Annotated in this window: 59 protein-coding genes and 1 tRNA gene (1 of these 60 only partly in view); 34 read left to right on the forward strand and 26 right to left on the reverse strand. The window is 62.8% G+C overall.

Annotation, left to right across the window (positions count from 1 at the left end):
• Together ETC27_RS14420 and ETC27_RS14425 are read left to right on the forward strand one after the other, a co-directional pair.
• A protein-coding gene (locus ETC27_RS14420) for a GlxA family transcriptional regulator (protein WP_136255710.1) crosses the window boundary here: on the forward strand, positions 1 to 258 show its final stretch. The gene continues 777 nt to the left of window position 1, outside the view; 258 of the gene's 1,035 nt are visible here — the last part of the coding sequence; its start codon lies off the left edge, out of view; it ends in the stop codon at positions 256 to 258.
• Between the two features lie 79 nt (positions 259 to 337).
• Positions 338 to 1,570, forward strand: coding sequence for a TauD/TfdA family dioxygenase (locus ETC27_RS14425; RefSeq protein ID WP_136255711.1), 1,233 nt, complete (start codon positions 338 to 340; stop codon positions 1,568 to 1,570).
• A gap of 6 nt (positions 1,571 to 1,576) precedes the next feature.
• On the opposite strand, the gene ETC27_RS14430 is transcribed toward ETC27_RS14425, so the two are convergent.
• Positions 1,577 to 2,581, reverse strand: a complete 1,005-nt coding sequence (locus ETC27_RS14430; RefSeq protein ID WP_136255712.1) for a GlxA family transcriptional regulator — start codon at positions 2,579 to 2,581, stop codon at positions 1,577 to 1,579.
• A 178-nt stretch (positions 2,582 to 2,759) separates the two neighbouring features.
• Between ETC27_RS14430 and tmpA the strand changes: the two genes are divergently transcribed.
• The 9 genes from tmpA (at position 2,760) to ETC27_RS14475 (ending at position 11,090) form a co-directional block, all read left to right on the forward strand.
• A complete protein-coding gene (tmpA, locus tag ETC27_RS14435; RefSeq protein WP_136255713.1) occupies positions 2,760 to 3,896 on the forward strand; it encodes a 2-trimethylaminoethylphosphonate dioxygenase in 1,137 nt (378 codons plus the stop codon).
• Positions 3,893 to 4,471: an HD domain-containing protein gene (locus ETC27_RS14440; protein WP_136255714.1), complete on the forward strand. Its 579-nt coding sequence runs from the start codon at positions 3,893 to 3,895 to the stop codon at positions 4,469 to 4,471. Before tmpA ends, ETC27_RS14440 begins: the two co-directional genes overlap by 4 nt.
• A 180-nt stretch (positions 4,472 to 4,651) precedes the next feature.
• Positions 4,652 to 5,593: a glycine betaine ABC transporter substrate-binding protein gene (locus ETC27_RS14445; protein ID WP_136255715.1), complete on the forward strand. Its 942-nt coding sequence runs from the start codon at positions 4,652 to 4,654 to the stop codon at positions 5,591 to 5,593.
• On the forward strand, positions 5,590 to 6,798 hold the full coding sequence (locus ETC27_RS14450; RefSeq protein WP_276605703.1) for a pyridoxal phosphate-dependent aminotransferase: 1,209 nt from the start codon (positions 5,590 to 5,592) through the stop codon (positions 6,796 to 6,798). The genes ETC27_RS14445 and ETC27_RS14450 overlap by 4 nt, the downstream gene beginning before the upstream one ends.
• A gap of 7 nt (positions 6,799 to 6,805) precedes the next feature.
• Entirely contained in the window at positions 6,806 to 7,606 is an 801-nt protein-coding gene (locus ETC27_RS14455) for an amino acid ABC transporter ATP-binding protein (RefSeq protein ID WP_136255716.1), read from the forward strand.
• Positions 7,607 to 7,676: 70 nt separating this feature from the next.
• Entirely contained in the window at positions 7,677 to 8,444 is a 768-nt protein-coding gene (locus ETC27_RS14460) for a transporter substrate-binding domain-containing protein (RefSeq protein ID WP_240724928.1), read from the forward strand.
• A gap of 84 nt (positions 8,445 to 8,528) precedes the next feature.
• On the forward strand, positions 8,529 to 9,242 hold the full coding sequence (locus ETC27_RS14465; protein WP_136255717.1) for an ABC transporter permease: 714 nt from the start codon (positions 8,529 to 8,531) through the stop codon (positions 9,240 to 9,242).
• 1 nt (position 9,243) lies between these two features.
• Positions 9,244 to 10,014 (forward strand): ABC transporter permease, encoded by a 771-nt coding sequence (locus tag ETC27_RS14470; RefSeq protein ID WP_136255718.1) that lies wholly within the window; start codon positions 9,244 to 9,246, stop codon positions 10,012 to 10,014.
• Positions 10,015 to 10,526: 512 nt separating this feature from the next.
• Positions 10,527 to 11,090: a hypothetical protein gene (locus tag ETC27_RS14475; protein ID WP_136255719.1), complete on the forward strand. Its 564-nt coding sequence runs from the start codon at positions 10,527 to 10,529 to the stop codon at positions 11,088 to 11,090.
• 216 nt (positions 11,091 to 11,306) lie between these two features.
• Here ETC27_RS14475 and ETC27_RS14480 read toward each other — a convergent pair whose 3' ends face one another.
• A complete protein-coding gene (locus ETC27_RS14480; protein WP_136255760.1) occupies positions 11,307 to 12,284 on the reverse strand; it encodes a GlxA family transcriptional regulator in 978 nt (325 codons plus the stop codon).
• 207 nt (positions 12,285 to 12,491) lie between these two features.
• Here ETC27_RS14480 and ETC27_RS14485 point away from each other — a divergent pair, with 207 nt between their 5' ends.
• From ETC27_RS14485 to iadA, 3 genes are read left to right on the forward strand one after another with little or no spacing between them, the layout of a single operon-like run.
• The gene (locus tag ETC27_RS14485) at positions 12,492 to 13,340 is read left to right on the forward strand and encodes a cyanophycinase (protein WP_136255720.1); all 849 of its coding nucleotides are present in this window, start codon (positions 12,492 to 12,494) and stop codon (positions 13,338 to 13,340) included.
• Positions 13,337 to 16,015 carry a cyanophycin synthetase gene (gene cphA / locus ETC27_RS14490; protein ID WP_136255721.1) on the forward strand — a complete coding sequence of 893 codons (2,679 nt, stop codon included), beginning with the start codon at positions 13,337 to 13,339 and terminating at the stop codon, positions 16,013 to 16,015. Before ETC27_RS14485 ends, cphA begins: the two co-directional genes overlap by 4 nt.
• Positions 16,009 to 17,178, forward strand: coding sequence for a beta-aspartyl-peptidase (gene iadA, locus ETC27_RS14495; protein ID WP_136255722.1), 1,170 nt, complete (start codon positions 16,009 to 16,011; stop codon positions 17,176 to 17,178). Before cphA ends, iadA begins: the two co-directional genes overlap by 7 nt.
• 37 nt (positions 17,179 to 17,215) lie before the next feature.
• Here the strand turns inward: iadA and ETC27_RS14500 are convergent, their stop codons facing one another.
• Together ETC27_RS14500 and ETC27_RS14505 are read right to left on the reverse strand one after the other, a co-directional pair.
• Positions 17,216 to 17,977, reverse strand: coding sequence for a sulfite exporter TauE/SafE family protein (locus ETC27_RS14500; RefSeq protein ID WP_136255723.1), 762 nt, complete (start codon positions 17,975 to 17,977; stop codon positions 17,216 to 17,218).
• 180 nt (positions 17,978 to 18,157) lie between these two features.
• On the reverse strand, positions 18,158 to 19,744 hold the full coding sequence (locus ETC27_RS14505) for a BCCT family transporter (protein WP_136255724.1): 1,587 nt from the start codon (positions 19,742 to 19,744) through the stop codon (positions 18,158 to 18,160).
• A gap of 398 nt (positions 19,745 to 20,142) precedes the next feature.
• On the opposite strand from ETC27_RS14505, the gene glsB reads away from it, so the two are divergent.
• Positions 20,143 to 21,084 carry a glutaminase B gene (gene glsB / locus ETC27_RS14510; protein ID WP_136255725.1) on the forward strand — a complete coding sequence of 314 codons (942 nt, stop codon included), beginning with the start codon at positions 20,143 to 20,145 and terminating at the stop codon, positions 21,082 to 21,084.
• Here the strand turns inward: glsB and ETC27_RS14515 are convergent.
• Positions 21,076 to 21,960, reverse strand: a complete 885-nt coding sequence (locus tag ETC27_RS14515; RefSeq protein WP_136255726.1) for a LysR family transcriptional regulator — start codon at positions 21,958 to 21,960, stop codon at positions 21,076 to 21,078. The genes glsB and ETC27_RS14515 overlap by 9 nt on opposite strands.
• Positions 21,961 to 22,068: 108 nt before the next feature.
• Here ETC27_RS14515 and ETC27_RS14520 point away from each other — a divergent pair, with 108 nt between their 5' ends.
• Positions 22,069 to 22,572, forward strand: coding sequence for a lactoylglutathione lyase family protein (locus tag ETC27_RS14520; RefSeq protein ID WP_136255727.1), 504 nt, complete (start codon positions 22,069 to 22,071; stop codon positions 22,570 to 22,572).
• 140 nt (positions 22,573 to 22,712) lie between these two features.
• On the opposite strand, the gene ETC27_RS14525 is transcribed toward ETC27_RS14520, so the two are convergent.
• Entirely contained in the window at positions 22,713 to 23,267 is a 555-nt protein-coding gene (locus ETC27_RS14525) for a carboxymuconolactone decarboxylase family protein (protein WP_136255728.1), read from the reverse strand.
• Between the two features lie 218 nt (positions 23,268 to 23,485).
• Here ETC27_RS14525 and ETC27_RS14530 point away from each other — a divergent pair, with 218 nt between their 5' ends.
• A complete protein-coding gene (locus tag ETC27_RS14530; RefSeq protein ID WP_136255729.1) occupies positions 23,486 to 24,106 on the forward strand; it encodes a TetR/AcrR family transcriptional regulator in 621 nt (206 codons plus the stop codon).
• Between the two features lie 98 nt (positions 24,107 to 24,204).
• On the opposite strand, the gene ETC27_RS17300 is transcribed toward ETC27_RS14530, so the two are convergent.
• The gene (locus ETC27_RS17300; protein WP_168709066.1) at positions 24,205 to 25,257 is read right to left on the reverse strand and encodes a 4-helix bundle domain-containing protein; all 1,053 of its coding nucleotides are present in this window, start codon (positions 25,255 to 25,257) and stop codon (positions 24,205 to 24,207) included.
• Between the two features lie 178 nt (positions 25,258 to 25,435).
• On the opposite strand from ETC27_RS17300, the gene ETC27_RS14540 reads away from it, so the two are divergent.
• Positions 25,436 to 26,110: a Fe2+-dependent dioxygenase gene (locus tag ETC27_RS14540; protein ID WP_136255730.1), complete on the forward strand. Its 675-nt coding sequence runs from the start codon at positions 25,436 to 25,438 to the stop codon at positions 26,108 to 26,110.
• Between the two features lie 87 nt (positions 26,111 to 26,197).
• Positions 26,198 to 26,587, forward strand: coding sequence for a DUF2237 family protein (locus ETC27_RS14545; protein WP_136255731.1), 390 nt, complete (start codon positions 26,198 to 26,200; stop codon positions 26,585 to 26,587).
• Positions 26,588 to 26,669: 82 nt separating this feature from the next.
• On the opposite strand, the gene ETC27_RS14550 is transcribed toward ETC27_RS14545, so the two are convergent.
• Positions 26,670 to 26,746 (reverse strand) — tRNA-Arg (locus tag ETC27_RS14550).
• A gap of 197 nt (positions 26,747 to 26,943) precedes the next feature.
• Here ETC27_RS14550 and ETC27_RS14555 point away from each other — a divergent pair.
• On the forward strand, positions 26,944 to 27,390 hold the full coding sequence (locus ETC27_RS14555) for a c-type cytochrome (protein WP_240724929.1): 447 nt from the start codon (positions 26,944 to 26,946) through the stop codon (positions 27,388 to 27,390).
• Positions 27,391 to 27,566: 176 nt separating this feature from the next.
• Here the strand turns inward: ETC27_RS14555 and rep are convergent, their stop codons facing one another.
• The 4 genes from rep to pyrE all read right to left on the reverse strand — a co-directional run bounded on the left by rep (position 27,567) and on the right by pyrE (position 31,596).
• Positions 27,567 to 29,642, reverse strand: coding sequence for a DNA helicase Rep (gene rep / locus ETC27_RS14560; protein ID WP_136255732.1), 2,076 nt, complete (start codon positions 29,640 to 29,642; stop codon positions 27,567 to 27,569).
• Between the two features lie 3 nt (positions 29,643 to 29,645).
• Positions 29,646 to 30,197 carry a tRNA (uridine(34)/cytosine(34)/5-carboxymethylaminomethyluridine(34)-2'-O)-methyltransferase TrmL gene (gene trmL / locus ETC27_RS14565; RefSeq protein ID WP_136255733.1) on the reverse strand — a complete coding sequence of 184 codons (552 nt, stop codon included), beginning with the start codon at positions 30,195 to 30,197 and terminating at the stop codon, positions 29,646 to 29,648.
• Between the two features lie 81 nt (positions 30,198 to 30,278).
• The gene (locus tag ETC27_RS14570; protein ID WP_136255734.1) at positions 30,279 to 30,833 is read right to left on the reverse strand and encodes a YfaZ family outer membrane protein; all 555 of its coding nucleotides are present in this window, start codon (positions 30,831 to 30,833) and stop codon (positions 30,279 to 30,281) included.
• Positions 30,834 to 30,888: 55 nt separating this feature from the next.
• The gene (gene pyrE, locus ETC27_RS14575; protein WP_240724930.1) at positions 30,889 to 31,596 is read right to left on the reverse strand and encodes an orotate phosphoribosyltransferase; all 708 of its coding nucleotides are present in this window, start codon (positions 31,594 to 31,596) and stop codon (positions 30,889 to 30,891) included.
• A gap of 94 nt (positions 31,597 to 31,690) precedes the next feature.
• Here pyrE and ETC27_RS14580 point away from each other — a divergent pair, with 94 nt between their 5' ends.
• Positions 31,691 to 32,458: an exodeoxyribonuclease III gene (locus ETC27_RS14580; RefSeq protein WP_136255735.1), complete on the forward strand. Its 768-nt coding sequence runs from the start codon at positions 31,691 to 31,693 to the stop codon at positions 32,456 to 32,458.
• 115 nt (positions 32,459 to 32,573) lie between these two features.
• Here ETC27_RS14580 and rph read toward each other — a convergent pair whose 3' ends face one another.
• Positions 32,574 to 33,311 carry a ribonuclease PH gene (gene rph / locus ETC27_RS14585; protein WP_136255736.1) on the reverse strand — a complete coding sequence of 246 codons (738 nt, stop codon included), beginning with the start codon at positions 33,309 to 33,311 and terminating at the stop codon, positions 32,574 to 32,576.
• Positions 33,312 to 33,460: 149 nt separating this feature from the next.
• Between rph and ETC27_RS14590 the strand changes: the two genes are divergently transcribed.
• From ETC27_RS14590 to ETC27_RS14600, 3 genes are all read left to right on the forward strand, one after another.
• A complete protein-coding gene (locus ETC27_RS14590; protein WP_136255737.1) occupies positions 33,461 to 34,321 on the forward strand; it encodes a YicC/YloC family endoribonuclease in 861 nt (286 codons plus the stop codon).
• Between the two features lie 375 nt (positions 34,322 to 34,696).
• Positions 34,697 to 35,917: a tyrosine-type recombinase/integrase gene (locus ETC27_RS14595; RefSeq protein WP_035414229.1), complete on the forward strand. Its 1,221-nt coding sequence runs from the start codon at positions 34,697 to 34,699 to the stop codon at positions 35,915 to 35,917.
• Between the two features lie 61 nt (positions 35,918 to 35,978).
• On the forward strand, positions 35,979 to 36,164 hold the full coding sequence (locus ETC27_RS14600) for a helix-turn-helix transcriptional regulator (RefSeq protein ID WP_035414227.1): 186 nt from the start codon (positions 35,979 to 35,981) through the stop codon (positions 36,162 to 36,164).
• 213 nt (positions 36,165 to 36,377) lie between these two features.
• On the opposite strand, the gene ETC27_RS14605 is transcribed toward ETC27_RS14600, so the two are convergent.
• The 5 genes from ETC27_RS14605 to ETC27_RS17605 all read right to left on the reverse strand — a co-directional run bounded on the left by ETC27_RS14605 (position 36,378) and on the right by ETC27_RS17605 (position 39,522).
• Complete coding sequence (locus ETC27_RS14605; RefSeq protein WP_035414226.1) at positions 36,378 to 36,989, reverse strand: lambda exonuclease family protein; 612 nt, start codon at positions 36,987 to 36,989, stop codon at positions 36,378 to 36,380.
• Positions 36,990 to 37,049: 60 nt separating this feature from the next.
• Complete coding sequence (locus ETC27_RS14610) at positions 37,050 to 37,787, reverse strand: ERF family protein (RefSeq protein WP_035414224.1); 738 nt, start codon at positions 37,785 to 37,787, stop codon at positions 37,050 to 37,052.
• A gap of 11 nt (positions 37,788 to 37,798) precedes the next feature.
• The gene (locus tag ETC27_RS14615) at positions 37,799 to 37,984 is read right to left on the reverse strand and encodes a hypothetical protein (protein WP_035414223.1); all 186 of its coding nucleotides are present in this window, start codon (positions 37,982 to 37,984) and stop codon (positions 37,799 to 37,801) included.
• Between the two features lie 95 nt (positions 37,985 to 38,079).
• Complete coding sequence (locus ETC27_RS14620) at positions 38,080 to 39,048, reverse strand: DUF932 domain-containing protein (protein WP_136255738.1); 969 nt, start codon at positions 39,046 to 39,048, stop codon at positions 38,080 to 38,082.
• Positions 39,049 to 39,189: 141 nt separating this feature from the next.
• Positions 39,190 to 39,522: a hypothetical protein gene (locus ETC27_RS17605; protein WP_136255739.1), complete on the reverse strand. Its 333-nt coding sequence runs from the start codon at positions 39,520 to 39,522 to the stop codon at positions 39,190 to 39,192.
• A 764-nt stretch (positions 39,523 to 40,286) separates the two neighbouring features.
• Between ETC27_RS17605 and ETC27_RS14630 the strand changes: the two genes are divergently transcribed.
• A complete protein-coding gene (locus tag ETC27_RS14630) occupies positions 40,287 to 41,006 on the forward strand; it encodes a YagK/YfjJ domain-containing protein (RefSeq protein ID WP_035414220.1) in 720 nt (239 codons plus the stop codon).
• A gap of 56 nt (positions 41,007 to 41,062) precedes the next feature.
• On the forward strand, positions 41,063 to 41,383 hold the full coding sequence (locus tag ETC27_RS14635) for a helix-turn-helix domain-containing protein (protein WP_240724931.1): 321 nt from the start codon (positions 41,063 to 41,065) through the stop codon (positions 41,381 to 41,383).
• Between the two features lie 122 nt (positions 41,384 to 41,505).
• Here ETC27_RS14635 and ETC27_RS14640 read toward each other — a convergent pair whose 3' ends face one another.
• Both ETC27_RS14640 and merR read right to left on the reverse strand, forming a co-directional pair.
• Complete coding sequence (locus ETC27_RS14640; RefSeq protein WP_136255740.1) at positions 41,506 to 43,161, reverse strand: AICE-type RepA C-terminal domain-containing protein; 1,656 nt, start codon at positions 43,159 to 43,161, stop codon at positions 41,506 to 41,508.
• A gap of 664 nt (positions 43,162 to 43,825) precedes the next feature.
• Positions 43,826 to 44,233, reverse strand: coding sequence for a mercury resistance transcriptional regulator MerR (gene merR / locus ETC27_RS14645; RefSeq protein WP_035414217.1), 408 nt, complete (start codon positions 44,231 to 44,233; stop codon positions 43,826 to 43,828).
• 71 nt (positions 44,234 to 44,304) lie between these two features.
• Here merR and merT point away from each other — a divergent pair, with 71 nt between their 5' ends.
• Genes merT through ETC27_RS14685 form a run of 8 tightly spaced genes read left to right on the forward strand, consistent with a single transcriptional unit; the run spans position 44,305 to position 48,830 of the window.
• A complete protein-coding gene (gene merT / locus ETC27_RS14650; RefSeq protein ID WP_035414216.1) occupies positions 44,305 to 44,655 on the forward strand; it encodes a mercuric ion transporter MerT in 351 nt (116 codons plus the stop codon).
• Positions 44,656 to 44,667: 12 nt separating this feature from the next.
• Positions 44,668 to 44,964: a mercury resistance system periplasmic binding protein MerP gene (gene merP, locus ETC27_RS14655; protein ID WP_035414214.1), complete on the forward strand. Its 297-nt coding sequence runs from the start codon at positions 44,668 to 44,670 to the stop codon at positions 44,962 to 44,964.
• Positions 44,965 to 44,966: 2 nt separating this feature from the next.
• Positions 44,967 to 45,224, forward strand: coding sequence for a mercury resistance system transport protein MerF (gene merF, locus ETC27_RS14660; RefSeq protein ID WP_035414213.1), 258 nt, complete (start codon positions 44,967 to 44,969; stop codon positions 45,222 to 45,224).
• Complete coding sequence (gene merA / locus ETC27_RS14665) at positions 45,217 to 46,623, forward strand: mercury(II) reductase (protein WP_136255741.1); 1,407 nt, start codon at positions 45,217 to 45,219, stop codon at positions 46,621 to 46,623. Before merF ends, merA begins: the two co-directional genes overlap by 8 nt.
• Before the next feature lie 46 nt (positions 46,624 to 46,669).
• Entirely contained in the window at positions 46,670 to 47,008 is a 339-nt protein-coding gene (locus ETC27_RS14670) for an ArsR/SmtB family transcription factor (protein ID WP_035414210.1), read from the forward strand.
• A gap of 54 nt (positions 47,009 to 47,062) precedes the next feature.
• The gene (locus tag ETC27_RS14675) at positions 47,063 to 47,512 is read left to right on the forward strand and encodes a hypothetical protein (protein ID WP_136255742.1); all 450 of its coding nucleotides are present in this window, start codon (positions 47,063 to 47,065) and stop codon (positions 47,510 to 47,512) included.
• A gap of 15 nt (positions 47,513 to 47,527) precedes the next feature.
• Positions 47,528 to 47,851 (forward strand): rhodanese-like domain-containing protein, encoded by a 324-nt coding sequence (locus ETC27_RS14680; RefSeq protein ID WP_136255743.1) that lies wholly within the window; start codon positions 47,528 to 47,530, stop codon positions 47,849 to 47,851.
• A 16-nt stretch (positions 47,852 to 47,867) separates the two neighbouring features.
• Positions 47,868 to 48,830, forward strand: coding sequence for an arsenic resistance protein (locus ETC27_RS14685; RefSeq protein WP_136255744.1), 963 nt, complete (start codon positions 47,868 to 47,870; stop codon positions 48,828 to 48,830).
• 154 nt (positions 48,831 to 48,984) lie between these two features.
• Here the strand turns inward: ETC27_RS14685 and ETC27_RS14690 are convergent, their stop codons facing one another.
• From ETC27_RS14690 to lspA, 6 genes are all read right to left on the reverse strand, one after another.
• Complete coding sequence (locus ETC27_RS14690; RefSeq protein WP_240724932.1) at positions 48,985 to 49,548, reverse strand: SCO family protein; 564 nt, start codon at positions 49,546 to 49,548, stop codon at positions 48,985 to 48,987.
• A gap of 25 nt (positions 49,549 to 49,573) precedes the next feature.
• Positions 49,574 to 50,038, reverse strand: coding sequence for a copper chaperone PCu(A)C (locus ETC27_RS14695; protein ID WP_136255746.1), 465 nt, complete (start codon positions 50,036 to 50,038; stop codon positions 49,574 to 49,576).
• Positions 50,016 to 50,789 carry a cytochrome c oxidase assembly protein gene (locus ETC27_RS14700; RefSeq protein WP_224113374.1) on the reverse strand — a complete coding sequence of 258 codons (774 nt, stop codon included), beginning with the start codon at positions 50,787 to 50,789 and terminating at the stop codon, positions 50,016 to 50,018. Before ETC27_RS14700 ends, ETC27_RS14695 begins: the two co-directional genes overlap by 23 nt.
• A 313-nt stretch (positions 50,790 to 51,102) precedes the next feature.
• Positions 51,103 to 52,170, reverse strand: coding sequence for a L,D-transpeptidase family protein (locus ETC27_RS14705; protein ID WP_052046738.1), 1,068 nt, complete (start codon positions 52,168 to 52,170; stop codon positions 51,103 to 51,105).
• A 29-nt stretch (positions 52,171 to 52,199) separates the two neighbouring features.
• Positions 52,200 to 53,702 carry an apolipoprotein N-acyltransferase gene (gene lnt / locus ETC27_RS14710; protein WP_233337311.1) on the reverse strand — a complete coding sequence of 501 codons (1,503 nt, stop codon included), beginning with the start codon at positions 53,700 to 53,702 and terminating at the stop codon, positions 52,200 to 52,202.
• Positions 53,703 to 53,706: 4 nt separating this feature from the next.
• A complete protein-coding gene (lspA, locus tag ETC27_RS14715; RefSeq protein WP_035414197.1) occupies positions 53,707 to 54,210 on the reverse strand; it encodes a signal peptidase II in 504 nt (167 codons plus the stop codon).
• Positions 54,211 to 54,364 lie beyond the last annotated feature (154 nt).

The following is a 54,364-nucleotide window of genomic DNA, read 5'->3' on the forward strand; positions in this document are numbered from 1 at the left end:
CCACAGCGTACCTATATGGCGCGCCGTCTGGATCATGCCCACCGGCTGCTGCGAGAAACCCGCCACAGCGTCATGGAGGTCGCGCTGGCCTGCGGCTTCGGCTCGGCCTCGAGCTTCACCCGCGCCTTTCGCCGCCATCACGGCCTGACGCCCAGCGAGCTGCGCAGGCGGCCATCGGCTGCTGCTACTGGTCCGTTCTCGAATCACGAACTGTCGAGCCACGAACTGTCGAGTCGCGAACCGTCGAATCGTGCATAGTCGGCGTCGAATCCAGACGCTCCCTCTGCCGCCTGCCTTGGCATCCTAGCGACCATCCACTCGCTGCCGAGGAAGCCCCATGACAGACCTGCCGATCACCCCCGATTACGACGCCTGGCCCATCGACGTCGCCCTCGACGCCGTATCTTTCTCGCCGCGCCTCTTGACCGTGCACTGGCAGGACGGCCGCGTCAGCCGCTATCACAGCATCTGGCTGCGCGAGAACGCCGCCGACGACACCACCATCAACCCGGCGACCCGCGAGCGCATCCTGGACCTTTCCAGCCTGCCGGCCTGGCCGGAGATCGCGGCCGCCGAGATCGACGCCGCCGGCGCGCTCTGCGTGACCTTCGCCCCGGAGGACCGTCGCCTGCGCTTCCATCCCGGCTGGCTGCGCGCCAACGACTATGACAACCACAATGACAACGCCAGCGACCCCGAGGCGCCGCTGGTGCCGGTGACGACCTGGCAGGGCGGCCCGGACTCAGGCCCCGACACCCTCGATGCCACGGGCCTACTCGACACCGCGCCCGACGGCGAGGCGGAAGAGGCGATCCTCGCCCCGGCACTCAAGAGCGTGCTCGGCAAGGGCCTGGTGCGGCTGCGCGGCCTGCCCATCGCGCCTGGCTCGCTCGCGGCCATCGCCCGGCGCATAGGTCCGGTGAGGCCCACCAACTTCGGTGAGCTGTTCGACGTCAAGGCCAAGCCGGACCCGGACTCCAACGCCTATACGTCGATCGCACTGCCGCCCCACGTCGACTTGCCGACCCGCGAGTACCACCCCGGCCTGCAGATGCTGCACTGCCTGGAAAACAGCGTGGCAGGCGGCCAGGCGGTGATGCTTGACGGATTCGCCATCGCCGAGGCGCTGCGCGACCACTATCCACAGGCCTTCGCGACGCTGATCCGCGTGCGCTGGCGCTACGCCAACACCGCCAAGATCACCGACTATGTCTGGCACGAACCGATGATCCGCCTCGACGCCCGAGGCGAGCTTTTGGAGGTGCGCATCGCCGACTTCCTCCGCGGCCCGCTGGATGCCCCCTTCGAGGACATCGAGCCGGCCTATGAAGCGCTGATGACCCTGCAGCAGCTGCTGCGCGACCCGGCCTTCGCGATCCGCTTCACCTATCGTCCCGGCGACCTGGTGATCTTCGACAACCGTCGCCTGCTGCACGCCCGGGACGCCTTCGAGGGCCAGAGCGGCCATCGCTGGCTGCAGGGCTGCTACATGGAGCGCGACGAGATCCGCTCCCGCTACCGCATGATCCAGCGCGCCCGTCGGCGCCGCCAGATCACCGCGGAGACCTGAGGCGGCTCAGCCCGGCCCCCGAGCCGCCGTGTCTCTCGGCGTCTCGCTAAAACGCGCGCGATAGGCGCGGGAAAAGTGCGCCAGGTGCTGAAAACCGGAGGCCATCGCCGCCTCGGTGACCCGGCAATGACTACCGGCAAGCAGGCGCTGAGCCCGATCCAGGCGCATGCCCAGGTAGCACCCCTTAGGTGTCTCGCCAAAGTGGGCCAGGAACAACCGGGTGAGCTGACGCTGGGACTGGCCCGCCATCCTGCAGATCTCGGGAATCGGCAGCGCCTGGGCAAGGTTGGCCTCCATCGTCGCCAAGCTCCGGACCACGCTACGCGGCAACCCCGCATAGCGCACCTGGCGCTCATCCTCGTCCGAGGCCTCATGACGATGGTGTACCAACTGGCGACCCACGGCATCGGCCAGCGCCGGGCCGTAGTCGCGGGCGATGCGATCCAGCATCATGTCGATGCCGGTGGTGCCGCCGGCCCCAGTCTGGCGCAAGCCATCCGACTCGTAGCGCTCACCGCTGACTCGCAGCTGGGGGAACTCGCGGCGAAAGGCCGGCACGCTCTCCCAGTGCAGTGCCACCCGATACCCTTCCAGCACCCCGGCCCGCGCCAGGATGAAGGGGGCCGTATCCAGTCCCCCCAGCCAGCCGCCATGGGCGGCCACTCGACGCAACACAGCGCGGTCCCGCGCCGTCACTTCCGCCTCCGCCTCGTAGGACGACACCACCATCAGGTGGGCAGCGTCGGGTACCGCCGCCAGCTCGCCGTCGACCTCGATGCAGACGCCATTACTGGCCACCACGCCTTCGCCATCCGCCGAGCGCAACCGCCACGCAAAGAGGTCGCGACCGAACCGATTGGCGACCCGCAACGGCTCCAGCATGCAGAACAGGGTCAGCATCGAGAACTTGGGGACCAGCCAGACGTCCAGGGTGTGCTCGGCCTGGTCGGGCGACAGCAGCGGGGGCGAATCCGGGCGCGGATAAGGCCAAACCTCGTGTGAATCCTGCATGGTGGCTTAAAAGATCAACTTTATGGCGAATTTATTCAAATCTTAGTGCCAAGCTGCCAGTAGGGTAAAGCGAGTCATGGTCATCGGCGCCGCTGACCCTGACCGAACGCCACCCAAGGACAACGCCCCTGGAGCCTGTCGGACACAGGCTCTCTGCTTCATCCGGAGATTCATCGCCATGACCACAAGCGCCAAGGCAAGGCTGTCCCCCGACGGCCAGCGCCTGCTCCTCGACATCGATACCCAGTCCCGCGAGTTCGCGGCCCTGTGGCTGAGGGAGCGGGCCCCCGACGCCGAGACGCTGGACCCGCTCACCGGTCAGCGCCTGATCGAGGCCGCCGAGCTGCCTCTCGACCTGACCCTGGAACAGGTCGAGCTCGTCGATGACGCCCTGGCGCTGCGCTTCAGCGATGGCCATCGCGCCCACTTTCCGCTGGACGCCCTGCGCGCCGACGCCACCGACAGCAACCGGGTGGCCCCGGGCCGCCAGTTGTGGGATGCCAGCCTGTCCGAGCCACCCCGCGCCGACTGCACCGCGGCCATCGAGGACGATGCTGCCCTGCTCGAGATGCTTGAGCAGTTACACCGCTACGGCTTCGTGCTGGTCGACGGCGTGCCCACCGAGGAGGATGGCATGCAGGCGCTGATGGCCCGTGTCGGGCCTTTACGCCGCACCAATTGGGGCGGCATCGCCGACGTCAAATCGGTGGCCAATGCCTATGACCTGACCATGACCCAACGCGGCCTGGAGCCACATACCGACAACCCCTATCGCGACCCCATTCCTGGCTATATCTGGCTGCATTGCCTGACCAATGCCGCCGATGGCGGTGACAGCACCCTGGCCGACGGCTACCGGGCGGCTCAACTGCTTCGCGAACGCGACCCGACCGCCTTCGACTGCCTGACCCAGGTCTACCCGGGCTTTCGCTACCGCGACGAGACCACCTGGCTGGAAAGCGAGGGGCCGCTGATCGAGCTCGATAGTCAGGGACGCATCTTCCGCGTGCGCTACAGCAACCGCACCGAGCGCGTCAGAGCCCTGCCCGCCGCGCAACTGGCCCGCTACTACGCCGCCCGCCGCGCCTTCTTCGAGTTGATCACCTCTGACGAGCTGACACTGCACCTCAAACTCGACCCGGGCCAGATGCTGATCATGGACAACTACCGCCTACTGCATGGCCGCTGCGCCTTTGCGCTGGCCGGCGGCGTACGCCATCTACGTCAGGGCTACGTGGACCGGGACAGCACCGCCAGCCGCCGCCTGGTGCTTCGCCAACAACTGGCGGACACCACCAACGAGGAAATCGCATGATAAAGGCCAACTTCCGTCATTTCGGCGAGGCAAGCCGCGACGACTGGGCGCTGATCGACGCGCGCTTCCGCGATTACGTCGCCGATGCCCCGCGTCGGGTGCTCGAGCATCTGGATCGCCTGGCCGGCGACACCCACGGCTATCCAGTGGATCGCTTCGAACACTGCCTGCAGACCGCCACCCGCGCCCTGCGCGACGGCGCCGACGAGGAGATGGTGGTCTGTGCCCTGCTTCACGACATCGGTGACGACCTGGCCCCGGCCCACCATGCAGAAATTGCCGCGGGTATCCTCGAGCCCTTCATCGATCCGCTCAACGCCTGGATGATCCGCCACCACGAGCTCTTCCAGGGCTATCACTACCGCCATTACTTCGGCCTTGATCCCCACGCCCGGGAGCGGTTCGCGGACCATCCGGCCTACGCGCGTACGGTGCGCTTCTGCGATGAGTGGGACCAGGCCAGCTTCGACCCGGACTACGACACCCTGCCGCTCGCACACTTCGTGCCGATGGTGGAGCGCGTGCTGGGACGGCCCCCCTTCGGTGGCCTGCCGCCGATCCTGGAGAAGGCATAGATAAAGCGCCATGAAGAAACGGCTGTAACTGGCGACCGCAGACAAGCAACCGCTTGCTGGCCGACGCCATAGCCTTTGCTCAACGATATCAATGGCACGGCCTGAACGAAGACGCCATGACATCACCACTTTTTTGGCTGGTCCCGCTGACTAGCCCCCGTGACAAGGAGACATCTGCGAATGAAGACGCTGTACAAGACCCTGACCCTGTTGACCGGTCTGGCCCTGGCAAGCCCGCTGCTGGCGGCTGAGACTGATCAGGACGACACCCTCCGCCTCGTGGTGCCGCCCTGGCCGGGCGTGACCGTCAAAAGCGAGATTCTCGCGCAGCTCATCGAGCCGCTGGGATATACCACCGACGCCCAGGAACTCAGCTCGACCGTGGGCTACAACACCCTGCAGACCGGCGACAGCGATGCCTTCCTAGCAGGCTGGCTGCCCGCCCAGCAGGAAAGCTACGATGTCGCCATGCAGGCCGGCGCCATCCTCGATCTTGGCAATAACGTCAACGGTGCCCGCATGGGCTTCGCCGTGCCGGGCTATGTCTACGAGGCGGGCATCACCAGCGCCAAGCAACTGGCCGACCCCGAGGTGGCAGAGCGCTTCGGCAACCGCATCTTCAGCATCGAGAGTGGCTCCACGATCACCGATATGCTCGATGGCGCCATCAGCGCCAATACCTACGGTCTTGGCGACTGGGATATCGCCGCTTCCTCGACGCCGGGCATGCTGTCCATGGTCAAAGGCGCCGTGGCAGAAGAGAAATGGGTGCTGTACTACGGCTGGACGCCACACTGGATGGTGCCGGAATACGACACCCGCATCCTCGACGATCCGCAAAGCGTCTTCGGCCCCGACAACGGCCGCAGCGACGTCAAGACCATCGTCGCCAAGGCCTATGCCGAGGCCAACCCCAACCTCACCCAGCTACTCGACCAGTTCGTGTTCTCGGCCGATGAGCAAAGCGAGTTCATCAGCGCCTTCAGTCTGCAGGAACGCGAGCTCGACGCCGTGGCCCATGACTGGCTGTCCACTCATCCCGAGCGCGTGGCCGCCTTCCTCGAGGGCGTCGAGACCCGTGACGGCAACGATGCCCTGACGGCGGTGGAGGCCAGTCTATGACGACCATGCGCTTCTCCCGCCTGACCGAGCGTATCGCCGGCGAGGGCGCCGCCGCCTGGGATATCCACAACCGGGCCCTGGCGCGCAAGGCCGCCGGCGAAGACATCACGGTGCTGTCGGTGGGCGACCCGGACTTCGCCACCCCGGCACCGATCGTCGAGAGCGCGGTGGCTAGCCTGCGCGGTGGCGCCACGCATTATCCCGACGTTCAGGGCAAGCAGGGCCTGCGCGAGGCCATCGCCGCGCGGTATCGCGCCCACGGGGTGAATGCCACACCGGACCAGCTGATCGTCATGGCGGGCGCCCAGTGCGGCCTCTACGCCGCCGCCCAGTGCCTGCTCGATCCCGACGACGAGGTGATCGTCCCCGAGCCAAGCTACGTCACCTATGAAGCCGTGCTGCGCTCCACCGGCGCTCGCATGGTGCGCATCCCGCTGCACGGCGACGACGACTTTCGCCTGGGCGTCGCCGACATCGAGGCCGCGATCACCCCGCGCACCCGGGCGATCATGCTCAACAGCCCCCACAACCCCACCGGTCAGCTGATCGACGCCAAATCCTGGGCCGCCATTGCCGCGCTGTGCCACCGCCATGATCTGTGGCTGATCTCCGATGAGGTCTACGCCGAGCTGGTCTTCGAAGGCGAGCACATCTGCGCCGCGAGCCTGCCCGTCATGGCCGACCGCACCGTGGTCATCGACAGCCTTTCCAAGTCCCATGCCATGACCGGCTGGCGGCTGGGCTGGGTGCTCGGCCCGCAGGCGCTGATCGAGCATATGGCCAACCTGGCGCTTTGCATGCTCTATGGCTGCCCGGAGTTCATCCAGGACGCCGCTCGCGATGCCCTCAGTCAGGACCTGCCCGAGCGCGCGGTGATGCACGAGACCTACCGGGCGCGCCGCGACGCCGTCTGTACCGCACTCGCCGCCTGCGCGGCCATCAAGGTCATCAAACCGGCCGCGGGCATGTTCCTGATGATCGACGTGCGCGCCACCGGGCTTTCTTCCCAGGCCTTCGCCGACCGCCTGCTTGATGAGCAGGGCGTGTCGGTGCTGTCCGGGGAGGCCTTCGGCCCCTCCGCTGCCGGCTTCGTGCGCCTGAGCCTGACTGTGGACGAAGATCGTCTGCGCATGGCCAGCAAGCGGCTGGCGCGCTGCGCCGAAGCGGCACACGAAGATGCTGCTGCCCTTTCCCCTGCAGAGTGAATCGCCTATGACATCATCGCTACACGTCACTCCGTCAGCCTCTGACACCCTCGCCGTAGAGGCCCGCCACCTCGTCAAGCGCTATGGCGATCTCGAGGTGCTGCGCGACGTCTCCCTCGAGGTCCCCGAGGGCAGCGTCACCTCGATCATTGGCGCCAGCGGCTCGGGCAAGAGCACCCTGCTGCGCTGCCTCAACCTGCTGGAGCGCCCTAACCTCGGCGAACTGGCGATTGCCGATGAAGCCATTCGCTTCGACCGCAACCCCCAGGGCGACGTCGTCGGCCTCGACAGGCGCCAGCTGCAGCGCCTGCGCGCCAAGGTCAGCATGGTCTTCCAGCAGTTCAATCTCTGGCCCCACTTCACGGTGCTTGGCAACGTCACCGAGGCCCCGATGCGGGTGAAGGGCCTTTCCCGGCGCCGCGCCAACGCCCTCGCCGAACACTACCTGGAGCGGGTCGGCATGGCCGACAAGCGCGACAGCTATCCGGCCTATCTTTCCGGCGGCCAGCAGCAGCGGGTGGCGATCGCCCGCGCGCTGGCCATGGAGCCCCGGCTTCTGCTGTTCGATGAGCCGACCTCGGCGCTGGACCCGGAACGGGTCAGCGAGGTCCTCAGCGTCATCCGCGGCCTGGCCGACGAAGGACGCACCATGGTGCTGGTGACGCATGAGATGGCCTTCGCCCGCGATGTCTCCGACCAGGTGATCTTCCTCGATCGCGGCGTCGTCGGCGTGGCCGGCACCCCACACGACGTCTTCGAGGACAGTGACCACGAACGTTGCCGTCACTTCGTGGCACCGGCCGTCTGATGACGCCGGCCCCCTAAGCACGACCCAAGCGTGACAACACAAGAGCTAGATAACAGCCAAGGAGAGCACGATGAAATACCCCCTGATGATGACCGCCGCCGCCCTGACGATGGGCCTGAGCCTGACGACCCAGGCCGCGGAGCCGCTAAAGATCGGCATTTCTGCCGAGCCCTACCCGCCCTTCACCTATACCTCCTCCGAGGGCGAGTGGACCGGCTTCGAGGTCGAGCTGGGCATGGCCATCTGTGAGGCCATGGACGTCACATGTGAGGTCACCCCCACCGGCTGGAGCGGCATCATTCCGTCGCTGAAGGCCGGTCGCATCGACATGATCATGAACTCGATGTCGATCACCGAGGCTCGCCAGCGAGTCATCGACTTCAGCGCGCCCTACTACTTCACCCCGGGCGCTTTCGTGGCCGCTGACGATCTCGCTCTCGAGGTACCGCAGGGCCTGAACGGCCTGGTGCTGGGCGTGCAGTCCGCCACCACCAACGCCACCTATGCCCGTCGTGCCCTGCGCGACAGCGTGGGCGACATTCGCCTCTACGATCAGGCCGAACAGGTCAACCGTGACCTGCTGGCCGGCCGCCTGGACGTGATCCTGGCCGACGAGATCGCCATGACCGAGTTCCTGGAGCGCGACGAGGCCGAAGGCTACGCGATCAAGGCCACCGCCCCGCGCCACGAGGCCTACGGCGAAGGCGTGGGCATCGGCATCCGCAAGGGCGACGACGCCCTGAAGACGAAGATCGATGCGGCCATCGGCCAGGTCCGTGAAGACGGCACCTGCAGCACTCTGTCCGAGGAATACTTCGGCACCGACATCTGCACCTGATCCCGGTCCTCGACGACGTTCGCCCGGCAGGTGGCCATTGCCGCCTGCCGGCCTCGCCCTGTCTCATCAAGGACGCGATACACCATGAACACGGTTTCCCAAGAGGGGCTGCTCGACTGGGCCGGCCCCATTCTCCAGGGTGCCCTGACGACCCTCGAGATCGCCGTACTGGCCTATGCCATCGGCTTGATGCTGGGGCTGGTTGGCGCCAGCGCGCGCTTGAGTCCCTGGGCCCCACTGCGAGGCCTGGCCACCGCCTACTCGACGGCGGTGCGCGCCGTCCCTGAGCTGCTGCTGATCATCCTGCTCTACTACGCCGGCTCCCAGGCGCTCACCGCCCTGACCAACGCCATGGGACTACCCGGCCAGATCGCCATAAACGGCTTCGTCACCGCCGTGGGCGTGCTGGCCTTCGTCCAGGGCGCCTACATGACCGAGGTGCTGCGCGGCGCCATCCTGGCCATCCCCAAGGGCCAGCTCGAGGCCGCCGACGCCTTCGGCTTCTCCACCTGGGCGCGCTTTCACCGCATCGTGATTCCCGCCATGCTGCCCAACGCCCTGCCCGGCATGTCCAACCTGTGGCTGATCCTGATCAAGGACACCGCCCTGATCAGCGTCATCGGCTTCAGTGAGCTGTTCTTCACCATTCAGCAGGCCGCCGCCAGCACCCGCGCCCATTTCCTGTTCTACGCCGCCGCCGGCGTCATCTACCTGCTGATGACCCTGACCTCCACCGCGCTCTTCGCGCGCCTGGAGCGCTACGTACGCCGTGGCCAGCCCATATCCGAGGAGGCCTGAGATGGACTTTTCCTGGCTCGCCGATCCCTTCTATCAGGCGTACCTGCTCGAAGGCTTCGTCAACACCCTGTGGCTGGTCGCGGTCTCGGCGGTGGGCGGCCTGATCCTGGCCGTGGCCGTCGCCCTGGCACGGCTCAAGGGGCCGCGTCCGCTGGCCTGGCTGGCCCATGGCTTTACGACCGTGATACGCGGCACGCCGCTGCTGGTGCAGCTGTTCTTCTTCTACTACGGCGTCGGCCGCCTGCTGGAAGGCATCCCCGGGGTGCAGGACAGCCTCATCTGGCCGATCCTGCGTGATCCCTTCTTCTACGGCGCCCTGACCTTCATCCTGAGCGTTGGCGCCTACTCCGGCGAAGTGCTGCGCGGCGCCCTGCTCAGCGTGCCGCCCGGCGAGCGCGAGGCCGGCCGAGCCTTCGGCATGTCGCCCTTCCAGGTCTTCTTCCGGCTTTGGCTGCCCCGCGCCATCCAGCTATGCCTGCCGACACTGACCGGCGAGATGATCCTGCTGCTTAAATCCGTGCCGCTGGTCTCGACCATCGCGCTGATGGACCTGCTGCAGGCCGCCAATATCATTCGCGACGAGACCTTCCTGGTGTACGAGCCGCTGATGCTGATCGCCGGTATCTACCTCGCGATGACGATGGTGCTGACCGTCGTGCTGCGCCAGGTAGAGCGCCACTTCCCCGGCACGCAGCCGACGCGCCACCGCTGGCTGCCGATTCGCGGCCAAGCGCGCACCCCCAAGGTGCCGGATACACCGCATCACCGGTAATCGCCAGCTACTCCACCGCCCGGCACAGCGCCGGGCGGCGAGGGGCCCCTATCCCGAAGCGGTGATCGGCCAGGTCGCCGCCGACAACGCCTGAAACCAGCCAGCACCAGGCGTTACTCCCTGCCCCCGCCGCACTAGCCTTATAGCGGGTTCAGCACACCACTTCCTCGTAAGGCAATACTACCGTTAGCCGGCGAGGTTGTGTTGCGTCTGGGAATTCGCCAGTATCTTCTTATCAGTTAATCAAGCACGTACCGATAGACCAGACGACGGCGCTGAGTGCCTGCCACGTTTTTCCGCCACAGTCCTGGGGCGATATAAGCAGGATGATCCAGCAACATGCGCAAGCACGCGAACTCTGCACAGCTTGCAGCGCTAGAAAAATATCTAATTTATATCAATCGATTAGAAAAACTCCGGATGTGCTAGATAACATCCCTGAACACGCAGGCGCGTTCAAGTGACTAACTTAGCGTGAAATCTAATGTCTGTTCTTTGTAAGTGAGGTTTGTATGAGCGAAAAACTGGAGCCGTTCATACTGTTCCGAGAAAAAGCTGAAAAGCTTTTAGACAGTTCGTTTGCAAAAGAGATGGCAAAGCCTACAGGAGTAGATATTAGTTGGACTGATGAGGGCCAAATTGCTGGTCATCGAGGTCCAGGTCAGGAGTCTATCGACGCATATCTTTTAACCTTTAGGTTTTTCATCCTGGGAAACGAAAGCATTTCCTTTAAAAATATGGGAAAAAATTTCCATGAAGGGATTAATGATCAAGAGCTTTATAAAAAGTTTGAAGGGGTAAGAACAGCACTCAACCAGTTCCTAGACGGTGACTCGAGCTTCAACGTACAAGGAATGATCAGTAGGCGGCAGCTAATGGAAGTATTCATCTTTGGCGACCTTAGCCATGCTAATCATCGAGATAAAAGAAACCGCTACAAGTCTTGGATGGCTAACGAATTTATGGCCGAACTCATGAAGAATGAATTTAGGCTCATTATTGGGACGACGCTTATTGCCATCGCCCATGTTGACAAGCTGTGCAAAGAGGCAATTGATCGGCATGCGAATATATAACAAGGCAATCAACTACGCGCCGGTTATCGTGGCGTTAAAAACATTTGACTCAGATTCCTAGAATAACCGCAACACGTTGGACCATACGATAAAACAGGAGAGGCACCGGCACCTTTCCCGGCTCACAGTTCAAAGTAAGCTAGAGATCGGTGCAGCCCGCTCGAAAGACCGCCTCGTCCACGCCGATGGTAGTGAGGTTGAAAGGAGTCAGCCCACTCAGCCCCCGCGCACCTGGCGCGGGGTCTTGGCGAAGTGGTCCCGAAAGGCCCGCGAGAAGCTCGAGGCGCTGGTGAAGCCGCAGGCGAGCCCCACGGACAGGACATCCAGGTCGGTCTCGGCCAGTAGCTGGCGGGCACGCTCAAGGCGCAGCTGCAGGTACCACTGGCGCGGCGTGGCGCCCAGCTCCTGCTCGAAAAGACGCTGCAGCTGACGCGAGGAAATGCCGCTGCGCTCGGCCACTGCCGCGAGCGTCAGCGGGGTCTCCAGGTGGCGCTCCATCATCGCCACGGCATCGACCAAGTGCCGACGGTGGGTGCCCAGTCGCCGCGCCAGGGTCATGCGCTGCTGGTCGCGGCGGGTGCGCATGCGCTCGTGAATCAGCTGCTCGGAGACGTCGATGGCCAGTGCCTGGCCGTGACGCCGGGCAATCACCTCCAGCGCCATGTCCATGGCCGCGGCGCCTCCGGCACAGGAGAAACGCCGCGGGCCGAGTTCGAACAGCTCGTCGCTGGTGGCGATCGAGGGAAAGCGCTCGCGAAAGGCCGGCAGGCTCTCCCAGTGCAGGGTCACTCGCTCACCGTTCAGCAAGCCGGCCGTGGCCAATACGAAACAGCCGGTATCCAGCCCCCCGAGTACACATCCAGCCTGAGCCAGACGATTGAGCCAGCGCGTGATGGCGCGGCTCTGGTGTGCCTCGGGGTCGAAGCCGCTGCAGACCGCCAGCGCCGGGAGATGATGGACGGCATCGATGGCCTCGTCGGCGAGCAGCGTCATGCCGTTGGAGGCGGTCACCGGGCCGCCGTCCTCGCTTACCAGCGTCCAGTCGTAGAGCGGCCGGCCGCTGATGCGGTTGGCGATGCGCAGCGGCTCCACCGCCGAGAAGAAGGCCATCATCGAAAAGCGCGGCAACAGCAGGAAACCGAGGCGCTCGGGGCCGGAGCTCGGTGAAACAAGGCGTGAGGAATCGGGGCGCATGGCGATCAAGGGCTGGGCCGGTGAAGGGATGGGCGGACCGGGGCCCAACATGATGGCGGGCGATCCCCAGCGGGGCAAGCGATTGAGGGGGTGTGACGCCTCATGACGACTATGCTGAGTGAGACAGGTCGGCCTCTGAGGCATTGCCTTGGGTAGCTTCCCTGCTTCAGGGCTCTCTCAAAAGCGTCGCTGGGCGGCGAAAGGATCATGACCGTTTCTCTCGGCTCGGCATCCGGCCACTTGGTGGCCATCGGGGGGGCCGAAGACAGAACCTCGGAACTCGACATCCTCAAGCGGGTGTTCGCCCTGGCGCCCACGGATAACCAGGAGGTCGCGGTCATCGCCACGGCGAGCGGCATCCCCAAGCAGATCCTTCCTGATTACGAGGCGGCCTTCACACGCCTGGGCGCAAGCCGCGTCCATTCGCTGGACATCCAGGATCGCCAGCAAGCCGCTCACGCCGACACGGTGCAACGGATCGAGCAGAGTGGTGTGATCTTCTTCACCGGCGGCGACCAGCTACGCTTGACCAACGTGTTTGGCGGCACGCCCATCCTGCAGGCCGTCCGCGAGCGATTGGCGGCCGGGGCCGTGGTGGCAGGCACCAGTGCCGGTGCCGCGGCCATGCCCGGCACCATGATCTACAACGGCGCCGCCGCGGATGCTCTGCGCAAGGGCGCGGTCAACATGACCTTCGGGCTGGGGCTCGTCGAGGGGCTGATCATCGACAGCCATTTCTTGGAGCGCGGCCGCTTCACGCGCCTGATGGAGGTCGGCGCGAGCAACCCCGAACACCTGGGCGTGGGCATCGGCGAGGATGCCGGCGTGATCATCCATCCTCACGGCATTCTCGAGGCCATCGGCTCGGGGCACGTCATCCTCATCGACAGCCACGAGCTGGCCAGCTCCAACATCGCCGAACTGTCGATGGGTGAGCCAGTGGCCGTCGAGCACATGATCCTGCATGCCCTGGTCAGTGGCCACGGTTTCGATCTCAAGGCACGGCGCTACCTGGTCACAGATGAGCTGCGTGCCGCACTGGCCAACGCCCAATGAAGATTCTCGAGCATCGGGCCCTGCGCGGCCCCAACTACTACAGCCGCTACCTGAGCATCTTCATGCGCCTGGACATCGGCGAGCTGGAGCAGCGCCCCAGCGACACCGTGCCCGGTATCGTCGAGCGACTCACCGAGCTACTGCCGACCCTGCAGGAGCATCGCTGCTCAATCGGGCGCCCCGGCGGCTTTCTGGAGCGGCTGGCACGTGGCACCTGGGCCGGCCATGTGGTCGAGCATGTGGCACTTGAGCTGCAGAACCTGATCGGTTTCTCGGTGGGCTATGGCAAGACCATCGACAGCTACGAGACCGGGATCTACAACGTCGTCTATCGCTACCGGGACGAGGCCAGCGGCCTGGCAGCAGGCGTCGAAGCCGTCGAGCTGGTGAGCCGGCTGTTTCATGGCCTCGAGATCGATATTCAGGCGATCATCGCCCGGCTCAAGGTGGTACGCGATGCGCACATGCTGGGCCCGTCCACCGCTTCGATTATCGCGGCCGCCGCGCATCGGGGCATTCCCTACCTGCGCCTCAGCGACGACAGCAGCTATCTGCAGTTGGGCCATGGCCACCGCCAGCAGCGCATTCAGGCCACCGTGACCTGTCACACCGACCTGATCGGTTACAGCATTGCCGATGACAAGCAGTGGACCAAGCAGTTGCTCGGCGATGCCGGCATCCCGGTGCCCAAGGGCGAGGTCTGCTACACCGTCGATGAGGCCCTCGAGGTAGCGCATCACCTCGGCTATCCGCTGGCGGTGAAGCCGCTGGTCGGCAACCATGGCCGCGGCGTGAGCACCGAGGTCGAGGGTGATCAGGCCCTGCGGGACGCCTTCGAGATCGCCGCGCGTCACCACTCCTCGGTGATCGTCGAGCAATGCATCAAGGGCATGGATCATCGTCTGCTGGTCATCAACGGCCAGCTGGTGGCGGCCGCCCGGCGCCAGCCGGCGCATGTGATCGGCGATGGCAGCGCCACCCTGCAGATGCTGATCGAACGGGAAAACGCCGACCCACGCCGCGGCGTCGGCCATGAAAACCTGCTCACCCAGATCGACATCAACGAGCAGTCGCGACGGCTGCTCGACCAGCAGCAGCTGCGGCTCGAGAGCGTGATTGCCGCAGGCGAGATCGTCTACCTGAAACCCACGGCGAACCTGAGCACCGGGGGCACGGCCACCGATGTGACCGACGATGTCCACCCGGAGGTGCGCTATTCGGCGGAGCGCATCGCGCGCCTGATCGGTCTCGACATCATCGGCATCGACCTGCTCGCCGAGACCCTGAGCCGCCCCCTCGATGAGCAATCCGCGGCCGTGGTCGAGGTCAACGCCGGGCCCGGCTTTCGCATGCACCTCTCCCCCACCCACGGCCAGGGCCGCGATGTCGGTCAGCCGGTCATCGATATGCTGTTTCCGGAAAGCGACAGCGATGCGCGCATCCCCATCGTCGCGGTCACCGGCACCAACGGCAAGACGACCACGGTGCGCCTGCTCTCGCATCTTCTTCGCCAGGCGGGGCGCAAGGTGGGCATGGCCTGCACCGGGGCCATCGAGGTCGACAGCCACGTCATCATGCGTGGCGACTACAGTGGCCCCCAGGCGGCAGCCATTGTGCTGCGCGAACCGACGGTCGAGTGTGCCGTACTCGAGGTGGCACGAGGCGGCATCATGCGACGCGGGCTAGGCTTCGATGCTTGCGATGTCGGTGTACTGCTCAACATCGCAAGCGATCACCTGGGCGAGCATGACCTTCACACCCTCGATGAACTGGCACGCTGCAAGACGGTGGTGATCGATGCCGTGCGCCCTGAGGGCACCGCCGTACTCAACGCCGATGACCCGCGGGCGCTGGCCGCCCAGGAATGGTCGCGAGGCGACATTATCCTCTTCACCCTGAACCCCGACTCACGGGCCATCCGTCAGCATGTTCACGATCAGGGCGTGGCCTTCACCGTCTACCAAGACGACCTGGTGATGCGTCAGGGACGCGTCGAGGCCAAGCTTATTCCCGTTACCGAGGTGCCGATCACCTTCGAAGGCCATGCCCGCTTCAACGTCGCCAACGCCCTGGCAGCCAGCGCCGCGGCCTATGCCCTGGGGCTGTCGCTATCAGACATCCGCCTGGGCCTGAGCACCTTCCACCCCACACCCGGACAGAACCCCGGCCGCACCAACCTGATCGAGGCCGATGGCCTGAAGGTGCTGATCGACTACGGCCACAACGTGCCGGCCCTGGATGCCCTGACCGAGCTTGTCCGTGCGCTTCCGGCCGGGCGGCGCATCGGCGTGGCCAGCGCCCCGGGCAATCGCCGCGATGAAGATCTCTTCGAACTGGGCGCACGGCTGGCCGGGATGCTCGACGTGGCCATCCTCTGTGAGACCGACCCTCGTGGCCGACACCCGGGCGACGTCGCCGGGCTGCTGCGCGATGGCGCGGCCTCGATACCGGAGGCCTGTCACGTCGAAGTCGTCATGGATGAGCGGCAAGCCATCGACCGGGCCTTCGATGAGGCCGGCGATGGCGACCTGCTGGTACTGCTGATCGATGATGTCGAGGGCACCGTCGAGCGCCTCAAGGAGCGCCGGAGTAAGACGAACACCTCAGGCGATGCGCCTTCGGTCGAACAACACGCTGCCAATATTCACACGCCGCGAGGTGACCGCCCATGCTGACCGGCCTTCCTCCAGAGGCATCGCTGCTGACCCTGTTGCGCGTAGGCAGCATTCAGGCCCCCGAACTGCTCGAGGCCACCGACATCCTGATCGCCGATGGCCGCATCGCGGCGCTCGGGCGCGGCCTGGAGGTGCCTGCGGGCTGGCCGGTGCGGGTCGTCGAGGCGCCGAACCTGATCGCCGTACCCGCCTTCATCGACCAGCACGTGCACGTGACCGGTGGCGGCGGTGAAGGTGGCTGCGGTTCCCGCTGCCCGGAGATCAACGCCCGGGAGATCGCGGCCATGGGCATCGGCACCGTGGTCGGCGTGCTGGGCACCGACGGCATCAGCCGTTCGCCGGCGGACCTTTTGGCCAAGGTGCGCGGGCTGCGCGCCGACGGCATCGCCGCCTACATGTACACCGGGTCCTACCGCGTGCCGCCACCGACCCTCACCGGCGACCTGCAGCGCGACCTGGCCTGGATACCTGAGATCATCGGCCTGGGTGAAATCGCCATCTCGGATCACCGCTCGAGTCAGCCCCGGCAAGACGAGCTCGAGCGGCTGGTCAGCGAGGTTCGAGTCGGCGCCATGCTGGCCGGCAAGCGCGGCATCTGCCACTTCCATGTCGGCGATGGCGCTCGCGGGCTCGAGCCGCTGCGTCGCCTGCTCACCGAGACCGAGATTCCCGCCGAGCAGGTGATTCCCACCCATGTGAACCGCCATCGCGCCCTGCTCGAGGAGGCCGCCGACTACGCGCTGAGCTTCAAGGCCTGTGTGGATGTGACCGCCTTCGACGACGCTTGCGAGGATGACCTGAGCGGCTTCGGTGCCGTGGCGCGGCTGCTTGACCGCGGCATGCCGGTCGAGCGCATCACGATGAGCTCCGACTGCAATGGCAGCCTGCCCGAGTTCGACGCCCAAGGCGGCTATCTCGGCATGCGGGTGGCGCGCAACACCACCCTGATCGCCGACTGGCGACGCTTGGTACACGAGCAGGTGCTGGCGCTGGATGAGGCGCTGGGCGTGATCTCGGGCAACGTCGCCAGAGTGCTGGGGCTGCACGCCCATAAGGGCCGCCTGGCGGTGGGCTTCGATGCCGACGTGACCCTGCTCGACGCCACGCTCCAGCCGCAGCGGACCTATGTGGCGGGGCGCTGTGTCTATGCCCGAGACACCTAGGCCAAGGGGGCCCGCGCCGGGGGAAGGGTCTCTGCCGTTAGCTCATCAACCGCTCGACGCCGAGCCAGACCAGGCGCAGCGCCAGCAGGGTCAGCACCCACTTGAAGAGTCCATCGAAGCGCGCATCGCTGAGCCGCTTGAGCAGGCGCAGGCCCAGCCAGGTGCCGGCGAGCCCCGCCGCGATCATTGCCACCATCAGCCCCAACCAGTCGTGGAAGACGAAACCAGCCACGCCGAATACGAAGGCCTTGGTGAGATGCTGCAGGGTCATGCAGGCGGAGAAGGTCGCCACTCGCGCCATTCGCTCAGACTGGGAATGCTTGATAAAGGAGCCGACCAGCGGACCGCTGGCACCCACCAGGCTCGACAACAGGGTCGTCAATGCGCCGGCCAGCATGGTGCCAACGCGCCCCAGCGCGCGGGCCGGAGGCGCCGGCCCCCAGCAGGAAAACAGCACGAAGCCGGCGATGGTGAGCTCGAGCACACCCGAGGGCAGGCGAACCAGCAGCCAGGCGGCAAGCAAGGCGCCGAGTACCACCCCAGGGACAAAGGCGGCGATCACCCGGCGATCGATATGCCGCCACGTCAGGCTGGCGCGGCCGGCATTGGAGCCCAGTTGCACCATACCGTGAACCGGAATCAGCGCCGCTGCTGGCACCACCTGTGCCATGGCAATGATCAGGAGGGTGCCACCGCCGATGCCGGCACTCGCCGAGATCATCGAGGTCAATATCGAAAGCAAGACCAGGCCAAGGTTGAGCCAGGCAGGCAAGGGAGAAAGCAACTCGAGCAGGGGCATGATCGCCATCCGTTGGCCAATGACACACCACTATAGCAAGACGCACGGCATCGCCTCACCTCGTCACCCTGCTACTTACTTCCAGGCGCTAACGCCACAAGCGATTTCCATCGCCAGACGGCCACAAAAAAGCCGGCCCCGAGGGGCCGGCTCTTGTTTACGCATCACGGAGCGCGATGATCAGGCCTCGCGCGACTGCGGCTGATCGATCAGCCCCTGCTCGCGGGCCATCGCGTAAGCGGCCCGTGGGCCGGTCCACAGCGATGGCAGCAGCACCAGCGACACCGGGATGGCGGTGATCACGATGAACTGCTGCAGGGCACTGATCTGGCCGGCGCCCATGTAGAGCAGGATCGCCGCCATGATCGCCATGGCAACGCCCCAGAAGGCACGGATCAACGGATTCGGCGCATCATGGCCGGCGCCCACCACGGAAATGGCGTAGCTCATCGAATCGCCGGTGGTGGCGACGAAGATGGTGGTCAGCAACAGGATCGCCAGCGCCATCATGGTGCCGCCCGGCAGCGCCTGCGCCACGGTCAGGGTCGCCACGTCGAACTGGAAGTTGTTGAGCGCTTCGGTCAGGTCGATGACCCCAGTCAGCTGGTAGAAGATGCCCGAGCCGCCCAGCAGCGTGAACCAGGCCGTGGTCGCCAACGGCGCCATCACCGCCACGGCCAGGATCATCTCGCGAATGCTACGGCCCCGCGAGATACGCGCGACGAAGATCGCCATCAGCGGGCCATAGCCGATGAACCAGGCGAAGAAGAACACCGTCCACCACTTCATCCACCAGTCAGGTGCGGTCTCGGCGGTCATGGTGGCCATCGAGAAGAAGGAGCTCAGGTAAGTACCAAAGCCCTGTGTAAACGCATTGGTCAGGAACAGGGTCGGGCCGAAGATGAAGATCACCGCGGCAATCCCCAGCGCCAGAAAGACGTTGAAGCGACTGAGCAACTGAATACCGCGATGAATACCGGTCATCGCCGAGGTAACGTAGATAGCACCGAGCACGGCCAGCACAGCTAGCTGAGTGCCGTAGCCTTGCGGCATGCCAAACAGCTCATGCAGACCGAAGCTGACTTGAGTGGCCAAAAAGCCGATCGGGCCGACGGTGCCGGCAACCACCGCGATCACGCAGAGGGCATCGACCAGACCACCCAGCGGCCCGCTCATCAGGCGCTCGCCGAGCACCGGGGTCAGCAGGGTACGCGGCTGCATCGGCAGGCCCTTCACGTAGTGGGCATGCGCCATCACCACGGCGGTCAGGGTGCCGAGCACCGCCCAGGCCAGAAAGCCCCAGTGCATGAAAGACTGTGCCAGGGCGCCGGCAACCGCCTCGGCGGTGCCCGCCTCGGTGTCGAAGGCCGGCGGCGTGACCACGAAGTGATAGACCGGTTCACCGGCGGCGAAGAACACGCCCCCGCCCGCGAGCAGGGTGCACATGATCATCGACAGCCACTTGAACGTGCTGATCTCCGGGGTCTTGAGGTTACCCACCTTGGCGGCACCGGCCGGCGACATGGCCACACCGATACCGATGAAGAAGGTCAGCAGCAGCAGGAGCTGGAAATAGGAGCCCAGCGTGTGGGCGGTCCAGGCGAAGCCAGCACTGATGCCGTTGGCGACCATGTCGATGTCATACAGCGACAGGGCAATGAAGGCGACGATAAAGCCGATGCTCAGGACGAGCACCACCGGATCGCCGAGACGCGAACCGATCTTGTCGTCGGTCTCTGATGGCTTGGAACTAGCGGTTTGGGTCATGAAGAACCTTTGATTGGGATGTCATTACGTCACCGCTTGCAAGCGGTGAGTCGCCGGCATGGCTTCGGGATGAGCGAGTATGGCAACGCACTGGGCGTTAGAGGCGCGATCACTGAAGAGGGTCGGGGACAACGAGGTCCAGGATCAGTGGCGAGCGTTCGCAAGCGAGAGGGGCTTGGTCATCACAGAGCCTCCTGACGTTGGCGAGAGAGCGGATGGAGTGGCCTTGAAGAGGCCAGCGGGAATCGACAAGCCGATTGAAAGCCGCGCAGTATAACGACGCCTTGGCTGGCCTTCAAACCTCCTTGAACGCTCACTCAATATCGAAGCGACGCCGAATCGGCTAGACTCCCCTGCCTCGCTTTCCTTCCTCACCCACCGACGGAGCCAAGGCCGCCATGACCGCCGATCTCGACCAGGATGCCTTGCAGGCACTGCTCGACCGCCTCAGCCAGGATGCCCCCCACTTTTTCAACGAGGGTAAGGTCGCCGACTATATTCCCGCCCTCGGTGAGGTCGATCCGGATCGCTTTGGTATCGCCGTCTGCCATGTCGATGGCCGGGTGCAGTATGCCGGCGACGCTCAAACGCGCTTCTCGATCCAGTCCATCGCCAAGGTGCATTCGCTGGTGCTGGCCATGCAGCGCCTGGACTCGGATGAGATCTGGTCGCGGGTCGGCCGCGAACCCTCCGGCCAAGCCTTCAATTCCATGGTGCAACTCGAGGTCGAGCACGGCGTTCCACGCAACCCTTTCATCAATGCCGGCGCTCTGCTGGTGACAGACCTGCTAGTCTCACGCATCGTGTCTACCCAGTACACACTGCGCGAGCATCTGCGGCGGCTGTCGGGCAGTGACGATGTCGGCTTCGATGAGCGGGTGGCCCGTTCGGAGATGGACCACAAGGCCCGCAATGCGGCGCTGGCCTACCTGATGCAGGCCTACGGCAACCTGCACGCCGACGTCGAGACGGTGCTCGATACCTACTTTCATGGCTGCTCGACGGCGATGAATTGTATAGAGCTTGCTCGCAGCATGTCCTTCCTGGCCAACCGCGGCGTCAACCCGCTGGACGGTAGCCAGGTGACCAGCCCGGTCCAGACGCGCCAGCTCAATGCCCTGCTGCTGACCTGCGGCCTCTATGATGCCGCCGGCGACTTCGCCTGGCGGGTCGGCCTGCCCGGCAAGAGCGGCGTCGGCGGCGGCATCATCGCCATCCTGCCGGGTCGCATGAGCATCTGCGTGTGGTCACCGCGCCTGGACGGCTACGGCAACTCTGTGGTCGGTTGTCATGCCCTCGAGGGCCTGGTCGAAGGGATCGGCTTCTCGCCCCTAGGCTGAGGGCTCACCCACCAATCGAGCCTGGAGCCGCTCGACGGCGCGTGACGCGCGGGCCGACAGCGGCCACTCGGCACGGTGTAATAGCCACAGAGAATCGACCACAGTCGGCTCGCCCTGGACGACCCGGATCGCTTCAGGATGCGGGTAGGCCTCCCGGGCGAACCGCGGCAGCACGCTGAAGCCGAGCCCCTGAGCCACCGGCTCGAGGATCAGGCCGATCTGGTTGGTAAAGCCATGACGAGGCAGACGCCCAACGCCCGGGTTGCCGGGAAAGCGCCGGCTCAGCAAGCGGGTGGCCATGTCATGGCCGTCGGGATGGTCGATGAAGCCGAGCCTTTCCAAGTCACCCCAGCCTGCGATCTCGACGCCCGCCGGCACCACCAGCTCCAGCGCCTCCTTGGCAAACAGCGACACCGTGAGGCGCGGGTCCTCAGGGCGCTGTGTGGCGAGCCCCAGTTCCGCGCGATTATCCAGCACGGCGTCGATGACCTCGGCGGTGGGGGCAAAGCGATGCCGAATGGCGAGCCCCGGCGCCTCGTGCTGCAGCGCCAGCAGATGGGGGTAGATGGCAAGGCCAATGCTGCCCGGGGTGATCAGGGATAGCTCGCCCTGGAAAGCATCATCACCGGCCAGGCGCTGCTTGAGGCGCTGGTCGGCGGCTTGCATTTCCCGCTGATAGTCGAGCAAGGCATGCCCCGCCGGGGTCAACTCCAGGCCACGAGGCTGGCGAAGTAACAACGGCCCGAGCCGGGCTTCCAGGTGCTTGATGTGCTGGCTGACCGCGGCCTGTGTCAGGTCCAGTCGCTCGGCGGCGCGGGTGAAGTTGCCAAGCTCCACCAGCGCCTCGAAGGTGCGCAGCCACTGAGGCTGAAGCATAAGCATCTCTTATCGTGATCATAACGGCATGGTGGTTCTGATTATGGCCGTTGGCGCCTAGCATGCAAGGCGTTCACTTCCCTTCGCCTATCGGCAGGAGACACCACCATGAGTCAGGTCTATCCCCGCACCTTTTCCCACATCGGCATCTCGGTACCCGACGTCGAGGCCGCCCTCAAGTTCTACACCGAGGTCCTCGGCTGGTACGTCATCATGAAGCCGACCACCATCGTCGAGGACGACTCCGCCATCGGCGTGATGTGCACAGACGTCTTCGGCCCGGGCTGGGGTTCGTTCCGCATCGCCCACATGTCCACCGGCGACCGGGTCGGCGTCGAGCTGTTCGAGTTCAAGGGCCAGGAAACACCGGAGAACAACTTCGAGTACTGGAAGACCGGCGTCTTCCACTTCTGCGTCCAGGATCCGGACGTGGAAGGCCTGGCCGCGCGTATCGTGGCCGCCGGCGGCAAGCAGCGCATGCCGGTGCGCGAGTACTTCCCCGGCGAGAAACCGTTCCGCATGGTCTACATGGAAGACCCGTTCGGCAATATCCTCGAGATCTACAGCCACAGCTATGAGCTGACCTATGCCGCCGGGGCCTACGCTTCCTGAGTCGTGTCATCCCAGCGTGCTCACCGTGGCTGAAAGGTCAGCCGATAAAGTCCTACCCATGCAAAAGGCCCGCTCCTTAGAGCGGGCCTTTCTTGTTCCTGACTCGGAGCCTGGGCGTTACGTTTTCGCCCAGGCGCCGATCAGCTCACCTTGTGCCACTCGAAGGCCTTGAACGGCTCATCGACGGGGGTCTCGGCCAGGTGATTGGTGTAGTTGCTCATCACCTTCTGGGAAAGTCCCAGCACCACTTCCAGCACCTGGCGACGGGTATAGCCGGCGGCCAGGAAGTCGTTGACCGCGGAGGCATCGACGTTGCCGCGCTCGCGCACCATGGCCAGGGTAAAGGTACGCAGGGCCTCGAGCTTGTCGCTGGGCAGCGGCGTCTCGTTACGCAGCGCCTCGGTGATCGCATCGTCGACCTTCATCGACTTGGCGATCCCGGTATGCGCCGGCACGCAGTAGTGGCACTCGTGCTCGACGTTGATGGTCTGCCAGACCACGGTCAGCTCGTCGGCATCGAAGCTCGAGTCCATGAACAGCTGGTGCAGCTGCTGATAGCCCTCGAGCAGCCCCGGTGCCTCGGCCATTACCGCATGCAGATTGGGGATCATGCCGAAGGCATTGACGGAATTCTCAAGCAGCGGCTGGCTTTCTGCGGGGGCCGTGGTCTTGTCGTGCAGGGTATAAGCGCTCATGCAATCACCTCGTCGGTTCGGGTCATGAATCATTTGAGTCGCGGGGGAACGCCGTCACCTTTTTTGAAGGCACATTTTTGAGTGATCGCTCAAAAAAGGGCGCAATATTTCCCGCTGCTGATGCGTCCCAGGCTAACTAGATTTGAGTGATCACTCAAGCTAAAATTTGAGCGTTCACTCAAGATTCATCCGGTCGCCCGTGACCCACAGGACGCCACATGCCACGCCAGACTCGCCACGACCGCCAGCAATCACTGGATCAGGCCCTCGCCCTGTTCTGGCGCAAGGGCTACCACGCCACCTCGCTCAAGGACCTTGAAGGCGCGCTCGACATGCGCCCGGGCAGCATCTACGCGAGTTTCGGCAGCAAGGAACGGCTGTTTGGCGAGGTGCTCACGCGCTACGGCCACCAGGGGCTGGTCGAGCTCGAACGCACGCTGGCCGCCAACCCCTCACCGCTGGGTGGGCTGACCGACTACCTGCGCGCCCTGGGCGGCCTCCGTGATACACCGCGCCCCTGCCATGCCTGCCTGCTGGTGAAGACCCTGCTGGAGCTCGGCGCGGATGATGCCAGTGCGCGGCAGGCTCAGGCGCTGCTGGACGGCATGCAAGCGCGATTCACCAAGGCCTTCGAAGCCGCCCATGATGCCGGCGAACTGGCCGATGACATGGAGAGCGGTGTTCCATCTCAGAAGCCGGCCCGGCTAGCGAGGCGCTACCAGACGATGGTCATGGGCCTGCGCGCCCATGCCGAGCAAGCCATCAGCGCCACCGAGCTCCATGAACTGGCCACTGATCTTGCCAATGACCTGCTGACTCTAAGCGCCCGTCGCCACTGAGGTCGGCGGCACTCGCGCCAAACCACGAACCGACCAGACACGACACGGCCCGCGATGCCAGGCATCGCGGGCCGTGTCAGATCAACCGCCACAACGGATCAGTAATCCTTGAGCAGCACCTCGAGCGCGAAGGCTTCGCTGGACAGCTCACCGACGCTCACCGCCGGGGTGTCGGGCACGGCAGCACTCGGCCACGCCACCAGCATGTCGTCATAGGCGTCGACGACGTCCTGGTAGGCCGGGCCCTCTGCACCACTCAGGGTCGCTTCCTGGGCAGAAAGCAGATCGCGACCGACCTGCATGAAGCCGCGACCGTCCTGATATTCGGGCCCGTTGACGAACTGCCCCTCATCGATGGACTCGATGTATTCAGCCAGCGCGGTATTGGCGACCGCCAGCAGTACTCGGCTCTGGAAGGTGGCGTCCTGCTTGAGAGATGGCTCGATCTCTGCCTGTGCCGCATGGATCGCTTCACGGGCTGCTTCATAGTCATCTTCTAGGTCAGCCCAGTCGCCCCCCTGCTCGGCTTTCTTGGCGACATCCAAAAGAACCGGCTTGAGGCCCTCGACACCGCGAGCGTCCAGACCCGCCTTGAGGCCGGTGTAGTATTCGGCGACGGGGTGATGGAAGTGCGCCACGGCGTTTTCCTTGGCACCCTCGCGATAGAGCTCGCTGGCCACACGCAGGTGGCCTTCCATCAGAGCCAGAGTGGTGGCATAAACGCCGGGGTTGGTGGACGAATAGCTGCTGCCGCCTTCACCACCTTCACCACCTTCTCCGCCTTCTCCGCCTTCTCCGCCTTCTCCGCCAGCATCGGCGCTCAGGTAATCAAAGACCGCAAAGGCTGCGTTACCGCCACCTTCACCGCCTTCGCCACCGTGATGACCTTCACCACCCTCGCCGCCGTGATGACCTTCGCCACCCTCGCCGCCGTGATGACCTTCGCCACCTTCGCCGCCGTGATAACCTTCGCCACCCTCGCCGCCGTGGTGACCTTCGCCACCTTCACCGGCACTGGCCGTCTGCTCGGTGCCGCTGGCAGACGATGCGTTCACCATCTCGTCGTCACTGCTGGCCCAGGAGGCGCTGCTGGCGCCCAAAAAGACACTGGCTCCGATACCCACCCAAATCTTCGTACGCGTGCTAGACATGCTCGTCTCCGTATTGTTGCGCTATCGTCTTGTGCAGACGTCTTGTGCCGAGAGTAACAGCCGCCCTCAGAACAGAGTGGCGTGCGAAGGCGCTGCCGTTGCTGGTAGGATGCCGGGATTCGCATCGAAATACAAACGATTAACATTTAAGCTTCGTGCTTACCCTCAGGAGCCGCCTGTGATTCTTTGCATCGCCGACATCATTCCCCCCGAACTGCTCGAGCGAGCCCGCACCACCCTGGCCAAGGTGCCGTTCAAGGACGGGCGCGAAACGGCAGGCTGGCATGCCCGCACCGTCAAGAACAACCAGCAGGCCGATGGGCGGGACCCAGAGGTCTCGGCGTTGCGCGACGAGCTGACCCAAGCCCTGAATCGCCACCCCCTGTTTCAGATGGCGGTCCGTCCGGCACGCATGAAGCCGCTGATGTTCAGCCGCTATGACGTTGGCATGTCCTACGGCAACCATGTCGATGACGCCGTGATGGGAAGCCCCGGTGGCGCTCTGCGCACCGATGTCTCCTACACCTTGTTCCTCGGTGACCCCGCCACTTATGACGGTGGCGAGCTGCTGATCGAGTCCACCGCTGGCGAGCAGACCTTCAAGTTGCCGGCGGGCTCACTGGTGCTCTACCCGTCTTCGACCCTGCACCGGGTCGAGGAAGTGACCCGCGGTGAACGACTCGCCGCGGTGGGCTGGGCGCAGAGTCAGGTCCGCAACCCCGGCCAGCGCGAGGTGTTATTCGACCTGGACACCACACGCCGCCAGCTCTTCGAAGCGAACGGCAACACCGACGCCTTCAAGACGCTCTCCAAGAGCTATGCCAACTTGTTGAGAATGTGGGTGGAGGTATAAGGCCAGGATGACGGTTTGGCCCCCAATGCCGTAGGGTCGCAGGCAAACGTCTTTCGCCAACACGCTCCACGCTAAAGAGGACACCCCATGACCGAGCAAAGCACCCTTCAGCGTCCGCGCAATGTGCTGGGCGAGCCCCTGGCCCCCTGCTGCCACGGTAATTCCACCGGCTTTTACCGTGATGGGTTCTGTCGAGTCGGGCCAGAGGACATCGGCGTACACGCTGTCTGCGCCGAAGTTACCGAAGACTTTTTGGCCTTTAGCCGCGCACGGGGCAATGACCTGGCGACGCCTCGCCCCAGCTTCGGCTTCCCGGGGCTTGTGCCCGGCGATCGCTGGTGCCTGTGCGCCGGTCGCTGGAAAGAAGCGCTTGCGGTCGGCATGGCACCACCGGTGGTTCTCGAATCGACCCATCTAGCAGCGCTGGACGTGGTGACGATAGAGGAGCTGCGTCTTCACGCGCGGGGTGGCCAGTGACGCCAAAGAGGCGCCCACACTCACCTGAATGACACGCACAAAAAAAGGCCTGCGAGCAATCGCAGGCCTTTTTCGATGTTCTTGGCGCGCCCAGAAGGATTCGAACCTTCGACCCCTGCCTTCGGAGGGCAGTACTCTATCCAGCTGAGCTATAGGCGCGCAACTGCCATGGCGGCAGTGCCCGATCAGGCGGCCACAATCCTACCCGCCCACTGCACGGCTGTCCAGCCTCGGGCATGGAGCTACCTCATCAGTAGCATTTCCCGCTCAATCGCTTACCGTTATACTAATTCCACATGCGCCGATGCGGGCGTTCAGCAGAGTCCCGATGACGAGACCTTGAAGAGGTGGTGAGAGTGAAAGTCAGCAATCTGATCCTGGGTGGCTTGACCGCCCTGAGTCTGGCGGCGACCAGCGCCGCGTCGGCCCAGAACGATATGACCCACGATGCCATCGCCGAGCGTCTCGAGCCGGTGGGCAAGTTATGCATGGTGGGCGACGACTGTGGCACTGCGGCGGTAGCAGCCTCGAGCGGCGGCGACCAGGCCGCCTCGGGTGGTGACATCGACGGTGAGGCCATCTATGGCCAGGTCTGCATGGCCTGTCATGATACCGGCGCTGCCGGTGCGCCTAAGAAGGGCGATACCGATGCTTGGGCCGCGCGCCTGGAGAAGGGCACCGAGACCCTTTATGACCACGCCATCAACGGCTTCAATGCGATGCCGGCCAAAGGCGGCAACCCGTCGCTATCCGACGATGAGGTCAAAGCGGCCGTCGACCACCTGCTCGCCACCGTTCAGTAACGACGAGTGCCGATCTGATAGCAGTGCGACGATGAGTCCTGCATTTCTAAATCGCACGAGCTAGTACGACCCAAAAGGGGCGCCGATGGCGCCCCTTTTGCATTGCCGCTTTACGCATGACGAACCCGTAAGAAGCCCTCAGCCTAGTAACGAGCCCTCAGCCCAATAAAGAGCCCTCAGCCCAATAAAGAGCGCAGGCCGGCGATAGCATCCTTGCCTCGTGCCTGTTTTTTCTCGGGATTTTCCTTATCGGCACGCCCTTCCCAATCGAGATCATCCGGCGGCAGCTCATCGAGGAAACGACTCGGTGTGCAGTCGAGCAGCTCGCCATAGGCCTTACGCTGGCGAGCCAGCGTCAGCGTCAGGGTTCGCCGCGCGCGGGTGATGCCCACATAGGCAAGCCGGCGCTCCTCTTCGACGGTGCCGGCCTCGACGGCGTTGCGATGGGGCAGCAGGTCTTCCTCCAGCCCCATCAGGTAGACGTGGGGAAACTCCAGGCCCTTGGAGGCGTGCATGGTCAACAGCTGTACCCGGTCGGAGTCGTCCTCCTCGGCCTGCTGCTCGAGGATATCGCGCAACACCAGCCGCGAGATGGCGGCCTCGACGCCATCGGTCTCGGTCTCGAGGCTGTCGCTGTCCTCGGTGGCGCTATCCTCGGCGCTGCGCTCCATCGACTTCTCGAGCTGGTCGATCAATGTCCAGACGTTGGCCATGCGCCGCTCGGCGACCGTCGGTGCACTGGCGTTCTGGTGCAACCAGGCCTCGTAATCCATCTCGCGCATCATCTCGCGAATCGCGGCGATGGCGTCCCCTGAGTCCATGCGCCGGCGCACCCCGTCGATGAAGTGGGTGAAGCGCCCCAGGCGATCGACGGCCCGCGCCGGCAGCACCTGCTCGAGGCCCATGTCATGGCAGGCGGCGAACAGCGAGATGCCGCGCCCGGTGGCCTGGTCGTTGGCATAGTTGGCGAGCTTCTCGAGCGTGCCGGGGCCGATCTCGCGGCGCGGCACGTTGACGATACGCAGGAAGGCGTTGTCGTCGGCCGGATTGATCAAAAGCCGCAGGTAAGCCATGGCGTCCTTGATCTCGTTGCGCGAGAAGAAGGAGGTGCCGCCGGAGAGCTTGTAGGGAATCTGGTAGTGCTGCAGCTTGAGCTCCAGCAAGCGCGCCTGGAAGTTGCCGCGGTAGAGCACCGCGAAGTCGCGCCACTCGGAACGCTCCTTGATGCGCCGGGTCAGGATCTCGCTGGCCACCCGGTCCGCTTCGGCCTCCTCGTGGCGGTTGACCACCACCCGAATCGCATCCCCCGGGCCGAGCTCCGACCACAGCGCCTTCTCATAGACGTGGGGGTTGTTACTGATCAGGGTATTGGCGGCGCGCAGGATGGTGCCGGTGGAGCGGTAGTTCTGCTCGAGCTTGATGACGTTGAGGCGCGGGAAATCCTCACCCAAGGTCACCAGGTTCTCCGGCCGCGCACCGCGCCAAGCGTAGATCGACTGATCATCATCGCCGACCACGGTGAAGGTGGCGCGCTCGGCCATCAAGAGCTTGACCAGCAGGTACTGGGAGACGTTGGTGTCCTGGTACTCATCGACCAGCATGTAGTGAACCTTGCGCCGCCAGCGCGCCAATACCTCCGGGTCATCGCGCAAGAGCACCACCGGCAGCAGGATCAGGTCGTCGAAATCGACCGCGTTGTAGGCCTTGAGGTGGCGGTTGTAGGCCTCGTAGACCCGGGCGGCGAACTGCTCGTCGTCATCGGCGGCATGCGACAGGGCATCCCCCGGCAGCACCAGGTCGTTCTTCCAGGTCGAGATCTGGCCCTGCACCCGGTTGATCTGGTCGGCGTCGATCTGGGCGTCCTTCTGCATCAGGTCGCGCAGCAGCGCCTTGGCGTCTTCCGGGTCGAACAGCGAGAAACCCGGCTTGTAGCCGAGCGTCTTGAGCTCGCCGCGAATGATATTGAGGCCCAGGGTATGGAAGGTCGAGACGGTCAGGCCGTGACCCTCGCGGCCCTTGAGTAGCTGCCCGACACGCTCCTTCATCTCGCGGGCGGCCTTGTTGGTGAAGGTCACCGCGGCGATCTTGCGTGCGCTCATGCCGCATTCCTGGACCAGATAGGCAATCTTCGAGGTGATCACGCTGGTCTTGCCCGAGCCGGCACCGGCAAGCACCAGGCAGGGGCCGTCGATGAAACGCACCGCTTCCTGCTGACGCGGGTTCAATTTGGCGAGGCGTTGCTGGATCGACATGGCTTACTCCTGATCGGCACGCGGCGCGGCGGAGGAATCGGTGGGCTGGCCTTCGTCTGGCTGATCAGCCCCCGGAAGCCCGGCGCCCGGTTGGCCGGCCCCAACAAAATCAAGCTGTCGCCAGGCCTCGAAGACCAGCACCGCGGCGGCGTTGGACAGGTTGAGGCTACGGCTCTCTGGAAGCATGGGAATGCGCAGACGCTGCTCGGCAGGCAGGGCGTCGATAAGCGCTTGGGGCAGGCCGCGAGTCTCGGGGCCGAACACCAGGGCGTCGCCTTCACGGTAGGCGGGCTCGTGATAGCCGGTGCGTCCGCGGGTCGAGACGGCGAACACCCGGGCCGGGCAACAGGCCTTGAGGTAGGCCTCAAAGCTTGCGTGCACACGGACGCGCGCCCATTCATGGTAGTCGAGTCCGGCGCGGCGCAGGCGCTTGTCGTCGAGCACGAAGCCCAGCGGCTCAATCAGGTGCAGCCGGAAGCCGGTGTTGGCGCACAGCCGGATCAGGTTGCCGGTATTGGGCGGGATCTCGGGTTCGAAAAGCACCACGTCAAGCATGCAGACATCCTGATCGAATAAGGGGCATAACGCAGTCGGGCCCCAAGCGGGGCCCGACAACGCAACCGGTTCGGGGCCGTTTTAGAAGTTCAGCTGAACACCGACATTGGCACCGCTGTCGAGGGTGCGGGCACCACCGGTACCGTCGAAGTCGCCGCGCAGGCGGCGATAGCCGACATAGCCGTCGACATTCGGCGCGAAGGCATAACGTGCGCGGACGCCATACTCGGCGCTGTCTTCAAGATCGCCGGCAGTGACCACATCCGGGGTGTAGAAGGCATAGCCGCCCACTGACATGGCAGGCAGGCTCGGCACATAGACATAGCCGTAGCCCCCAAGACCCAGGCCGCCACCATCACCAAAATCGGTGTCGAGCTGGGTCCAGCGGGCGCCGACGCCCATGTCATAGCGATTATTGCGATCCACACCCAGTACCTGAAGATGGCCTTGGGTGGTGTCTCCACGGTCATCGCTGTCCAGAATACCGCCACCCACGGCGATACCCGGGGCGAGTTCGCCGGAGGCGTCGAACTGCACGGCCTCATCGCTCAGGTTGAGATCAAGGCTACCGGCCTGGCAGGTCAGGGTAGCCGTCAGCAGTGCAGCGGTGCTTAAGAGCAGGGATGTCAGTTTCATGGCAAATTCCCGTTATTCAAATCGTATGTACAGCTCGTGCAACGAAGGCAAGGCGTCATTCAGAGATGGCATTGCCTGTGCTCACACCGTAGCGAGCGCGATAGTCGCGGATGGCCTGGGCATGGCCCTGCATGGCGTCAGAGGCGTACTCTTCCAGGTAAGCCAGCACTAGATCCAGGGTAACGATGCTGACCACCGGCATGCCATAGCGAGCCTCGACTTCCTGGATAGCGCTGCGCCGTTCAGCGCCCTCCGTGCTGCCGCACTCCTGGCGATCCAATGCGATGACCACGCCAGCCGCCTGGGCGCCTGCGTCGTCTATCAGGGTCATCACCTCACGGATCGCGGTACCGGCGGTGATCACATCGTCGATGATCAGCACCTGGCCTTCGAGCGGGGCGCCGACGATATTGCCGCCCTCGCCATGCGCCTTGGCTTCCTTGCGATTGAAGGAAAACGGCAGATCGCGCTGGTGATGATCGGCAAGCGCCACGGCAGTGCTTGCCGCAAGCGGGATACCCTTATAGGCGGGGCCGAACAGCACATCGATGTCAAGACCGCTGTCGGCGATCGCCTGAGCGTAGAAACGCCCCAAACGGGCCAATGCAGAGCCGCTCTTGAAGAGACCCGCATTGAAGAAGTAAGGGCTGACGCGGCCGGACTTGAGGGTAAATTCGCCGAACTTGAGCACTCCCTGATCGATGGCGAATTCGATAAACTCGCGTTGATAGTCCTGCATGGTTACCGTGCCGCTCGCTGCCATCCTCAAATCTCCTGACTGCTCTGGCCGCAAGGCCATTTACCCAAACGTCGAAACGTCGGGTATCATACACGCGCGACGGAAAAGGGACCACGTAATGAAAATCGCCAGCATCAATGTCAACGGTATACGCGAAGCGGTCGAGCGAGGTTTCCTCGACTGGCTGGCCGGTCAGGATGCCGATGTCGTCTGCGTCCAGAACCTGAAAGCCAAGAGCTTCGAGCTGGATGACAGCATTCTTTATCCAGAAGGTTACGAGGGCTATTTCCTCGACGCCGAGGAAGAGGGTTTTTCCGGTGTGGGGCTTTATTGCCGCAAGATTCCCAAGGCCATCATGTACGGGCTGGGCTTTGCCCAGTGCGACAATGAAGGACGCTTCCTGCAGGCGGACTACGACCGCTTCAGCATCGCCAGCTTCCTGATGCCGGACGGCAGCGACCCGGCCGCCAAGCAGGACTTCATGACCCAGTACCAGGATTATCTCGGCAAGATGGCGCGTAAGCGCCGCGAGTACATCATCTGCGGCACCTGGCACGTGGCACACAAGACCATCGATCTGGCCAACTGGGCCGATAACCAGACCACGCCGGGCTTCAAGCCAGAGGAGCGGGCCTGGATGGATCAGGTGTTCGGACCGATCGGCTTCATCGACACCTTCCGCGAGATCAATCGCGACACCGGTGAGTACACCTGGTGGCCAGCGCTTGACCAGCATCAACCACGGACTCGCCAGGAAGGCTGGCGAGTCGACTACCAGATGGTGGGGCCCAACCTGCGCCGCCACGTGGTGAATGCCTGGATCGATTACGACGCGACCTTCTCGGAGTTTGCGCCGCTGATCGTCGAGTACGACCTGGAGGTCTAAGCGCTCTTTCCCGTTGCACGCCCGTCGCCAGTGCTTTTGCAAGTGCTCGTCCCCCACATGACGCCGGCCCAGTGCCGGCGTCATGCGTTATGAGCACGCCTTGATCGACGTCGCGTTACTGGCGAAAGCCCAGGGCCTGGCGTTGATGGTCGAACAGCTTCGCTCCAGACCCTTCTGCCAGATCGAGCATGGCGTTGAGCTCGGCGCGGGAGAAGGCGCCTGCCTCTGCGGTGCCCTGCACCTCGATCAGCCCCCCCTGCTCTGTCATCACCACGTTCATGTCCGTATCGGCGCGACTGTCTTCCGGGTAGTCGAGATCGACCACCGGCGTGCCCTTGTAGAGCCCCACCGACACCGAGCTGACCAATTGCTTGAGTGGGTCTTTCTTGAGTTTCTTCTCACGCTGCAGGTAGCGGATGGCATCGACCAGCGCCACGCAGCCGCCGGTAATCGAAGCGGTACGGGTGCCGCCGTCGGCCTGAATCACATCGCAGTCGACGGTGATGGTGAACTCACCGAGCTGCTTGAGATCTACCGCCGCGCGCAGTGAACGGCCGATCAGGCGCTGAATCTCCAGCGTCCGACCGCCCTGCTTGCCGCGGGTTGCCTCACGACCGCTGCGGGAGTGCGTGGCCCTCGGCAGCATGCCGTATTCGGCGGTCACCCAGCCCTGGTTCTTGCCGCGCAGCCAGCGCGGCACGCCGGCCTCGACGCTTGCGTTGCACAGCACCTTGGTATCGCCGAACTCGACGAGCACCGAGCCTTCGGCATGACGGGTGTAGTCGCGAGTCAGGCGAATGTCGCGGGACTGGTCGGGCTGGCGACCGCTGGGGCGCTGGGGTGTGGTGGACATGAGATCTCTCGTTGCGGGAATTCAAAAACAAAGGCCGGCGAGGGCCGGCATGTGACACCATTCTACACGCTCATCCAAGGGAATCGGTTACACTGTCGCCGCCATCTTTTCCCTCCGGTTCTTCCACCGGAACATCGCCAGGAGTCGACATGGTGCACAGCATGACCGCCTTCGCGCGGGCCAGCCGGGAGGCTGACTGGGGCAGCCTCGAGCTCGAGTTGCGCTCGGTCAATCAGCGCTATCTCGACCTACATTTTCGCCTGCCCGAGCCCCTGCGTAGCCTAGAGCCCGGCTACCGCGATGCCCTGCGTCAGCGACTGAACCGCGGCAAGGTGGAATGCACCCTACGTTTCACGCCGTCGAGAGAAGAGACCCTGAGCGTCAATGCCGAACGCTTGGCAGGACTGAGCGATGCCTTGCACGAGGTGCGCCGCACACTGCCCGAGGCCGCCATGCCGGACGCCCTCACGCTGCTCGACCATCCCGGTGTGCTCGAAGCGGCCGGCCCGGATCTCGAGGTCGTGACGGCGAGCGCCCAAGCGCTTTTCAATGAAGCCCTGGACGCCCTGCTAGACGCCCGTGCGCGTGAGGGTGCCGAGCTTGCCGCACTGATCCGAAGCCGTTTGACCGGCGTCCGCGAACAGGTAAGTAAGGTGCAGCTGCAGCTACCCGAGATCCTCAAGCGCCAACGCAGCCAGCTACTCGAGCGCCTGGAGACGGTGCGTGCCGAGCTCGACCCGCAGCGCCTGGAGGCCGAGCTGACCTTGATGGCACAGAAGGCCGACGTCGATGAAGAGCTCGACCGCCTGACGACTCACGTCGGCGAAGTCGAGCGACAGTTGACAGAAAAGGGGCCTGTAGGCCGGCGCCTGGACTTCTTGATGCAGGAGCTCAATCGCGAGGCCAACACCCTGTCGTCCAAGTCGGTGGTCGCCGAGACGACGCGCAGCGCCGTGGAACTCAAGGTACTGATTGAGCAGATGAGAGAGCAGATCCAGAATATCGAGTAGCATCCACCAAAGGCCATCAAAAACCATTAAACTATTGTTTTTCAAAGAAACAAAGACATAAGAAGTCCACCAAGGTCCACCAACCCCTCCGGAAATCCAGATCATATCGGGGAGTAATCCGGGGGGAAAAAGCATTGCCTCTCCTCCCTCCGACACATACCCTTACAGATACTCCCCAACCATGTCGATCCGAGTGCATGACCGGGCGAAAGTGGGGGAGGTGCCCGCTGGCACTCTAAATGCCGTTGCAAAACGGTCCACTGGGCGCCAGTGACGAGCTCATATGACATTGAGCCGCCTATCTAGCCCAAGCCTAGCCCGAGCAGCTATCAAACGGTCGTTTGTTTTATTTTCAACGGGGGACGAGAGGAAATAATGGGAAGCCTTACCGCCAAGAAGAGCCAGTCGCTTGTCAAGGAGGGTAAAGCAGGGCGCTACAGCGACGGCAACGGTCTGTACCTGATGATACCGAGGAAAGGAACTCCTTACTGGATGTTGCGATACACGCTGTTTGGCAAGCGGCGTGAGATGACGCTGGGCAAACATGCCCACCTCTCTCTCGCCGAGGCTCGGACGAAAGCGGTTGAAAACCAGAAGTCTATACGCGAAGGCCTTGACCCCATCGAGGAACGCAAACGCGATAGCCAGGCCTTGATCAGGACAGTGGAGGACCTGTTTGCTGACTGGTACCCGGAGCTAGAGAGAAGACTCAAGCACCCAGCTATTCCAAAGCGGATATACAAAAAAGAAGTGGCGCCCCTCATCGGGGGTAGATCGCTGGATGCTGTCACCCCAATTGATATCCGTGAAATAATTAGACGAGTAACAAATAGTGGTAGGCCGACAATAGCTAATGACACACTGATGTATCTTAAACAGATGTTCAACCACGCCATAAAACTGGGAATTTTAACCTACAACCCAGCATCAGCCTTCAACGTCAACGACGCAGGCGGTATTGAGAAAAGCCGCGATAGGGTTTTGAGCCTCGATGAGATTCGCAACGTTTTCCAAGCCTTCAGAGACAATAGCGACAGCTTCAGCCGCGACAACTACCTCGCCTGCGCGCTACTGCTCGTCCTGGGGGTACGTAAGACCGAACTTACCGAAGCCCAGTGGTCAGAATTTGACCTGAAGAACGGCCGGTGGAACCTGAGCGGTGAGCGCAGCAAGACAGGCGCCGGGATCGTCATTCCCCTCCCACCGCAAACCATCGGCTGGCTGGAAGAGCTCAAGATCCGTGCCTGCGGCTCGGACTATGTCTTTCCTAATCGCCGCAGCAGTAAGCGGGCCCACATGGGCAAAGACACGCTGAATCGTGCCATTGCCAAGCTATTTGGCAAGGAGCCTGGCAAGAAGCCGCAACCAGAGAACCGGATGGGCGATATCACCGAGTTTACTGTGCATGATCTGCGCCGCACCTGCCGCAGCTTACTCGCTGCGGTTGGTGTACCGGGGCATGTCGCGGAGCGTTGCTTGAATCACAAGCTCAAGGGCGTCGAAGGCATCTACGACCGTTACGACTACTTCGACGAGCGAAAAGAAGCGATTATCAAGGTCGCAAACCTTCTTGGCCCTGCAATAAATCTTCCCTAACTCACAACGTAAATTTCTACACACCAACAACATCTCATGAGCCAATTTTGGAGAAAGCGCCATGAGACTAATCAAGCTTAAAGATGTCACCAGCCTTACAGGTCTTGCACGCTCCACCATTTACAAATACATTTCCGAAGAAAGATTCCCAAAACCAGTATCCTTGGGAGAAAGAAATGTCGCCTGGGTAGAGGAAGAAATTCAGGACTGGATCCTAGAAAAAATAGCCGAAAGAGACCTTGCATAAACAGGGTAAAAAAACACGCTCGTCATTCCACCTAGCCGCAACATTCCCGCCGACTAAAAAAATACCGCTCCACCAGCCGACACAGCTTCCTAAGCAGGAAGCTGTGTCGGCATTATCATGTTATTTTTTCAACGGCATCCCCTCTCAGCGAAGGACACTACCTCCTCACTGCCAACCACTAGGTGTGTAAATCCACCAGGTTTTCATCAGGCATCAGGCCGCCATGACCATGGCCATGCGACGATCAAGCTCCTCGTAGAAGGCCTCAACCCGCTTGGCAATGGTGCGGATCATCGTCTCGTCCCGGTAGGCACGCTTCACGAACAGCGGCATGCCCGGCCAGTAGCTGACGAAGTCGATCCACTCCCGCTCGCTGACCCACAGCCCGCCTTGGCACTGAGCGACGTGCTCCTGGGGCAGCTCGTCGGCCAGCAATAGCTCGATCTGGTACTTGGGCAGCTTGGTCTTGATTTCGACCAGGCCATTGCTGTCGACCAGGCAGTCGGGCGAGTAGCCCACCCCGTGGTTGAGGATGATGCCGACCTGCTCCAGTTGGGGCAGGCCGGCGGCCTCGTGATAGAGCTCCCGGGCCACGGGTTCCAGCTCATGACCGCGCTGGGTGTGAGCGTTGCCCTGGAAGGCATCGGAGGGCTCGCCGGTGATGCGCTCGCCGATCAGCTGATGCATGTAGCTCATCGCACCGGTACCGAAGCCTCCCGGCCCCTTGCCCTTGACCAGCAGAGTCTTCAGCTCGGACATGGTGACGATGCCGAGACGGGCGGCATGCCACTCGGGCGTGCCCTGTTCCAGTGTCAGGATCTGCATGACGATCTCCTTCTCGATGACACGGCATAGGCCAGAGAGGGGAGGCCCCTCGCCGGCCGGTCAGTGATGTTGATGGTTGGGCTGCGCCCGCTTCTGCAGGGAGGCACGCAGCTTGTCGAAGTCGCTGCGCGGTACCTGCTCGGCCTCGGCGTACTTGCCGACGAACCATTCCTGAGTCGCCGGGGGACAGGCGGCGATCAGCTGCCGGATCTGTCCGGCCTGGAAGGGGGTGACCAGCTTGACCGGGGCGGCGGCGTGACCGTTGTCGTCCTGGCCGCGGGTAGTGATGTTAAGCAGGGCGCAAAGTATGTAGCGCTTGCCGTAGCTGGTGGAGGAGCCGAAGGCCTGCACGGCGTTCTTGCTGCCGCTGGTATCGGCCGGCAACAGCATGCTGGTTTCTTCACGATGACCGTCCTGGTGCATCAGCACGCCGGTCACCTGAATGCCGCGTTCCTGGGTCTGAATACGGAAGCTCACCGCGAAGCCGTGCTTCTTCATGATCGGCCGCACGGTATCGACGATGTCCTCGAGGGTGGCGTAGTGGCCGTTGTTAGTCTTGCCGCGTTCGGCGATGCTCGGCAGCTCAGTCTGCATGGCCGCCATGGCGGCGCTATAGGCCATCAGCGCCTGCCGGTCGAGCACCCGCTCCTGCATTTGCAGCAGGCGCTCCATCTTGTCGATGTCGACCTCGGGATTGAGGGCGGCCCGCTCGATCACCTGGATAATCGCGGTGCTGTCCTGGGTGGTTTGAGCGATCGGTGCCTGCTCGGCGGTCTTGGGATGAATGTGGGTTGCCATGATGGCCTCCGTTATCGATAGCGTTGGATGACTTCAGGGAGCTCCTCGGTCGGGACCGGCTCCAGGGACACGGCCACGCGATAGACCTGCCCCTTGGCCAGCACGTGGGTCTCGGTCGATTGCTCGCGAGCCTCCAGCAACTGGCGCGTCAGCTGGGTCAGGGCATGGCAGATCTCGAATGTCATGAGCGGTTGCATCGGTACCTCCAAAAACAAAAACGCCCGGCCTTTGAGGGGCCGGGCGCTATGCCGTGGTAGGGAAAAGGCGAGGTAGGGAGAGCTTAGGACCCCGTTCAGGCCACCAGCGCAAGGGCGGACTCTAACGCTTTGTCCTTGAGGCCGGCGCCCTGGCCGAACCAGGCGGAGTCCATGCGGTAGTCGTTGCTGCGAGCGCGCTTCTCGTGGTCCACGTACTCGGTGACCGCGTTGAGCAGGCCCCAGGCGGTGCCTTGCGCCGTACACAGCTGAGAGCCCCGCCCCTCGCCCTGGTAGAGCTTCTGGACACGATTGAGGGCGCGAACGTTGGGTAGCTTGGAGGGGTCTTCCAGCGGCGCCTCGGCGTTGCAGATCACCGACTGGAAGTAGGTTCTCGCTTCCTCCTGGCTGACCTTGCGCTCGGCCAGGGTCTTCAGGCGATACATGAAGTCGTCCCACTGTGGGACAGAGATCCCCAATTGCTGCTTGACCAACTGCGGACGAAACTCGGTACTGTGCGGCACTTTCACCCCCTGCGACATACCGTCCACGGCGATGGACAGAGTGTTGTTGCAGACCACCCGCACCGAGGTCGGCATAGCGACGGTGGCCAGAGAGCCATCGCAGGACGTCGCCAACAGCAGGTAATCGTTGACCTGGTCCTGCCCCTTCAGGGCGGTACCCAGGCCGCTGCGGGCCAGTGCCCAGAACTTGCGACCGCCCTTGAGCACCCCGGCGGTCTCGAGCTCATAACCCGCGTATTCGGTCAGATCACGGTAGAACTCCAGCACCTCTTCCGGCTGCACCACCTTGTAGCGTTGGGAGACGACCGACAGCGGATCCTTGGTATCGGAGCGGTAGAGCACCTTCTGCTCCGGGAAAGAGTGGATGCTTCCCAGGTGGCCCGCGCCATCGGCAATGAAGCGCACCGGGGATTCATCAATGTGCCAGTCCATGCCAGCTTGCTGCCGCCAGACCTCTAGTGGTTGATGACGAGACAGTTGCTGTCCCAGCCCATGCCAGGGGGTGTCACCGACGTAAGCCATGTGTTCGATTTGATGTGCCATAGCTATAGCTCCTTGAGAGACGAACACGGCATAACGGCCCGCTCTCCAAAGAAAGCGGGCCAACCGTGAGCATGTTGAGAAAGAGATTCGAGGGGCCACCACCAAAGCAGTGATGGAGGCGCGAGAGCTTGTAATGAGGGATCAGTCGATGTGGGGGCGAAAGGTATGGCCGCAAGCGCGGCACTCGAGATTGTCGAGCATCTGGTTGTCCAGCTCGCTACCCAGACGAGCCCCGGCGACGCCACCCGCGGTGCCGCCGATCAGTCCACCAAAGACTGCTCCGGCGATGCTGCCGACGGCGATCCCTACCGGACCACCGACTGCGCCCACCAGGGCACCGGCCTCGGCGCCACTCCAGGCACCGGCTGCTCCACTAGCGGTACCGGCCACCGCCCCCGTGGAGCCTCCTACCTTTCGCCCATGATGGCGCGACACCACCCGCGACGCGCTACAGCTGGGACAAGACATGGACATGACACTACCTCCTCCATCGGGAAAGACATGAGAACGAAGCCGTCCGTTTGGGGCTTCAAGGAGGTAGTACAGGTTTAAGATTCGGTTGAATCGACAACGGGCAGAATCCTGGGCGACACACCCGCTGGATCATCGGGGTATACGTCAGCTACGGAAAAAAGTCGGGGTTTGCGGCCTCCGCCGGCTTCCTGAACATGTTTCAGAACATCCGCCCGATGGATTCCAGGATGACGAGTCGGGACGACGTAATGTTTTACATCGCTGTGAGATGAGGTGCAGCGAAACCGTGACGTCATCGCGTCGCGGTGTCTTGTACGGATCGAAAACGGAATTTCCCGGAAAAGTGAGTGACACCTCATTCGCCAGGAAACTGGGGCGATTGGCATATCCAGGGATAGGGTTTCCCTGGGATTTTGACATGCGTCACTGACGGGTAAGTATTATAGGGAGATTCACTAGGCACATAACAGGGTCTACAAGGATGGGTTACTTGGCCATGATGGGCTCACTTGTGAAAGCCCATCCAGGATCATGGAAGATCATCCAAGGAGTGGTCCCACACAGACCACTCCCTATAGAATCATCATCCAACATAACCTTCTAGGATTGACCTGACAGACATCTGGAAAACGCCTGACGTGAAGCTCAGATGATCGTCAGCATCATGTCCATGTCAACGCCTACAATTCCCTATCATCTCCCTGTCGACCGACAAGACCATCGCTGCGGAATCTTTCACCATTCCCACAGCGAGGTATCTCCTCATGTCTCAACATCAACCCCTTCGTCATCCGCTCAACGACAAGCTGCGCCTGTACTATGAAGATACCTATCGTGGATTTGAGGTGCAGCAGGAAAAAGGTGGCCCTTTAATTCTGGACTATCTCGAACGCTCCTACCAAACACTTGATACTGTGACACGAATCAACACCACCACCTTCGCCTTTCGTGTAGACCTTCGCTTTCCAGGTAAGATGCCGCGCCTGCTCATGCATGAGAACAACTGCGTGCTGGCACGGTTCTTCTACAATTTTCGCTACGAGCTAAAGCGGCGGAAGACCAAGTTCCCCACCCAGCTGCATTACCTATGGGCACGTGAACAGGTCAACAGCGACAAACCGCACTACCACCTGATGATCCTTCTCAACAAGAATGCCTACGATTGCCTTGGATCTTTCTCGCCAGATGGAGACGGGGCCTACTCGCGAAACAACCTCTACCACCGCATGATGCGCTCCTGGTTGAAGGCAATGGGCTTCGATCATGATGACCCACGTTTCCGTCAGCTGATCCATGTCTGCAAAGACCCAGTCACCAAAGAGCCCTGGTCCTGCGTCCTGCATCGGCATGACCGAATAGCCATGAATGAGGCGATGTACATGGCCAGCTATCTGTGCAAGGCCTACAGCAAGCCATTCGGCCAGAGGGCTCACGTCTTCGACGGCAGCCGCTTTCCAAAGCAGTCGTCTTTGATCACTGAGTGACATGGTATGGGTCCGTCTTGGGCGGACCCGTTCTGACTCTTCCAACAAGGTGCCTGATGATGTTTCCGACTTCGATGTTTCCTTCCCTCTCGATCCCTCACAACACGCGTGACAGCCAAGCAGGATCGTCATCCCACGATCCCTGGGGTGATCGTCGTCTCGCCCGGATGGAACGCAAGGAACCCACCCGTCGACTGCTACGTGACGTCATGGCCCTGCGCCGGATTCGTGGCATGAGCCAGACAGCGCTGGCGGCTGAGCTAGGGGTCAGCGTGCGGACCCTGCAGGAGTGGGAGCAGGGTCGACGTCTGCCCTCGGGGGTCGGCCATGCTCTGCTCAGACAGTGGGTAGAAACCAACCATAGCGATGGAGATTGAGACATTGCGATGGAATATAAGCCAGCATGCGCACCTCTGGATGCCCATATTCATGTTTTTTAAGTTTTAAAAGTCACAATGTCTAACCCAATACCAGCTTTCACGCTCTAAGTAGCCCATCGCTACTGCTGGCGAGAGGCATCGCATGAGGCACGCCAGCGCCCATAGGGGCCACGTTTCTCAAGAGGGACAAGCTGAATCCCGAACGTCGCAAGCAAACTCCTGCTCTGCTTGAACTTGGCCGCCAACCCTCGGGACGTGACAGGCCAGGCACCTGAAGGATCAGGCTCAGGGCGATACCCATCGAGCAGCACAAGCCAATCCTTGACCGTGGCCTCTATCCGTCCATCCTCCGACGCATCAATGAGACGTTTCACGGCCATCGCGACAGGATTCTCCTCCAGCTCATAATCGCGACGACTTTGCTGGTTGGCATCGAGTTGTTGCCAGAATTCGGCAGTATCCCGACCCAAAGCATCAGCCACCAGCACACCTATCCGGCATAGGTCTCGCAAACCGCCATAGCGGTCGAATTGACGATCATTTTCAACATGGCTCCAGAACTGGTTAACATGGCCAAATACTTGGAGGAGGCCATGAATGATGGTTCTCTCCGCCATGCTGCGATCCTTCACAGCATTTTGAGGGTTGCCCCCTCCTGCATCATCCAGCTCAATGCTCAAGGTAGCATCGGATAGCGGCGCATAGGTCACTATGCTCTCACTGCTATTCAGTAAGCACACGCAACGAACGGTGAGATCAACCCCAGAACGCTTCGCTTTGGTTCTCCACTCCACTGTTTTTCCCTGCATGATCGAAAGCAGGCCTCTCTGCTGATTTTTTGACAGCGTATCCACTTGATGAAAACTCAACAGGTAATGGCACTGCGCCCGAATATCAAGCTGTTTTATCGTATTGGGAAACTCGCTTTCGAGAAGGGTGCTAGCCGGATCTATGATGGTCTTTAGCATCTTCTGTGAGTCAATCAACTCAGAATTCGCCTCACCTAACAACTCGAGCAATACGGGCGAGCTATCTGAGCGCCAAGCCATGACCATCCAGGCGATTATCAGCAGGTCACTATCTTTCGGTAGCAAAGTGACATCGAACAATATAGATATCGATTGAGGGCGAATATTCCCAACATTATCGGGCAAGTCAACCGCCCAGCTTTCGCGAGGCATGACATGGGGAATCCCAGCCAAAACCTCATAGCTCGATAAACCCGGCGAGAAAACCAAGCAGCTTTCTCCAAGTACCAGCGCGCGTCGCCCGGTGTTAAATTCGACGCCCGCACGGCCGTAAACCGGCAACACAGATTGAGGGGTAGCACCATCAACGAAGTTGTTGATAGCAGACTTAATAACACCGTAGGAGACATCCTGATGACTGCCAGAGGATGCTCGCCAATACGCTCCCTTCACACGATCAAGGATCACTGGATCCATATACGGCAAGGTTTCGCCCGTCGCCTTATTGGTCAGCAGAGGGCTTCTCGTCTCATTATGAGTGAGAAAAAACTGCCCCTGGAGCATGGAAATAACATCTTCTACTTGCTTATCGCGGCGAGATTGCTTGGGCGCTTGGTTTGTACCAGGAAAGGCAAAACGAGCAGCAGCAGGCTCATTGCTTAACACAGGTTCCGATGGGCTGTAGGGCCAAGGTGCATTGAGTACGCTCTGAGTTTCGGGGTCGTGAAAGAGCGACTTCACAGTGACCGGTGGCTCATCATCGTGTGATGCATTGGGAAACGAAAAAGAGGGTCCTGTATCGGGCATAGGTGAAGTCTCTGCGGCATCATCAAGCTCATCAGAAGCCACCTTCCTAGCTTGCTCACGCCAATGCTCACTCAGGCCAAACCTCTGCCGCCGGTGCTTGGTACTGGCTCCCTCGTGTCCCACTGGATGAGACTCGTGGTTATCCTGACTATGATCCGTCATTCCCTACCTCGTGCCTTTTCGCCATCGAATATCTCGCAAAGCCTATCACACGGACCTCTGGCACCCGCTCTTCCCGATCCCCCTCGTTAGCGGTGATACCTCAGGCTTCTCAAGCTAGGCGACTACAAGGCCGAGACAGTAGAGGCGACTTATCGTCTCGATCACCACCCTCTGTCCCACGAAATGGCGCACAGCGGCCCAGGGCCGCTTTTATGCCGTGAGATACGGAAATCATTAGGTAGCGACATAAAACGCCGCACAAGGCGGCATGGCGCAATAACGTCGCCATCTCTATCCACAGCCCACTAACCAGCGAGGCCAAGCATGAAATTTTCACCCAACAGACGTATCAACTCCATCATGGACGCCCTGCTGGCCGCCAACAGCTGTCAAGGTCTTCGCTGCATCGCATGTCGGAGTTCTTCAAGACTGTGAGTTTCAAAAGATGGCTGCACGGAATGTCAGAAGCTGGCAGCACCACATCGACAAGCCCCTGCATGACCTACCAGTCATGCAGGGCAGCGATCAACGGGCACGACACCTTCCCTTGATGCACATGGCATTCATCGACCAGCCGGGCTAAGGCGACCTCGACGCGGGTCAGATCAGCCAGCCGGGCGCGCACGTCGTCAAGCCGCTGTGACGCCAGTTCCGCCGCCTCGCTGCAATGAGCACCATCCTCCAGAGTCAGTAGCTGCCCAATCTCGTCCAGGCTGAATCCCAGCCGCTGCGCCGCTTTCACGAATTTCACGCGCGCCACGTCGGCGCTGCCATAGCGCCGGATGCCGCCAGGAGGGCGCTCCGGCGTCGGCAACAACCCCCTGTGCTGATAGAAGCGGATCGTCTCCACATTGACCCCGGCCGCTTGGGCAAAGGTGCCGATGGTCAGATTTTCCGGTGCCTCATTCATCGAGCTTGACTCCGTAGTTGACTACGGAAGTAACGTTAGCGTATCGGCCAAGAATTCAGAAGGACAACCTCATGACGGAATCCAAGAACGGTCGTGGTGCCCTGGCAGCCGGCGGCCTCGCTGCGATCCTGGCCTCAACCTGCTGTCTCGGGCCGCTCATGCTGGTCGCGCTGGGCTTCTCGGGCGCTTGGATCGGCAACCTGACGGCCCTGGAACCCTATCGCCCGCTCTTCGTGGGAGTGGCACTGGTGGCATTGTTTTTCGCCTGGCGCCGAATCTACCGGCCTGCCACCGCTTGTAAGCCAGGCGAAACCTGCGCGATGCCACAGGTTCGCACGACGTATAAAGCCATCTTCTGGATCGTCGCTGCCTTGGTGCTGATCGCGCTGCTGTTTCCTTATCTCCTGCCCCTGTTCTATTAAGAGGAGAACGCCATGAAACGACTCGCTGCCTGTATTGCGCTTTCCGCGACGCTCGCCACGTCAGCTTGGGCCGCCCCGCAGACCGTGACGTTGTCGGTGCCGGGCATGACCTGTGCCGCCTGCCCTCTCACCGTCAAGGCCGCCCTCAACAAGGTAGACGGCGTCTCGCAAGTCGATGTGAGCTACCCGGATCGTGAGGCGGTGGTCACCTTCGACGATTCACGAACGTCCGTCGAAGCATTGACCGACGCCACCACCAACGCCGGCTACCCCTCAACCCCGGCACCCTCGGAAGCGGATCGGGAGTGACCATGAAGAACCCCAAGACCCTGCTGCGCGCAAGCGTGATTGGCACCGTCCTGGTGGCGCTGTGCTGCTTCACGCCCATCCTGGTGATCCTGCTTGGCACCGTTGGCCTGGCGGCACTGACCGGCTACCTGGACGTGGTACTGCTTCCTGCCCTGGCCTTCTTCCTCGGCCTGACCCTCTATGCGCTATGGCGCAAGAAGCAATACGACGCCTGTGGTGACAACACCTCTAAAGATTCAAGGAATTCCCCTCATGAGTGATGACATGAACCTGCACATCGTCGTGATCGGCAGCGGCGGCGCGGCCATGGCAGCCGCGCTGAAGGCGGCCGAGCGCGGCGCCCGCATCACCCTGATCGAACGTGGCACCCTCGGTGGCACCTGCGTGAACGTCGGCTGCGTGCCCTCGAAGATCCTGATCCGCGCCGCGCATGTCGCCCATCTGCGCCGGGAGAGCCCCTTCGACGGCGGTATCAGCGCCTGGGCGCCGGTGGTAGATCGGGCCAGGCTGCTTCAACAACAGCAGTCACGGGTTGAGGAACTGCGCGATGCCAAGTATGAAGGCATACTCCGCGACCACCCGGCCATCACGGTGCTCAGCGGTGAGGCCCGGTTCGTCGATGCCCATACCCTGAAGGTCAAGCTGACTGCGGGCGGCGAGCAGACCGTTCGCTTCGATCGCGCCTTTATCGGCAGCGGCGCTCGACCAGCAGAACCGCCGTTGCCGGGGCTGGCCGAGACGCCGTACCTGACCTCCACCAGCGCGCTGGCACTCGACAGCATCCCCGAGCGGCTGATCGTGATCGGCGCGGGGTTTGTCGCCCTGGAGCTGGTCCAGGCCTTCGCTCGGCTGGGCAGCCGGGTCACGGTGCTGGCCCGCAGCCGCCTGCTCTCCCAGGAAGACCCGGCGGTGGGTGAGGCCGTGGAGGCAGTCTTCTACCGCGAGGGCATCGAGGTGCTCAACCAGACCCAGGCCAACCGCGTGGACTACACCAATGGCGAGTTCGTGCTGGACACCAACGCCGGGACCCTTCATGCGGACCAACTGCTGGTGGCCACCGGACGGACACCCAATACCGAGGCTCTGAACCTGGCGAGCATCGGCGTGGAAACCGTGCGCGGGGCGATACTGGTGGATGAGCACTTGCAAACCACGGTACCAAGCCTCTATGCCGCCGGTGACTGCACCAACCAGCCGGAATTCGTCTATGTCGCCGCCGCCGGGGGCAGTCGGGCCGCCGTCAACATGACGGGAGGCGATGCCAGGCTGGACCTTAGTGCCATGCCGGGCGTGATGTTTACCGACCCCCAGGTGGGCACCGTCGGCCTGACGGAGGCCGAGGCACTCGAGCAAGGTTTCAGCGTGGAGTCCCGCGTGCTTGACCTGGAGAACGTGCCGCGTGCGCTGGTCAATTTCGACACCGAAGGATTCATCAAGATAGTGGCCGAACGCGAAACGGGGCGGTTGCTCGGCGTGCAGGCCGTGGCAGGAGAAGCCGGTGAATTGATCCAGACGGCGGTGATAGCGCTACGCGCCCGCATGACGGTGCAGGACATCGGTGACGAACTGTTCCCTTACCTGACCATGGTGGAAGGCCTCAAGCTCTGTGCGCAGACCTTCACCAAGGATGTGACGCAATTGTCCTGCTGTGCGGGGTAATAATTTCAATATTGCATGAAATCATTGTTTCATCTAAAGTTGAATTATGAACCAATATGATGATGATCTCGTGGCAGCCAAGCTAGCAGCTCTTGCTCACCCCGTCCGCCTGGCGGCCATTCGTCAGCTAGCGGCGGCAGGGCCTGCCGGCCTGGCGGCAGGCAAGCTCGCCGAGCGGCTGGGTACGGCGCCGAATGCACTGACCTTCCACTTGCAGAAACTCGCGGTCGCAGGCCTGGTTGCGTCGCGCCGCGAGGGCCAGTTCGTCTATTACCGCGCGGAGTTCGACGCCTTGCTGGCAATGACGGACCACCTGGTCGGCGCTTGCTGTCGTGAGTCAGACGCCAGCTGTGGCCCCCGCTGCCCCACCTCCGGCAGCCGGTAAAGTGCCGCCGGTTTCTCAAAGATCACTCATCAACGTCATCAAGAGGAGCGCAAGATGATCCAAACCACTCGCGCCAAACCTTCTTGGCTCAGGTCTATCGGCATCGGCATCGCGGTGTCGGCGCTGACCGCCATCGTGATGGTGGCATTGCTGAAAGCCGGGGTATCGCCTTTTCCAAAGCCGCCCTCCCTGGCCTTCGCCGAGACTCTGCTGGGGCGGTCTCTGCCGTTGCCAGTCGGCCTGCTTTTCCATACGGCCTACGTGACTTTCTGGTCGGTGGTGTTCGTGCGTTATTTCCCGCGCAAGACCTTGCTGACTGCGCTGGGCCTGGCCGCCGTGCTTTGGGCGGTGATCCTGGTGGTGTTCTTTCCCGTGGTGGGCTGGGGTATCGCGGGTCTGGCGATCAGTCCCAAGCTGATCATAGCGTCCGCCGTGCCGCACCTGCTGTTTGGCCTACTGCTTTGGGGATTGGACCGCTACCTTGTCAAGCCGTCTCACGCCTGAGACCGGAGCTTCACCATGACAACGATCGATACCGCCACCCTACGTGACTGGCAGCGGCGACACCGGGATTTCACCCTGGTGGATACCCTGCCGACCGAGACCTTCGCCAAGGGGCACCTGCCGGGGGCCATCAACATCGTCTCCGACGACATCCTGGACGAAGCGCCCCGCCGGCTACCCGACAGGCAAGCGACCATCGTCGTGTACTGCGCTAGCGAGGATTGCAAGCGGGCCGGCCGTGCCGCCAAACGCCTGGCCCGCCTCGGCTACACCGAGGTCTACCACTATGTGGGTGGAAAAAGGGCCTGGAAGGCTGAAGGCTTGTTACTGGAATACTGAGAAGGATCTTTATCCCATGCGCGATTGGATGGAACGGCAGCAATCCTGGATCTATCTGATATTCATCCTGGCTGGCCTAGCCGTCGGGCTGAGCCAGCCGGACACGACATCCTGGCTGGAAGCCATTCTCTGGCCACTGCTCGGCGGGCTGCTCTACGCCACCTTCACCCAGGTGCCCCTGACGCGGATCGGCCAGGGCCTCAAGGATTGGCGCTTCCTGGCGGCCCTGCTGCTTGGCAACTTCGTTGTGATTCCCCTCGTTTTGGGCGGGATGATGACCTTCATCCCCCTGCCACCCGTCGTGCAGGCCGGCGTGCTGCTGGTGTTGCTCGTTCCCTGTACCGACTGGTGTATCAGCTTTACCCACCTCGGCAAGGGCGATGCCGGCCGGGCCATTGCCGCCACGCCAGTGCTATTGCTCGTGCAGTTGCTGGCCTTGCCCGTCTATCTCTGGCTCTTCCTGGGCGTGGAATGGTTTCAGACCGTACTCAGCAGCCACCTGCTCGGCGCGTTTGCGGGATTGATTATCACCCCCTTGGCCCTGGCCTGGGTGACCGAGCGTTTGGCCGAGCGTCACCTCAATGCCAGACGGTGGGTTCATGGCTTGGGCATGCTGCCCGTGCCACTGCTTGCGCTGGTGGTCTTCGTCATCGCGGCATCGCAGGTGACGACCGTGGCCGGCCTCAGCGGGGTGCTACTGCAGGTGCTGTTGATCTTCGTCGTCTACTTGATCTTCGCCGCTTTCCTGGGCAAGACCCTCGGTAGACTGTTTCAGCTGCCCACGCGCTCGGCCAGAACCTTGACGTTCAGCTTCGGCACCCGCAACTCCTTCGTGGTGCTGCCCATCGCCTTGACGCTGCCCGAGGCCTGGCAGGCCGCCGTGGTGGTTATCGTCTTCCAGTCGCTGGTTGAACTCTTCGGCATGGTGGTGTACCTGAGATGGATGGGTAAATTGATCCCGGAGCTCTCTCACACATAGCCCTTGCAGCTCTCTGACCCAATTTCCAGGAGTGAAAGGTGATCGAACGTGGTGTTCAGCTGCCTCAAGGCGCAACGACGAACCTTGCACCGTACTCCTAGGTAATCCCCATCCCGATCCTCGACGGAAGATAGGGGCGATGGACGGTGACTACTCAGGCACCGCTGGCAAGCCTTTCGAGGTCGGCAACCACGGCCTCCATAGGATCGCTGTCGCGGATCAGCAGGCGCGCCTCTCCCTGATCATTGAAGGCGAAAACAGCGCTGGAGTGCGACACATCATAGTTGCCTTCGCTGTCCTCTTCGCCATACCCGTAGGTCACCCGATAGCGGCGTGTCAGTTCATCGAGGGCTGCTTTATCCCCCGTGAGGCCGATGAACTGGGGGCCGAAGGCATCCGTGTACTCTCGCAGCGCCTCGGCGTCATCGCGACGAGGGTCGACCGAGACGAAGAGCACCTGAATGTCGTCGCGCGCCGCCTCATCCATGCGTTGGGTGGCGGCGTCGAGGCGCGCGAGGGTGGTGGGACAGACATCGGGGCAGTGAGTGAAGCCGAAGAACAGCAGTGTGCTCTTGCCGAGGAACTGATCGGCGTTGACGTCTTTGCCGTTCTCGTCGACAAGCTCGAACGCCAGGGGAGGCATGAGCCCCGAGATATCCTTGGTCTGCCAAGGCGGCTCGCTGCAGCCCGCAAGCCATAGGGTCACGAATAGTGCCATGATCCATCGGTGCATCCTGCTCCCCCTACTGTGCTGTCGGCGCCACGGCGCGGAAGGTGACACGCTGTCGCTGCTCGCCGGCGAAATGAAGGTTCACCTCGATGTCGTCACTAACAACGAGGGGGCGAGTCCGTTTCATGAGCATGAGATGATAGCCCCCCGGTGCGAACTCGATCTGCTCCCCCGCTGCCAGTTCTAATTGGGCGACGGGTTGCATACTGGTGATGCCATCCTGATTGACAGTGCGATGCATGGTGACATTGCCGAAAGCGGGGCTATCCGCTCCTGTCAGGGTGACGCCCTTCTCACTGGTATTCGTGAGGGTGAAATAGCCTGCCGCGGGCAGGTCCCCGGGCAGAAGCCGAAGACGCGCCTCGTTGACCTCCAGTTCGGTAGCAGCCACCGTGCCGGGCGTCGCGATCAGCAGCAGGAAGGCCCAGCACCAGCGTTTCGCCAGGCGCGGCAGACTAGCGTGTGGCGTGAGAGACATCAGCGGCATCCTCCTTGCGGGCGTCACGGAACAGAAAGCTGAGAATGATCAGAACCCCAATGGCACTCATCATCGAGGCGGGAATCCAGGTCAGCAGGCCGCCGAGGAGTTGGTCAGTCAGAGGATCCAGCGGCCAGGCGCGACCGCAGACCTCGTAGACATCGAAGATCACGTCGCGACTGAAGGTGATATAGGCGCCCAGGAGAATTTGCGGGGGGATCACCGCCAACAGGATGGCGACACGCTTGCCATAGCCGAGACCGCCTTGTTGCGGCGAGCGGCGATCCAGGATCAGCCACCAGAACAGCAACCCATCCAGCGCCATGCTCCAGTTCATCACCTGATAGAGATCAGCGCTGAGCATGGCGTCGAAGTGGATCTCGGGAATCAGCCAGAAATAGATCAGCCCGACGAACAGTAGGGGGGCGATCAGTGGATGCTGCAGAGTCCGATAAACAGGACGCAGCAGGCGCGCGGCCAGGCTCCACCCGGGGAAGGGTCTGATTCGAGTCGGCAAGCCGTCTGCCAGTACCGGCAAGGGGGCGGCCAGGGCGATCAGGAAGGGGCCGGCGTGATGCAGCACCAGGTGCTGGGCCCGATGGGTAAAGAACATGTACTGGGCGAGGTAGTCGTAATGAGTCTGGGTGACGCCATAGATGGTGGCGACACCCAGCAGGTAGGCCAGGATTCGGCCCGCGCCGGTGGCCTCGCCGCGCCGTCGGCGCTGCCGCAGGCCTCGCAGGTAGAGCACGATGGCCAGCAGGCAGCTCGCCGACCAGGTCAGTGAGAACTCCCACGGCAGCAGGTAGCCCAGAGCGACGTCGAGCTCGATAGCCCTTCCCTCCCCAGAATCGGCACGCCAATGGTGAGCTTAGGAGCCCGCCGCACCATGCGGCAAGGTGGGCCTATAAACGCAGGCAAAGCCAGAGCCCGCACCTCGGTGCCTGGTAGGCGAGGAAGGCCGAGCCCCAACGCACCGCCAGTGGCCATGCAGAGGGCGATAGACCTTGGATAAGCCACGACCGAGTCAGCTCACGAGACTGACAAGACTCGCCATGTCGTCGTCATGGCCTACGCAGCGCGATTTCTGCGTAGATACCCTTGTAGCCAGTGTCGTGCTTTCTATCCGGTTCCGGCGCCGGCTTGGGGTTCAGGGACACCATGCGACCGCTGGGGTCATCCAATAGGCCGCGAAGCTGTCCATCATCGAAGCTCAAGCCCTCGACACCGCGTTGGTTGAGGCGTGTGACGGTGTCTTCCAACGCGGACATGCTGTGCCCTTCTTCTTCCAGCGGCGGGAATGCCTGAACCAGCGGCTGCTCTTCCTCCCAGCCGATCTTGATGGGCTGGTTGACGATTTGAACCTGGGTGTTCGGTGGCACGCGGTCGAAAATCGACTCGATATCCCCAGGGAACATGCGAATACAGCCACGGCTGGCACGCATGCCGATACCATCCGGCTGGTTGGTGCCATGAATCAAGTAGCCGTCGAACCCCAGGATAATGGCATGATCCCCCAGTGGATTGTCTGGACCCGGAGGCACCACGCTGGGCGCCTTCTCACCGCGTGCCCTGGCTTCACGCTGGACTGACTCGGGTGGGTACCAGGCAGGGTTCTCGATATTCATGGTAGTTTCGGTGACACCGAGGGGGGTACCGAAGCCTTCACGACCGATGCCGATGGGATAGGTCTCAACGCGTGGCGTTTCACCATCGTCAACCTCCGGATAGTAGTAGAGGCGCAGCTCGGCGATGTTGATGACGATCCCGGTGCGCTCAGCATCGGGCAGGATGAAGCGCCCGGGTATGGTCACCTCGGTACCCTCGCCGGGAATCCAGAGACTCACATCCGGATTGGCGCGCACGATCTCCCTGTACCCCAGGTTGTGTCGCCTGGCGATATCGAGCAGGGTATCTCCTCGATCATCCACCGTTATGCGGTAGGTGTCGCCGATCACATTGCCTTCCTCAGGCAGCGGATAGTGGCCGCGGGGCCACTCGTTCTCCTCTTCGGCCTGAGCAACGCTAATGAGTGCCAGCCAACCGACCAGCACCCCCACCACTGAGCGTGCTCGGAGCTGCCACCATGGACCTTTCCTCGCTGTACCAGAGTGAGGTTCCGATAAAGCCATTATTCTCTCCCTTTTCGACTGGACTATTATCATCCAGACCGACGTGTGTTGAGTTTCCATCCAAGCAGCACCAGTAAGGCGGCCAACACCCAGGTCGGCCAGCTACCGGTACGTGTGAACGGTGTGTTCCCCACCATGGGCAGCGCCTCGCCGCGGAGGCTCGTCGCCAGGAACTGTGGTGCGCGGGCCGTGACACGGCCCTGAGTATCGACGATGGCGGTCACCCCGTTGCTGGTGGCGCGGATCAGATAGCGGCCGTTCTCCAGGGCGCGCAGGCGGGCCATCTGCAGATGCTGCAGGGGGCCGATGGAGCGTCCGAACCAGGTGTCGTTGGAGACCGTCAGCAGCAGCTCGGCGTCGCGCGCCTGCTCGGCCACCCGGTCGGCATAGATGATCTCGTAGCAGATGGCGTTACCGATGGTGGTTCCGGCGGCGCGCAGCGGTTCCTGATCGTCGGTGCCAGGCGTCATGGTGGGCATGGGCAGGTCGAAGAAGGCGATGGTGCCGGCGAGCAGGCTCTCCAGCGGCAAGTACTCGCCGAAGGGCACCAGGCGCGCCTTACGGTACTTTCCCTCGGCGTTACCCAGGCCGATCACGCCGTTGTAGTAGTCGCCGCCGTCGCGCTGCAGGATGCCGGTGAGCAGGGCGGTGTCGGGGGCGAGGTTGGACTGCACCCGCTCCAGTATTGGCCGGGCCTCCTCCTCGAGCATCGGCAGGGCCGCCTCGGGCCAGACAACCAGGTCGAGGTCGTTGGACTGTGCAAGGGTCAACGCCGTATAGATACTGGCCGCCTCGCGCTGCCCCTCGGGAGTCCACTTGATCGCCTGATCCAGGTTGCCCTGCAGCAGGGCAACCCGCAGCGGCTCGCCGGCCGGGAAGGTCCACTGGGTCGGCAAGGCCATCGGGGCTAGCCAGAGAACAGCGATGGGCGCCGCGGCCCACCAGCGTCGTCTCAGCAGTTCCACGCCCAGGGTGCCGGTCAGGGCGGTGATCAGCGACAGCAGATAGACGCCGCCCACCGGGGCCCAGGCCGCCAGCGGCGAGTCTACCTGGGACGTGCCCAGCAGCAGCCAGGGAAACCCGGTAAACAGCCAGGTGCGCAGCCACTCGCTGAGTACCCAGATGCCGGCGAAGCTGAGGAAGGCCAGGCGTGGGCCCGTGACGCGGCGATAGAGCCAGAAGGGGACGGCGAAGAACAGCGCCAGGCTGGCCACGAACAGGCCGGTGAGGAAGAGCGCCAGGGGCGCCCCCGTATAGCCGTAGTCGTGGATCGCGACGAAGACCCAAGAGGCACCGGAGCCGAACAGGCCCACACCATAGCACCAGCCACGGAGACCGGCCTGAGCAGGTGTCAGGACATGGATGCCGGAATAGACCAGTGCCACCGCCACCGGGCCCAGCCACCACAGCGCAAAGGGCGCGGCGCTGAGAGTGGTCAGTCCCCCGGCGGTCAGGGCCAGCAAACAACCGAGGGCCGGAGAGATCCGGCCGGCAAGCGTCATGTACCGGACTGGCAGGTTCTCTGCATCCATGCCGTTACTCAGACACTCTGGTGGAGGGACGCTCACGTAAGGCCGCAATCGCAAAGGCGATGACACCCAGGAACAGGGCGATATCCGCCAGGTTGAAGGCGGGCCAGTGCCACTCATGCCAGTAGAAGTCCAGGTAGTCTACGACATACCCTCGTACCAGGCGGTCGATGCCATTGCCCAGCGCGCCACCCAGCATCAAGCTGTACCCCAGCGCCTCCAGACGAGGTCTAGGCCTGCACAGCAGGATCGTCAGGACAATAGTCACCATCCCCGTCAGGCCCAAGAAGAGATAGCGCTGCCAGCCGCCTGCATCGGCGAGGAAGCTGAAGGCCGCTCCCGTGTTCCACCAGTGGCCCCAATTGAAGAACGGGGCTAGCGGGATGGTCTGGCCATACGGCATCAGCGCCTGCACCAGCCCCTTGATGGCCTGGTCGGCCAGGCCGACCATAACGGCCAATGCCAACCAGTACCAGCGGCGTGGCACTGTCGGTATCCGCTCTGTCCTCATGACGTGGCTTCCTGGTAGCGCGGGCTTGCCGAGCCAGTCGTGGCATTATTGCCTGGCGAGAAGCGATAGCCCAGCAGCCGCATGGCGTTCAGGGTCACCAGCACGGTGGCGCCGGTATCCGCCATCACCGCGATCCACATGCCGGTGATGCCCA

This window comes from Onishia niordana (assembly GCF_004798965.1).
Taxonomy (GTDB): domain Bacteria; phylum Pseudomonadota; class Gammaproteobacteria; order Pseudomonadales; family Halomonadaceae; genus Onishia; species Onishia niordana.

Coding starts and splice junctions, on each gene's coding strand:
- merP (WP_035414214.1), top strand. CDS start 44,668: ATGAAACGACTCGCTGCCTGTATTGCGCTTTCCGCGACGCTCGCCACG.
- ETC27_RS17300 (WP_168709066.1), bottom strand. CDS start 25,257: ATGTCTAGCACGCGTACGAAGATTTGGGTGGGTATCGGAGCCAGTGTC.
- rep (WP_136255732.1), bottom strand. CDS start 29,642: ATGTCGATCCAGCAACGCCTCGCCAAATTGAACCCGCGTCAGCAGGAA.
- ETC27_RS14505 (WP_136255724.1), bottom strand. CDS start 19,744: ATGACCCAAACCGCTAGTTCCAAGCCATCAGAGACCGACGACAAGATC.
- ETC27_RS14690 (WP_240724932.1), bottom strand. CDS start 49,548: ATGGCACTATTCGTGACCCTATGGCTTGCGGGCTGCAGCGAGCCGCCT.
- ETC27_RS14500 (WP_136255723.1), bottom strand. CDS start 17,977: ATGCCCCTGCTCGAGTTGCTTTCTCCCTTGCCTGCCTGGCTCAACCTT.
- ETC27_RS14640 (WP_136255740.1), bottom strand. CDS start 43,161: ATGCCCGATACAGGACCCTCTTTTTCGTTTCCCAATGCATCACACGAT.
- ETC27_RS14605 (WP_035414226.1), bottom strand. CDS start 36,989: ATGCAGATCCTGACACTGGAACAGGGCACGCCCGAGTGGCATGCCGCC.
- ETC27_RS14485 (WP_136255720.1), top strand. CDS start 12,492: ATGACCGTTTCTCTCGGCTCGGCATCCGGCCACTTGGTGGCCATCGGG.
- trmL (WP_136255733.1), bottom strand. CDS start 30,197: ATGCTTGACGTGGTGCTTTTCGAACCCGAGATCCCGCCCAATACCGGC.
- ETC27_RS14615 (WP_035414223.1), bottom strand. CDS start 37,984: ATGCAACCGCTCATGACATTCGAGATCTGCCATGCCCTGACCCAGCTG.
- iadA (WP_136255722.1), top strand. CDS start 16,009: ATGCTGACCGGCCTTCCTCCAGAGGCATCGCTGCTGACCCTGTTGCGC.
- merF (WP_035414213.1), top strand. CDS start 44,967: ATGAAGAACCCCAAGACCCTGCTGCGCGCAAGCGTGATTGGCACCGTC.
- ETC27_RS14695 (WP_136255746.1), bottom strand. CDS start 50,038: ATGTCTCTCACGCCACACGCTAGTCTGCCGCGCCTGGCGAAACGCTGG.
- ETC27_RS14595 (WP_035414229.1), top strand. CDS start 34,697: ATGGGAAGCCTTACCGCCAAGAAGAGCCAGTCGCTTGTCAAGGAGGGT.
- ETC27_RS14520 (WP_136255727.1), top strand. CDS start 22,069: ATGAGTCAGGTCTATCCCCGCACCTTTTCCCACATCGGCATCTCGGTA.
- ETC27_RS14430 (WP_136255712.1), bottom strand. CDS start 2,581: ATGCAGGATTCACACGAGGTTTGGCCTTATCCGCGCCCGGATTCGCCC.
- ETC27_RS14425 (WP_136255711.1), top strand. CDS start 338: ATGACAGACCTGCCGATCACCCCCGATTACGACGCCTGGCCCATCGAC.
- ETC27_RS14470 (WP_136255718.1), top strand. CDS start 9,244: ATGGACTTTTCCTGGCTCGCCGATCCCTTCTATCAGGCGTACCTGCTC.
- ETC27_RS14525 (WP_136255728.1), bottom strand. CDS start 23,267: ATGAGCGCTTATACCCTGCACGACAAGACCACGGCCCCCGCAGAAAGC.
- merT (WP_035414216.1), top strand. CDS start 44,305: ATGACGGAATCCAAGAACGGTCGTGGTGCCCTGGCAGCCGGCGGCCTC.
- ETC27_RS14440 (WP_136255714.1), top strand. CDS start 3,893: ATGATAAAGGCCAACTTCCGTCATTTCGGCGAGGCAAGCCGCGACGAC.
- ETC27_RS14620 (WP_136255738.1), bottom strand. CDS start 39,048: ATGGCACATCAAATCGAACACATGGCTTACGTCGGTGACACCCCCTGG.
- ETC27_RS14475 (WP_136255719.1), top strand. CDS start 10,527: ATGAGCGAAAAACTGGAGCCGTTCATACTGTTCCGAGAAAAAGCTGAA.
- ETC27_RS14455 (WP_136255716.1), top strand. CDS start 6,806: ATGACATCATCGCTACACGTCACTCCGTCAGCCTCTGACACCCTCGCC.
- ETC27_RS14630 (WP_035414220.1), top strand. CDS start 40,287: ATGTCTCAACATCAACCCCTTCGTCATCCGCTCAACGACAAGCTGCGC.
- ETC27_RS14580 (WP_136255735.1), top strand. CDS start 31,691: ATGAAAATCGCCAGCATCAATGTCAACGGTATACGCGAAGCGGTCGAG.
- merA (WP_136255741.1), top strand. CDS start 45,217: ATGAGTGATGACATGAACCTGCACATCGTCGTGATCGGCAGCGGCGGC.
- ETC27_RS14635 (WP_240724931.1), top strand. CDS start 41,063: ATGATGTTTCCGACTTCGATGTTTCCTTCCCTCTCGATCCCTCACAAC.
- ETC27_RS14685 (WP_136255744.1), top strand. CDS start 47,868: ATGCGCGATTGGATGGAACGGCAGCAATCCTGGATCTATCTGATATTC.
- ETC27_RS14515 (WP_136255726.1), bottom strand. CDS start 21,960: ATGCTTCAGCCTCAGTGGCTGCGCACCTTCGAGGCGCTGGTGGAGCTT.
- ETC27_RS14445 (WP_136255715.1), top strand. CDS start 4,652: ATGAAGACGCTGTACAAGACCCTGACCCTGTTGACCGGTCTGGCCCTG.
- cphA (WP_136255721.1), top strand. CDS start 13,337: ATGAAGATTCTCGAGCATCGGGCCCTGCGCGGCCCCAACTACTACAGC.
- ETC27_RS14570 (WP_136255734.1), bottom strand. CDS start 30,833: ATGAAACTGACATCCCTGCTCTTAAGCACCGCTGCACTGCTGACGGCT.
- merR (WP_035414217.1), bottom strand. CDS start 44,233: ATGAATGAGGCACCGGAAAATCTGACCATCGGCACCTTTGCCCAAGCG.
- lspA (WP_035414197.1), bottom strand. CDS start 54,210: ATGAGGACAGAGCGGATACCGACAGTGCCACGCCGCTGGTACTGGTTG.
- pyrE (WP_240724930.1), bottom strand. CDS start 31,596: ATGGCAGCGAGCGGCACGGTAACCATGCAGGACTATCAACGCGAGTTT.
- ETC27_RS14450 (WP_276605703.1), top strand. CDS start 5,590: ATGACGACCATGCGCTTCTCCCGCCTGACCGAGCGTATCGCCGGCGAG.
- ETC27_RS14680 (WP_136255743.1), top strand. CDS start 47,528: ATGACAACGATCGATACCGCCACCCTACGTGACTGGCAGCGGCGACAC.
- ETC27_RS14610 (WP_035414224.1), bottom strand. CDS start 37,787: ATGGCAACCCACATTCATCCCAAGACCGCCGAGCAGGCACCGATCGCT.
- glsB (WP_136255725.1), top strand. CDS start 20,143: ATGACCGCCGATCTCGACCAGGATGCCTTGCAGGCACTGCTCGACCGC.
- ETC27_RS14545 (WP_136255731.1), top strand. CDS start 26,198: ATGACCGAGCAAAGCACCCTTCAGCGTCCGCGCAATGTGCTGGGCGAG.
- ETC27_RS14480 (WP_136255760.1), bottom strand. CDS start 12,284: ATGCGCCCCGATTCCTCACGCCTTGTTTCACCGAGCTCCGGCCCCGAG.
- rph (WP_136255736.1), bottom strand. CDS start 33,311: ATGTCCACCACACCCCAGCGCCCCAGCGGTCGCCAGCCCGACCAGTCC.
- ETC27_RS14670 (WP_035414210.1), top strand. CDS start 46,670: ATGAACCAATATGATGATGATCTCGTGGCAGCCAAGCTAGCAGCTCTT.
- ETC27_RS14460 (WP_240724928.1), top strand. CDS start 7,677: ATGAAATACCCCCTGATGATGACCGCCGCCGCCCTGACGATGGGCCTG.
- ETC27_RS17605 (WP_136255739.1), bottom strand. CDS start 39,522: ATGTCCATGTCTTGTCCCAGCTGTAGCGCGTCGCGGGTGGTGTCGCGC.
- ETC27_RS14705 (WP_052046738.1), bottom strand. CDS start 52,170: ATGGCTTTATCGGAACCTCACTCTGGTACAGCGAGGAAAGGTCCATGG.
- ETC27_RS14590 (WP_136255737.1), top strand. CDS start 33,461: ATGGTGCACAGCATGACCGCCTTCGCGCGGGCCAGCCGGGAGGCTGAC.
- ETC27_RS14600 (WP_035414227.1), top strand. CDS start 35,979: ATGAGACTAATCAAGCTTAAAGATGTCACCAGCCTTACAGGTCTTGCA.
- ETC27_RS14530 (WP_136255729.1), top strand. CDS start 23,486: ATGCCACGCCAGACTCGCCACGACCGCCAGCAATCACTGGATCAGGCC.
- lnt (WP_233337311.1), bottom strand. CDS start 53,702: ATGGATGCAGAGAACCTGCCAGTCCGGTACATGACGCTTGCCGGCCGG.
- ETC27_RS14465 (WP_136255717.1), top strand. CDS start 8,529: ATGAACACGGTTTCCCAAGAGGGGCTGCTCGACTGGGCCGGCCCCATT.
- tmpA (WP_136255713.1), top strand. CDS start 2,760: ATGACCACAAGCGCCAAGGCAAGGCTGTCCCCCGACGGCCAGCGCCTG.
- ETC27_RS14675 (WP_136255742.1), top strand. CDS start 47,063: ATGATCCAAACCACTCGCGCCAAACCTTCTTGGCTCAGGTCTATCGGC.